Source organism: Allobosea sp. P4_H5 (assembly GCF_056400825.1).
On sequence record NZ_JBFUKM010000008.1, the window covers coordinates 106,715 to 161,781 of the forward strand.

A 55,067-nucleotide genomic window follows, 5' to 3' on the forward strand; every position below is an offset into this window, starting at 1 on the left:
CCGAGGATATCGCCGGCCTGATCGCCTATCTCGCCAGCGAGGAAGGGCGCTTCATCACCGGCGCGGGCATCGCCATCGATGGCGGAGTGAACACCTGAGGCTCAATGCCCCGGCAGGACGATGATCGTCGGCTTGGCCGGGAGCGTCGCCTTCGACAGCACGATCTCTGGCCGGTCGCGCCGTTCGACCGGCCAGAGGTCCTGCGAACGGGCGAGGAAGCGGTTGAGCGTGCCGCCGCCGAAGAAGTGCATGGGGATCATCACCCGGGCCTGCAGCGATTTCAGCACTTCCAGCATGCCCTCCTGGTCGAGCGTATAGCTGCCATCGACCGGGAAGAGCACGATGTCGACCCGCCCGAGCGCGCGCAAATGGCCGGGTTCGAGCGGGTGGTGGAGATGGCCGAGATGGGCGATGCACAGCTCGCCGATCTCGAAGACGAACATCGAGTTGCCGTTGAAATCGGTGTCGCCGCCATAGGTGCGGATATTGGTCGGGACATTGCGCACGCGCAGGTCGCCCATCGTGACGTCGTGCTGCGCGGGGCCCTTGCCGGACGGGTCCCAGCCCGGCAGCACCTGCTTGATGGCGGGATCGGGCGCGCGCGAATAATGCGTCGAATGCGCCTTGTTCATCGTGGCGATGTCGGGCGTTACCGGCGGGCGGACATAGTCGTTGTAGTCGGTCGCGACCTTCACTCCGCTCGGCGTCTCGATCAGGAAGGTGGCGTGACCGACGAAGGTCAGCTTCACCTCGTCCTTGGCGAGGTTCGCGCGCTGAATTGGCAGGCGGTAGCTCGCCATCTCCGGCCGGCAGCCGGGCTCATGCGCCTGGGCGAGGGCGGGGCTGGCGAGCCCGGTCGCGAGGATGGCGGCAAGGGCAAACCGGGCCAGCATCGTCGCAACCGTCATGATGAGCTCCTCGCTGTTCCCTGCGCGAAGAGCTTCCCGCAAAAGCCGGACCACGAAAAGCCGGCTGGCGGGTTTGTGAAGCGTCAGCTCTTGCTGACCCGCACGATCGCGTCGGCGCGCTTCTCCAGACCCGGCAGCAGTTCGAGGCCGAGGCCCGGCGCTTCCGAGACGGTGATCATGCCGTCCTTCGTCACCGGCAGATCGGTGACGAGCTCGGTGTACCAGCCGGTGTAGAAGGCTCGCACCGATTCCTGGATCAGCGCGTTGCGGGCGTGCAGCGAGAAATGGCAGGACGCCGCGTAGACCACCGGGCCGGTGCAGTCATGCGGCGCGACCGGGGTGTGCCAGGCCTCGGCCATGCCGGCGATCTTGCGCGCTTCCGAGAGGCCCCCGCACCAGGACAGGTCGAGCATGACGACGCCGGCCGCCTTGGTCTCGAGATAGTCGCGGAAGGAATGGGTATAGGCCAGCGTCTCCGAGGCGCAGACCCAGGCCTTGGAATGACGGGCGTATTCGCCGAGGTCCTGGACATTGTCGAGGCGGAAAGGGTCCTCGTGCCAGTAGGTGTCGAATTCGGCGAGGCGCTCGGCGAGCTTCTTCGCCATGGGGAGGCTCCAGAGCGAGTGGAACTCGACCATGATGTCCATCTTGTCGCCAACGGCCTTCCTGATCTTGCGGAAGGGTTCGAGCGCCGTGTTCAGCTCCTGGGGGGAGATGTCCCAGCCGGCGCTGCGCTCGGCGGCGATGTCGAAGGGCCAGATCTTCATGCCGGTGATGCCCTGCTCCAGCAGGGAATGCGCCAGCTCATCGGCCCGGTAGAGGAAGCCTTCGAGGTCCTCATAGGGGCCGCCCTGCTCGCCGACATGCCAGTTCGCGACCTTCTGAGCGCGGGCGTCGCGGATATATTTGTAGCCCGCGCAGGTGTTGTAGGTGCGGATCGTGTCGCGGGTCCGGCCGCCGAGCGCGATCGAGACCGGCTGGCCGATCGCCTTGCCGTAGATGTCCCAGAGCGCGAGGTCGACTGCGGAGTTGCCGCGCGTCTCGACGCCCGAGCCGCGCCAGCCGAGATAATTGTTCAGGCTGGCGTTGCGGGCCTCGATCTGCAGCGGGTCCTGGCCGATCAGCTTGGGCGCGACGCTCTCGTGCAGATAGGCCTCGACCGCGGCCGCGCCCATGAAGGTCTCGCCGAGGCCGACGAGCCCGTCATCGGTGTGCAGGCGCACCCAGACGAGGTTGCCGAACTCGGCGAGGCGGATGGTTTCGAGGGCGGTGATCTTCACAAGGGGTCTCGGGATCTGGCGATTGAGTTGAGTGCGGCCGGAACCGCGACTTGCCCCCTCTCCCCTTGCGGGAGAGGGCTGGGGTGAGGGGTTGCGCGACGCTGCCCGTGTCTGCCCTTGGCAACGCAAAGCGGAAACGGTGGCGCGACCCCTCATCCGGCGCTACGCGCCACCTTCTCCCGCAAGGGGAGAAGGGAGGGCGGCGCTCACTTCCCGCGCAGCTTGGCGAGGTCGGCCTGGATGCGTTCGATCGTGTCCTTGCCGATCGTCGCCTGGTGGCGCTGATAGACCGCCTGGGTGCTCTCGCGCATCTTGGCGAGTTCCCCGGCGCTGACCTCGCTGACCTGCATGCCCTTCGCCTTGAGATTGACGAGCGACTTGTCGTTGAGCTCGCGCGAGACCTTGCGCTCCTCGTCGCGGCCGACGATGGCACAGTCGCTCAGCACCTTCTGCTCATCGGCCGAGAGTTGGTCCCAGAGCTTCTTCGAATAGAGCATCAGGAACGGCGTATAGGCGTGCCGGGTCAGGGTCAGGTACTTCTGCACCTCGTAGAGCTTCGAGGTGTCGATGGTGACGAGCGGGTTCTCCTGGCCGTCAATCGCATGGGTCTCCAGCGCCGCGAAGACCTCGCCGAAGGCCATCGGCGTCGCGTTGGCGCCCATGGTCTTGAAACTGTCGAGGAAGATGTTGTTCTGCATGACGCGGACCTTGAGCCCGGTCATCTCCTCGGCCTTGGTCACGGCGCGCTTCGAATTGGTGAGATTGCGGAAGCCGTTCTCCCAATAGGCCAGGTTGACCACGCCGAAGCCCGGCAGCTTGTCGGCGATGTACTTGCCGAAGGCGCCGTCGAGCACGGCGTCGGCCTCCTTCTCGTCGGTGAACAGGAAGGGCAGGTCGAAGACGCCGAGCTCGGGCATGATGCCGACCAGCGGCGAGGAGGAGGTGATCACCATCTCCTGCGTGCCGGCGCGCAGTGCCTGCGTCGCCTGCAGGTCGCCGCCGAGCGCGCCGCCCCAGAAGGCTTGTAGCTTGAGCTTGCCGCCGGACTTCTCGGCCATGCAGGCCTTCATTTTGGCGACGCCGTTGCCGACCGGGTGATCCTCGTTGATGCCGTTGGAGACGCGGATATTGCGCTCCTTGATCTGGGCCTGGGCCTGGCCGGCGAAGGCCGCGAGCGCGACGCCGGCGACGAGCGAGAGGAGGCGGGTCGTCCTGGTCATGTTCAACTCCCTGGTACTGGACTTCTTCTGGTTTTCGGGTGGTCTCAGCGGCCGCTCAGCCAGGCGAGCGGCACCATCACGAGCTGCGGGAACAGCACGAGCAGGAACATCGCGATGGTCTGGGCGATGAAGAACGGCCAGACGCCGCGCATCACCGCGCTCATCGGCACGCGGGCGACGCCGCAGACGACGTTGAGCACGATGCCGACCGGCGGCGTGATCAGGCCGATGGCATTGTTGATGATGAAGAGGACGCCAAAATAGATCGGGTCGATACCGGCTTGCTTGACGATCGGCATCAGCACCGGCGTCAGGATCAGCACCGTCGGGGTGAAGTCGAGCGCGGTGCCGACCACCATGACCAGCAGCATGATGATGATCATCAGCACGGTCTGGTTGCCCATGAAGGGCTCGAGCAGCGAGGACAGCTCGGCCGGGATGTTTGCCTGCGTGATCAGCCAGGCCGAGACCACCGCCGCGGCGACGAGCAGCATCACGGCGCTGGTCGTCTTCGCCGCCAATAGCGTCACCCGGTAGAGGTCGCGGACCTTCAATTCGCGATAGACGAACATGCCGACGATCAGCGCATAGACGGTCGCGACGACGGCCGCTTCCGTCGGCGTGACGATGCCGAAGCGGATGCCGCCGAGGATCGCGATCGGCATCAGCAGCGCCAGCGAACCGTCCCAGGTCGCCTTCAGGCGCTCGGCACCGGTCCTGCGCGGCAGGACGGTGATGACGTCCCTGCGGCAGACGATCCACCAGGCGATCACCAGCGACAGGCCGATCAGCAGGCCAGGAAAGACACCGGCGAGGAAGAGCTTGGTGATCGAGAGGTTGGCGGCGACGCCGAAGACGATGAAGCCGATCGAGGGCGGGATGATCGGGGCGATGATGCCACCCGAGGCGATCAGCCCGGCCGAGCGGCCGACATCGTAGCCGGCGCTGCGCATCATCGGCAGCAGGATCGAGGCGAGCGCTGCGGTATCGGCCGCGGCCGAGCCCGAGAGCGAGGCCATGATGATGGCTGCGAAGATCGCGACATAGCCGAGGCCGCCATGGAGATGGCCGACCAGCGAGAGCGCGAAGTTGACGATGCGCTTCGAGAGGCCGCCGGCGTTCATCAACTCGCCGGCGAGCAGGAAGAAGGGGATGGCGAGGAGCTGGAAGGAATCCGCGCCGATGATCATGTTCTGCGCGATGATCTGGGTGTCGTAGGCGCCGAGCCAGAGCATCAGGCAGACGGCGCAGACGATCAGCGCAAAGGCGATCGGCATGCCGAGCGCCATCGCTCCGCAGAGCGAGACGAGGAAGACGGCGACGGTCATTCCAGATGCCCCTTCAGATTGTGCGAGGGGCTGGCGCTGTAGTCGCCTGCGAATTCGGCGAGCTCATGGGGATCGAGCCGGCCGGTCAGTGCCCGGAACAGGCGGCCGAGCGTGATCAGGGCGATGCCGGCGCCGGCGAAGTAGAGCACGCCGTAGACATAGGCCATGCTGATGCCGGTGACCGGGGCGACGGAGGTCTGGTTGATCGCCTGCTGGCTCCAGGTGCCGTCGAGCAGCATCAGCGAGCAGACCAGCACGATGGCGTCGCTGGTGATCATGCAGAGCCGGCGGCCCTTGTCCCCGATCGCTCCGACGAGCGTGTCGACGCCGAGATGGCCGTTCTCGCGCATCACCACGACGGCACCGATGAAGGTCAGCCAGACGAAGAAATAGCGCGACAATTCCTCCGACACGTCGATGCCGGAGTTGAACAGATAGCGCAGCACGACATTGCCGAACACCATCATCACCATGCCGGCGAGCAGGGCGACGAGGCTGAACTCAAGCGCGCGTAAGACCCACCTTTCGGCGTGACGCAGCATTGGACGTTTCCCGTTGATCTGTTGTTGGTGGCGTTCCGGCGCTCTTCGGCGCTTCGGATCTGGGCGCTTCGGTCTTGGCTCGCGCGGCGTTCTCCATGTCGGCGCGGGCGACCGCGATCAGTTCCGCCATGGTCCGGCGCGCACGTTCCGGATCGCGGGCGAGGATGGCGTCGGTGACGACCCGGTGGATCGCGAGCGAGGCCCGGGCACGCTCATGGTCGTGCATGGAGAGCCCGAACGAGGCCTTCAGCACGGCCTGCAGGATCGGCTTGAGCTGGATCAGCAGCAGGTTGCCGGAGGCCTCCAGGATCGCTTCATGGAAACGGTAGTCGCCGGTCTGGTGGGCCTGCTTGTCGTCTGCCGCCGTCATCGCGGTCATGGCCGCGGTGATCTCGGCGATCTGTGCGTCGGTGCCGCGCTCGGCGGCGAGGCCGGCGGCTGTCGGCTCGATCATGCCGCGCAGTTCGAGCAGATCGCGCTGGAAGCCGCTCGCCATGTCGGCATCGGTCATCCAGCCCATCACCTGCGGATCGAGCAGGCGCCAGGCCGAGACCGGCTGGACCCGCGAGCCGACGCGCGGGCCGGTGACGATCAGCCCCAGCGCCTGCAGCGTCTTGGTCGCCTCGCGGATGACGGTGCGGCTGACGCCGAAATGCGCGCAGAGCTCGTCCTCGCGCGGCAGTGTGCCGGAGAGCCCGATCTGGCCGGAGACGATCTCCCGGCCGAGCCGGTCGACGAGATGCGCATGGAAATTCGAAGGGCGAGCCATGGATAGATCATATCATCATATGATTAATCCGCAAGCGGCGAAGGAGCCGCTGGCTTCGGCTGTCAACAGGGGTACGATCGAGGACAGATGCTTCGGCAGGCACCGGCGGCGGTTCCACGTCGGTGGCCGCGAGCAGGGCAAGGCCGGAATAAGGCGTATGCCGAGCAGGAGAACAGGCGAGCCGCCTCACTCGGTCGGGTCGAGGAATGGCGTGTCGCGGCTGCTCACATAGAAGATCACCACCTTGGTCAGTTCGGTGGCGCTGCGGTTGTAGCCGGTCATCTCGACGCCCGGCGGTTCGACATAGGCTTCGCCAGCTTTAACCACCAAAGGCAGCTGCCCTTTCAGCTCGAGCGTAAACGCGCCTTCGAGGACATAGACCGTCACGGGAAAGCGATGGCTGTGCCTGACCGTCCTGCTGCCGGGCTGGAAGGTCGCGCTCATGACGCGGACCTCCTGCGAGGCATCACGCGGCATGGTGTCGACCAGCTGGCGCAGCAGGAGATTGGGCTTGGTCAGGGCCGCGTCATGAGCCCTGGCGCTGGGTCCGAGGGCGAGGCTCGCGACGACGAGGGCTGACGGATAGAGCGACGGGCGCATCGCATTTTCCTTCCGTTTCGGGGCTGGTATCCTGCTGGCATTCCGCGAGGGTAGGTCCTGGCCGGGCCCCGCGGGAGCCGCGATTTCCGGGAGGGGGGCCGCAGGATTGCGTCTCCAAGGCAGCGCCCGAAGCGAGGCGGGGACATGTTCGACTGGGACGACCTCAAGCCTTTCCTGGCCGTGGCCGAGCACCACAGCATGATCGCGGCGGCAAAATCGCTCGGTCTCAGCCAGTCGACCGTGCAGCGGCGATTGGCGGAGCTCGAACGGCGCATCGGCCGTGCCCTCGTGATGCGGCACCCCGCCGGCTATCGCCTGACGGAGGACGGGCTGAGCCTGCTGCCGATGGCGCAGAAGGTAGGGCATGCCGTCGCCGAGCTGCAGCAGCATCTCGACGTCACGGCCCGTGATCTCGACGGCGTCGTCCGCGTGACCTGCCCGGAGCCATTGGTGCCGCGCATCGTCGGCTCGGAGCTGCTCGATGCCTTTCAGACGCGCTATCCGAGGCTGCGCGTCGAGTTCGTGACCAGCGACCGCTATCTCGATCTCTCGCAGGGCGAGGCGGATGTCGCTTTCCGCTCGGGCGATACCGACGACGAGCTGGTGGGGCGCAAGATCGCCGAGTCGCTCTGGGCCATCTATGCCAGCCCCGACTATCTCGCGCGCCATGGCCGGCCGGCGACGCTGGGCGATCTCGGTAGGCATGCCCTGGTCGGGCTGGAGAGCGCGCTTGCGTCGCACCGCATACTGACCTGGCTCGCCGACGTCGCGCCGGGAGCGCATTTCGCGGTGCGCAACAACAGCGTGCTCGGGCTGGTCTCGGCGGTCAGGTCCGGCGTCGGAATCGGCCCGCTGCCGACGGCGCTCGGCGATGCGGATGGCGGGCTGGTGCGGATCTTCGGTCCGATCCCGGAACTGACCCGGAGCTGGCGCATCCTGGCCCATCCCGATCTCAGGCATACGCCGCGCATCGCGGCCTTCTTCGACTTCATCGTCGAGAACAAGGCGGCGCTGAAAGCGATCTTCACCGGCTAGCATACGGCCATGATGGTTGCGGGCAGGGCGGCCGGTCGCTACATACGCGGCACATTTCCCGAAAGCCTCAGCGCCCCAGTCCGAAGCGGAGCCCGCACGCCCCATGTCTCGTCAGTTCATCTACCATATGCGCGGCCTGTCGAAGACCTATCCGGGCGGCAAGCAGGTCCTGAAAGACATCCACCTCAGCTTCTACCCGGACGCCAAGATCGGCGTGCTTGGCGTCAACGGCGCGGGTAAATCGACCCTGCTGAAGATCATGGCCGGCTTCGACAAGGAGTGGACCGGCGAGGCCTGGGTCGCCGAGGGCGCGCGCGTCGGCTACCTGCCGCAGGAGCCCAAGCTCGACGAGGCGCTGACCGTCCGCGAGAACGTCATGCTCGGCGTCGGCCCGCAGAAGGCGATCCTCGACCGCTACAACGAGCTCGCCATGAACTATTCGGACGAGACCGCCGACGAGATGACCAATCTCCAGGACGAGATCGAGGCCAAGGGCCTGTGGGATCTCGATTCCAAGGTCGACCAGGCGATGGACGCGCTGCGCTGCCCGCCGGACGACTGGGAGGTCGGCAAGCTCTCGGGCGGCGAGCGCCGCCGCGTCGCGCTCTGCAAGCTCCTGCTGGAGCAGCCCGAGCTCTTGCTGCTCGACGAGCCGACCAACCATTTGGACGCCGAGACCACCGCCTGGCTCGAAGGCCATCTGCGGACCTATCCGGGCGCGATCCTGATCGTCACCCACGATCGCTACTTCCTCGACAACGTCACCAGCTGGATCCTCGAACTCGATCGCGGCCAGGGCATCCCCTATGAAGGCAACTACTCGGCCTGGTCGGTGCAGAAGCAGAAGCGCTTGGCCCAGGAAGGCCGCGAGGACGTCTCGCGTCAGAAGACGCTGGAGCGCGAGCAGGAATGGATTTCCGCCTCGCCGAAGGCGCGTCAGGCTAAGAGCAAGGCCCGCATCCAGCGCTATGACGAACTGGTGCAGAAAGCCTCGAACAAGGGGCCGGACACTGCCCAGATCATCATCCCGATCGCCGAGCGGCTCGGCAACAACGTCGTCGATTTCGAGGACCTGTCGAAGGGCTTCCAGGACAAGCTGCTGATCGACGGGCTAACCTTCAAGCTGCCGCCGGGCGGCATCGTCGGCGTGATCGGCCCCAACGGCGCCGGCAAGACCACGCTGTTCAAGATGATCACCGGGGTCGAGAAGCCCGATGCCGGCACGATCAAGATCGGCGAGAGCGTCCAGCTTGGCTATGTCGACCAGAGCCGCGACTCGCTCGACGACAAGAAGAACGTCTGGGAGGAGATCTCGGGCGGCAACGACATCATCTATCTCGGCAAGAAAGAAATTAATTCAAGGGCTTATTGCTCGGCCTTCAACTTCAAGGGCGGCGACCAGCAGAAGAAGGTCGGCTCACTCTCGGGCGGTGAGCGCAACCGCGTCCACCTCGCCAAGATGCTGAAGTCCGGCGCCAACGTCCTGCTGCTCGACGAGCCGACCAACGACCTCGACGTCGACACGCTACGGGCGCTCGAAGAGGCGCTGGAGGATTATGCCGGCTGCGCCGTGATCATCAGCCACGATCGCTGGTTCCTCGACCGCATCGCCACCCACATCCTCGCCTTCGAGGGCGACAGCCATGTCGAATGGTTCGAGGGCAATTTCCAGGACTACGAGGAAGACAAGCAGCGCCGGCTCGGGATCGATTCCACGATCCCGAAGCGCATCCAGTACAAGAAGTTCACGCGCTAAGCGTTTGGTATAGGATTCAAAAAAAGCCCGCGCTCCGGAAACGAGGTGCGGGCTTTTTATTGAGCACTCTGCGGCAGGGCACCCCACAAGCGGATGCCCTTGGTTTCATGAGGAGTGTTCTACCTACCGCTGTAGTGGCAATTCACACGCCCTCGCGTATTGTTGGCGTAGTGATGCGAGGCCCTATGCGATTTGCCGTGTGATTCTTACCGCCGTGGTACCCTGTCGAAACTGATGAAACCGAAGCGGTACTGGCGAACTGGATAAGGAAATACCTTCCTACGAACGAATCCTTGTTGGATTTGCGCTTTACGGTGATCGGCGTCTGCCGCGCTCGCGACGAGATGGTGATCCGCCTTCAAGATGGGCGCATCGCCCGCGTTATCCTGCCGGATAATCCTGCTGCGCCGCCTTCCGCTGAGGATCCGCTAGAGATTGATTACTTCGATGATGTGAACGGGCTGAGTGCTTTCATTTCTCGTGATGCGGCGGAGCACCAATAGGGCACGGATTGTGACGCTGCAGCGCTAACTATATCGCAGGCGCTGCATGGGAATTCATCCAGTTTAGTCACATTAATCGGATTCACGCCCGAGCCTCCCCGCCGAGCAGCTTCTGCAGGGCCACGAGGTCCGTCCCGACGAAGTCCGACGACCGGCTGACCTCCGCCCATTCCGCCGCCTCCCTCTGCCGCTGCGCCTCCGCCTGGGCGAGGACGAAGAGCGCGTCGCTGCCGAGGACGAGATGGGCCGGCAAGCTCTCGCGCCGGCTGAGGTCGAGGACGATCTGCGCGATACGCTGGGGATCGCCGATCTCGTTGCCGACATAGGCCTTGAGCAGGTCGAGCACGGCGCCGACGCTGGGCTGGTAGTCCGGCATCACGGCAGGGGCGTTGCCGCGGGCGATCTCGCCCCAGCCGGTGCGCATGCCGCCGGGCTCGACGCAGACGATCTTGATGCCGAACGGCGCGACCTCCTTGGCGATGACCTCGGTGAAGCCGCCGACCGCCCATTTCGCCGATTGATAGGCGCTGAGGCCGGGCGTGCCGGTGCGGCCGCCGACCGAGGAGATGTTGACGATGTGGCCGGCGCGCTGGGTTCGCAGCACCGGCAGCGCGGCGCGGGTGAGGTTCACGACGCCGTAGAAATTGGTCTCGATCTGGGCGCGGAAGCTGTCGTCGCTGGTCTGCTCGAAGGCGACGGCATGGCCGTAGCCGGCATTGTTCACGAGCACGTCGAGCCGGCCGAAAGTGTCGACCGTAACGGTCACGGCCACGTCCGCGGCCGCCATGTCGGTGACGTCGAGCGCGAAGGAGAGCAGCGTATCGGGGTATCGGGCCTCGAGATCGGCGAGGCTGCGAGGATCTCGCGCGGTCGCGACGACATTGTCGCCGGCGGCGAGGGCCGCCTCGGCGATGGCGCGGCCGAGGCCGCGGGAGGCGCCGGTGATCAGCCAGGTCTTGCTCATGAAGCTGTCCTTTCGAGGCTGTGAGTGAGTGCTTGCTCATTCTAGCGAGGCTAAAAGCAACGCTGGATGGTCGTCGGGCTTCAGGCGGAAATGCCGTCCCAGAAGACCGAAAAGCCGGTCTTCCGGTAGTGTTCGTGCCGGTTCGGCTCCTGCGCAATCAGGTCGAGCGTCATGGTGCCCATGGCGTCTAGAACTGCGCCGATGAAGTTCTGCGGCTGGTCCTTCAGCACGCCGTCGCGGTGTCCCTGTTCGAACAGGGCGCTGATCTCGGCGAAGGCGATGGCGGATTTGTCGCGGGTCTCCTGGGTGATCCGGCCGGAGACGGCGAGCTGGCGCAGCGCCTTGCGCTTGGCGGGATGCTTCGCGCCCCAGTCGATAAAGCCGTTCCAGAAGTGCTCGAAGCGGTCGCGCACGCTGCCATGGCTCGGATAGGAGGGCACGGTGAGCCTGGCGAAGTCGGTCTTCAGCTCGAGATAGAGCTGGTTGAGCAGTTCGTCCTTGTTGGCGAAATAGGTGAAGAGCGTGCCTTCGGCGAGCCTGGCTTCCTTCGCGATTTTCGCGGTCGGTGCGCCGGTGCCATGCTCGGCCACCAGCTTGCAGGCGGCGGCCAGGATCGCTTCGCGCTTCGCTTCGCTGAGGGGACGGGCCATGCTTCGCTTGATCTAGATGAGTGAGTGATTGCTCATTTATTCCGCCAGCCCAGAAAGTCAACTCCCGCTGGCCCGCCTCTCGAAGCCGTGAACCGGTTGTTGGCGAGGCAGGCGCTGATTGGGCCGGTTTGCCGGCCCAATCGGTGGCGGGCGGCGTACCTTACGCCTTGCCCTTCACCAGGATGCTGGCATCGACATCCTGGATGTCGCGCTTGCCGCAGAGGGCCATGGTGATGTCCATCTCCTTGCGGATGATCTCGAGGGCGAGCCTGACGCCCTCCTCACCCATGGCCCCTAACCCATAGAGGAAGGGGCGGCCGATCAGCACGCCGCGGGCGCCGAGCGCGACCGCCTTCAGCACGTCCTGGCCCGAGCGGACGCCGCCATCCATCCAGACCTCCATGCGCCCGCCGACCTGCTCGACGATGCCGGGCAGGGCCGCGATCGAGGAGACCGCGCCGTCGAGCTGGCGGCCGCCATGGTTGGAGACGATCAGCGCATCGGCACCGCTCTGGGCCGCAAGCTCGGCGTCCTCGGCGTCGAGGATGCCCTTCAGGATCAGCTTGCCGCCCCAGCGGTCCTTGATCCATTTGACGTCGTCCCAGCTCAGGGTCGGGTCGAACTGCTCGGCGGTCCAGGCCGAGAGCGAGGTCATGTCGCCGACGCCGCTGGCGTGGCCGACGATGTTGCCGAAGCTGCGCCGCCTGGTGCCGAGCATCCCCATGCACCAGCGCGGCTTCAAGGCGAGGTTGATCAGGTTGGCGATGGTCGGTTTCGGCGGAGCGGAGAGGCCGTTGCGGATGTCCTTGTGGCGCTGGCCGAGGATCTGCAGGTCGAGCGTCAGCATCAGCGCCGAGCAGCCGGCCGCCTTGGCCCGGTCGATCAGGCGCTCGATGAAGGCGCGGTCGCGCATCACATAGAGCTGGAACCAGAACGGCTTGTCGGTGTTCTCCGCGACGTCCTCGATCGAGCAGACGCTCATGGTCGAGAGCGTGAACGGTACGCCGGCCCGGGCGGCGGCCCTGGCCGCGAGAATCTCGCCATCGGCGTGCTGCATGCCGGCGATGCCGGTCGGCGCCAGCGCCACCGGCATCGAGACCTTCTCGCCGATCATTGTCGAGGCCAGCGTTCGATTGGTCATGTCGACGGCGACGCGCTGGCGCAGCTTGATCCCGGCGAAATCGGCTTCGTTGGCGCGATAGGTGCTCTCGGTCCAGGCACCGGAATCGGCGTAGTCGTAGAACATGCGCGGGACGCGGCGCTTCGCCAGCAGACGCAAATCCTCGATGGTCAAAAGCTGAGCCATAGTCGCCAAATCCCGCGTTTTCTCCGTGTCCCCGGTCGCATGGAAAGAAGCGGGAGGCAACCGCGGAGGCCGCGCGCCCCAGGATGCCGGCCCCGCTTCAGGCCCTGTTCATCGCGATGCGGCGATGGCAGCGGTTGAGCCGGGCGGCCCGATCCTGTAGGGGCCGTTCATCTCTTCCGCCCGTTCAGCGAGACATCCCTCATGCTTCTGCGGCTCGTCGCTGCATTCCTGTTCTGCGGCCTTGCGACCGTCGCCTCCGCTCAGCAGGAGGTCGGCTGGAAGAACGGGCGCGAGGCCGCCGAGATCGAGCGCAAGATCACGGCGCTGATCGGCAGGATGACGCTGGAGGAGAAGGTCGGCCAGCTCCACCTCTCCGGGCGCGGCGAGGGCTTCGACATCAATCAGGTCAAGGCCGGCCGGATGGGCGCGGTGATGAACTTCGTCGTGCCGCAAGAGGTCCGGCAGGTCCAGGAGGCTGTCAGGCAGTCCCGTCTCAAGATCCCGCTGATCATCGGGCTCGATGCCGTTCATGGCTTCTCGACCTATTTCCCGCTGCCGCTCGGCCAGGCGTCGAGCTGGAATCCGCAGCTGATCGAGCAAGCGGCCTATTGGACGGGGCGTGAGGCGCGCGCTGCCGGCGTCAACTGGACCTTCGCGCCGATGGTCGATATCTCGCGCGACCCGCGTTGGGGTCGGGTGCTGGAGGGCGCCGGCGAAGACGCCTATCTCGCCAGCATCATCGCGGCGGCGCGGACCCGTGGCTACCAGCGCGGCGGCGTGGCGGCGAGCGTCAAGCACTTCGTCGGCTATGGCGCGGCCGAGGGCGGGCGCGACTACAACTCGACCTGGATCCCGACGAGCCAGCTGCACGATCTCTTCCTGCCGCCGTTCAAGGCGGCCTTTGACACCGGCGCGATGACGGCGATGGCGGCGTTCAATGCCCTCAACGGTATGCCGGCCACGGCCCATCGCGGCATGCTGACCGATCTCCTGCGCGGGCAATGGGGTTTCCGCGGCTTCGTCACCTCGGATTTCGGCTCGATCACCGAATTGCGCCTGCACGGCATCGCCAAGGACGACGCGGAAGCCGCGCGCAAGGCGCTGCTCGCCGGCATCGACATGGACATGATGGGCGACGTCTACCACAAGCACCTCGCGGGTGAGGTCATGGCCGGCCGCGTGCCGGTGAAGGCGCTCGACGAGGCCGTGCGGCGCGTGCTGCGGGTCAAGTATCATCTCGGCCTGTTCGAGCGGCAGGATGTCGATGTGGCGGCGGCGCCGTCGCTGATGCAGACCGAGGAAGCCCGCAAGGTCGCTCGCCAGGCCGCGCGCGAAGGCGTGATCCTGCTCAGGAACGACAAGCAGACGCTGCCGATCGCGCCGGCCGTGAAGTCGGTCGCGGTGATCGGCGCCATGGCGATGCCGGAAGACGAGCGGGTCTGGACCGACCCTGCCGGTCTCGGGCGCCGTGTCGTGCAGCCGCTGCCGGAGGCGCTGCGCGAGCACCTGCCTTCTGACGTCACGGTCACCTATGAGCCGGCCTTCGCCAAGAATTGCGGCACCGAGTTCAAGGACAAGGATACCGCGCTGAAGGCGGCGGCCGCGGCGGATCTTGTCGTCACCATGCTCGGCGAGGACTGCGAGTTCATGGGCGAGGGCGCCTCGCGCACCAATCTCGGCCTGCCCGGCGTCCAGCAGGAGCTGCTCGAGGCGCTGGTCGCGACCGGCAAGCCGGTGGTGCTGGTGCTGGCGACGGCCCGGCCGCTGGTCCTGAGCTGGGCCGACAAGCACGTCGCGGCGATCGTGCAGACCTTCCATGGCGGCACCGAGGGGCGCGCCGCGATCGCCGAGGTGCTGGCCGGCAAGGTCAATCCGGCCGGACGGACGCCGATGAGCTTCCCGCGCTCGATCGGGCAGATCCCGGTCTATTACGACCAGCTGCCGACCGGCCGGCCGCAGAAGATCCGCCAGCGCTATGAATCCATCTACATGGACGAGGCCAACGAGGCGCTCTACCCGTTCGGCTTCGGCCTGTCCTACAGCCGCTTCGCCTATGCCAATCCACGGGTGACGAACGCCAAGGTGCCGTTCAATGGGGCGGCCGAGGTTGCCGTCGACGTGACCAATCAGGGGGATCGCGACGGCCAGGAGGTGGTACAGCTTTATATCCGCCAGCCGGTCGCGGAGCGCTCGCGGCCGCTGCGCCTGCTCAAGGGCTTCGACAAGGTCACGCTCAAGGCCGGCGAGACCAGGACGGTGCGGTTCAAGCTGGAGGGCAAGGCGCTCGGCGGCCATGACGATGCCGGCCGCTACCAGCTCGATCCGGGTGTCGTGGAGGTTTATTTCGGCGGTTCTTCGCTCGCGTCGGTAAAGGCGCAATTCGAGCTAACGAAGCGCTAGAGCCCGTTCCGAGCGACTTGCGTGCAAGTCGGTCGGTCGAAGCGGCCTCTACCTAAAAGTGCAGAGACGGATTCACCGATCAGGTCGATGCGACCTGATCGGATCCGGCCCTGGCGGACGTTACGGCAACTGCCAGCGGTTTCATCTCGACAAGCTTGCGTTTTCGGTCAATCCTCGCTGTGCGGGGCCTTTTCGACGTCTTTGCCGAGAGGGCTCCGTTACGACCACGGATGCTCCAAGGGATGCGGCGATGGCGACCGGAACCGTCAAATGGTTCAATACCGAGAAGGGCTACGGCTTCATTCAACCTGCTGACGGCGGCAAGGATGTGTTCGTGCACATCACTGCCGTCAAGGAAGCGGGCCTGATGTCCCTGACCGAGGGACAGAAGCTCTCCTTCGACCTGAAGACCGAGCGCGGCAAGACCGCGGCGGGTGACCTGAAGCTGCTCTGAACGCAGCCAAAGGCCTGATAGGCGTGACGAAGGCTACCGGCCTGCGGTTGTCATGACTGCGCCCAAAGCCGGCAGGCTCACGCTCCATTTGAGAACCGGCCCCGACCGGCCTGGCAACCACGCGCTCACGACGAGGCCTGCTTCTCATCCTTGAAGTCGAGTTCCCGGCGTTCCTGATCTAGCGCGCGTAGCGCCACGCTCCGGCGACGCAGAGGACGACTGCGGCCGAGGTAGCGATCATCTGCCAGCCGACAGTTTCGCCGAGCAGCAGGCCGGCCAGCGCCAGGCCGAAGAAGGGCTGCAGCAATTGCAGCTGCCCGACCGCGGCGATGCCGCCCTGGGCGAGCCCGCGATACCAGAAGACGAAGCCGATCAGCATGCTGAACAGCGAGACATAGGCGAGGCCGAGCCAGGCCGGGCCGCCCGCCTGTGCGAAGGAGGGCGGCAACGTCGCCAGCGTCAGGCCGGCCATGATCGGCAGCGAGATGACGAGAGCCCAGGAGATCACCTGCCAGCCGCCGAGATGGCGCGACAGGCGCGCGCCTTCTGCATAGCCGAGGCCGCAGACGATGACGGCGGCGAGCATCAAGAGGTCGCCCACGGGGGAAGCGGCGATGCCTTGCGTCCAGGCGAAGCCGACGACGCAGAGGCTGCCGAGGATGGCGAAGAGCCAGAAGGCCAGGCGCGGGCGCTCGCCGCCACGCAGTACACCGAAGATCGCGGTCGCGAGCGGCAAGAGGCCGATGAAGACGATCGAATGGGCGGAGGTGACGTGCTTCAGCGCCAGCGCGGTCAGCAGCGGGAAGCCGACGACGACGCAGAGCGCGACCACGGCCAGCGGCAGCAGGTCGGCGCGAGCCGGTCGCTTTTCCCGGAGCGCGAGCAGGAGGGCTAGTCCGAGCAGCCCGGCGATGGCGGCGCGGGCGACGGTCAGGAACACCGGGTCGAAATCGGCGACGGCGACGCGGGTCGCCGGCAGCGAGCCGCTGAAGATGACGACGCCGATGAAGCCGTTGAGCAGGCCGTTCGCAGTTCTGTCCATGATCCCTCCAGGAGCCGGCCTGCATGCGGCGGGTGCTGGCGGATTTCCAGAGACAGTCCGGTACAGTTCAGGCAAACTGTCCTGATGCAGGAAGCCGTACAGATTAAGGATTCAGTCGGTATTGCGGCAGTGCCCGACACCCTGGTCGGGCGCGTCATGGCGACGATCCGGCAGCGGATCGCCGGGCGGACATTGGCGCCGGGCGCCAAGCTGCCTTCGATCCGCGGCCTGGCCGAGAGCATGGGCGTGTCGAAGTCGACGGTGGTCGAGGCCTATGAGCGGCTTGCCGCCGAAGGCGCGATTCAGGCGCGGCGCGGCTCGGGTTTCTATGTCCGGCGCCTGCCGCCGCTCTCGCTCGCCGATGTCGCGCCGAAGCTCGACCGGGCGGTCGACCCGCTCTGGATCTCCCGGCAGTCGCTCGATGCCGGCGCGGACAGCCTTCGGCCCGGCTGCGGCTGGCTGCCGCCGGACTGGATGCCAGAGGCCTCGATCCGCAAGGCGCTGCGCAAGCTCGGCCGGGCCGATGTAGCGACGCTGGCCGAATACGGCACGCCGCTCGGCTTAGCCGGGCTGCGCCATCTGCTCGCTCATCGGCTGGCCGAGCGCGGCGTCGAGGCGCCGCCGGACCAGATCGTCCTGACCGAGTCCGGCACGCAGGCCATCGATCTGGTCTGCCGCTTCCTGCTCGAGCCCGGCGACACCGTGCTGATCGACGATCCCTGCTATTTCAATTTTCATGCGCTGTTGCGCGTCCACCGGGTGAAGATCGTCGGTGTGCCCTATACGCCGTCGGGCCCCGATCTTGCCCTGTTCGCGCAGGCGCTCACAGAGCACCGACCGCGGCTCTACGTCACCAATAGCGCTCTGCATAACCCGACCGGCGCGACGCTCTCGGCCACGACGGCGCATCGCCTGCTGAAGCTCGCCGAGCAGGCTGGGCTGACCATCGTCGAGGACGATATCTTCGGCGATCTCGAGCCGGACTTCGCGCCGCGCCTGGCCGGGCTCGACGGGCTGGAACGGGTGATCCAGATCGGCAGCTTCTCGAAGACGCTGTCGGCCTCGGTGCGCTGCGGCTACATCGCTGCAAGGCCGGACTGGGTCGAGGGGCTGACCGATCTCAAGGTCGCGCTCTCCTTCGCTGGCGGGCGGTTCGCGGCCGAGCTGGTGCTCGATATCCTGAAGGATGGCAGCTATCGCCGGCATGTCGAGGCGCTGCGCCAGCGGCTGGCGCGGGCGATGGCGCAGACGCGCGGCCGGCTCGCCGCGCTCGGCATCGAGCCCTGGCTGACACCGCGCGGCGGGTTGTTCCTGTGGTGCCGCCTGCCTGATGGGCTCGATGCGGGGGAGATTGCGCGGCATGCGCTGGGCGAGGGTGTCGTGCTCGCACCCGGCAACGCCTTCAGCCTGTCGCGGACGGCCAGGGACTTCATGCGCTTCAACGTGGCGCAGGCCGCCGATCCACGCATCTTCAGCGTGCTGCGCGAGGCGATGCGGGCAGCTGCATTGCACAAGCCTGCGTAGGAAAGGCCCTCATCCTTAGACGCTCCGGTAATCCCGGCCGCCTCTTGCCCCCTACCTCGCTTCCATTCGAGATAGGGGTGTGCGTTTGTTTGATCCGTCGATGTCGACTGAAATATCGGACAAGCGGCTTGCATCTTCCTCGTATCTGACATAAAGATATCTTTATATCTTTCACCGAGTTTCGAGGTGCTCGCTGGTGACCCGCCGCTCCCACCATTCGCTGCCGACCTTGCTGGCCTCGCTGCGTGCGGCGGGCGAGGAGACCCGTTTGCGGATCCTGGCGCTGCTGGCGGAAGGCGAGCTCTCGGTCTCCGATCTCACCGACATCCTCGGCCAGTCGCAGCCGCGTATCTCGCGCCATCTCAAGCTAATGGCGGAAGCCGGGCTGCTGCGTCGCTCGCGGGAAGGGGCCTTCGCCTTCTTCAGGCTCGACGACGCGACGCCGGGTGGTGCATTGGCGCTGACGCTCGCCCGCGATCTCGATCCTGCCGACCCGGTTCTGGCGGCTGATCGCGAGCGCCTCACCGCGGTGCGTGCATCGCGGGCCGCGGCAGCGCAATCCTATTTCGCCAATGTCGCGCGCGAATGGGACCAGCTGCGCACGCTGCATGTTCCCGATGCCGCCGTGGAAGCTGCCGTCGAGGCAGCCGTCGGCGAGACGCCGCTGCAGGCGCTGCTTGATCTCGGCACCGGTACCGGGCGCATGCTGGAGCGCCTCGCTCCGAAGGCTGCCCGCGCGGTCGGCGTCGATGCCAGCCATGCCATGCTGGCGGTGGCCCGCGCCAACCTCGAAAAGGCCGGCTTGTCGCGCGTCGAGCTCCGGCAGGGCGATATCTACGCGCTGCCCTTCGCCCGCGGCTCCTTCGACCTGGTGATCGTGCATCAGGTGCTGCACTTCCTCGACGACCCGGCCCGCGCGCTGCGCGAGGCAGCGGCACTGCTCTCCCCCGGCGGGCGTCTGATCCTGGTCGATTTCGCGCCGCACGAGATGGAATTCCTGCGCACCGAGCACGCCCATCGCCGGCTCGGTTTCGAGAAGGACGAGATCGCAGCCTGGTTCGCCGAGGCCGGCCTCGACTGCGACCTCGCCGAGGAGGTCACGGCGCCCGACGGGGCTTGCGGCCAGCTCGGCGTCATGCTCTGGCGCGGGCGCGACCGGCGCCTCCAGGGTGATTTTCCGATTCGTCAGTTCGATCGTGAGGTTGCGTGATGAACGCTTTCCGCCCCAGCCGCCACGGCTCGCGCCGTCCGCGCGTCTCCTTCGAGTTCTTCCCGCCGAAGAACGAGGAGATGGAGGTCAATCTGTGGGACAGCGTGCGCCGGCTGGAGCCGCTCGGTCCGGCGTTCGTCTCGGTGACCTATGGCGCCGGCGGCTCGACCCGCGAGCGCACCCACAACACCGTCAAGCGCATGATCGACGAGACGGCCTTGAAGCCGGCGGCGCATCTGACCTGCGTCTCCGCCTCCTGCGCCGAAGTCGATGATGTCATCCGCTCCTATTGGGAGGCGGGCGTGCGCCATATCGTGGCGCTGCGCGGCGATCCGGCCGGTGGGCTCGGCACCACCTATGAGCCGCATCCTGAGGGCTATCACCAGACCTCCGACCTGGTCGAAGGCATCCGCAAGATCGGCGAGTTCGAGGTCACCGTCTCGGCCTACCCGGAAAAGCACCCGGAGGCGGCCTCGCTCGATGTCGACATCGATGCGCTCAAGAAGAAGGTCGATGCCGGCGCGACCCGGGCGATCACCCAGTTCTTCTTCGATAACGACGTTTATTTCCGCTATCTCGACAAGGTCCGAGCCAGCGGCATCGATATCCCGATCCTGCCCGGCATCGTGCCGGTGCAGAACTTCAAGCAGACCGCCGGCTTTGCCCGCCGGACCGGGGCGAGCGTGCCGCAATGGCTGGCCGACCGCTTCGAAGGGCTGGAGGACGATGCAGCGACGCGCCGGCTTGTCGCCGCCGCCGTCTGCGCCGAGCAGGTGCTCGACCTGATCGATCGCGGTGTCTCGGACCTGCATTTCTACACGATGAATAAAGCGGACCTGGTCTATGCGATCTGCCATCTCGTCGGCCTGAAGCCGGAGAAGGCGCAGACGCAGCAGGCTGCGGCGGAGTAGACTGATGTCCGATTACAAGCCCACCCTCGCCGATGGCGCCGAGATCGTTCGCGCCCTGCGCCAGGCCGCCTCCGAGCGCATCCTCATCCTCGACGGCGCGATGGGGACGCAGATCCAGGACCTGAAGCTGACCGAGGCCGATTTCCGCGGCGAGCGCTTCAAGGGCTGGAACCACGACCTCAAGGGCAATAACGACCTGATCGCGCTGACGATGCCGGATGCATTGCGCGACATCCATCTGGCCTATTACCGGGCCGGCGCCGACATCGTCGAGACCAATACCTTCTCCGGCACCTCGATCGCCCAGGCCGATTACGGCATGGAGGCGATCGTCTATGAGCTCAACGTCGAATGCGCCCGGATCGCGCGCGAGGCGGCCGAAATCGCCCGCAAGGAAGACGGTCGCCGCCGCTTCGTCGCCGGCGCGATCGGACCGACCAACCGCACGCTTTCGATCTCGCCCGACGTCAACAATCCCGGCTTTCGCGCCGTCACCTTCGACCAGGTGCGCGATGCTTACGCCGAGCAGGTGCGCGGCCTGATCGATGGCGGCTCCGAGCTGCTGCTGATCGAGACGATCTTCGACACGCTCAACGCCAAGGCCGCGATCGTCGCGATCCAGGAGGTCTTCCGCGAGAAGGCGATGAAGCTGCCGGTGATGATCTCCGGCACGATCACCGATCTCTCCGGCCGCACGCTCTCGGGCCAGACGGTCGAGGCGTTCTGGAATGCGGTGCGCCATGCCGATCCGCTGACGATCGGCCTCAACTGCGCGCTCGGCGCCCGCGAGATGCGCGCCCATATCAAGGATATGTCGCGCGTCGCCGGCACCCTGGTCTGCGCCTATCCCAATGCCGGCCTGCCCAACGAGTTCGGCCTCTATGACGAGCGGCCGGAAGCGACCGCCAAGATGCTGGCCGAGTTCGCCGATGCCGGCTTCGTCAACATGGTCGGCGGCTGCTGCGGCACGACGCCGGGCCATATCCGTGCGATCGCCGAAGCCGTCGCCGGCAAGGCGCCGCGCGCCATCCCGGAGCCGAAGCCTTACCTCAGGCTCGCCGGCCTCGAGCCGTTCACGCTCGACGAGACGATTCCCTTCGTGAACGTCGGCGAGCGCACCAACGTCACCGGCTCGGCCAAGTTCCGCAAGCTGGTGACCAATGGCGATTACGCCGCGGCGCTCGATGTGGCGCGCGACCAGGTCGCCAACGGCGCGCAGGTCATCGACATCAACATGGACGAGGGCCTGCTCGATTCCGAGAAGGCGATGACCGAGTTCTGCAACCTGATCGCCTCGGAACCGGACATCTCCCGCGTGCCGATCATGGTCGACTCCTCGAAGTTCCATGTGATCGAGGCCGGCCTCAAGACGATCCAGGGCAAGCCGATCGTCAACTCGATCTCGATGAAGGAGGGCGAGGAAGCCTTCCTCGAGCACGCCCGCATCTGCCGCCAATATGGCGCGGCCGTCGTCGTCATGGCTTTCGACGAGACCGGCCAGGCCGACACCTATCAGCGCAAGATCGAGATCTGCACCCGCGCCTACAAGCTGCTGACCGAGGTCGCGGGCTTCCCGCCCGAGGACATCATCTTCGATCCGAACATCTTCGCGGTCGCGACCGGCATCGAAGAGCACGACAACTACGGCAACGACTTCATCAACGCTACCCTCACGATCCRCGAGACGCTGCCGCATGCGCATATCTCCGGCGGTGTCTCCAACCTGTCCTTCTCGTTCCGCGGCAATGAGAAGGTCCGCGAAGCGATGCATTCGGTCTTCCTGTACCATTGCATCAAGGTCGGGATGGACATGGGCATCGTGAATGCCGGCCAGCTCGGCTCCTATGATGACCTCGATCCCGAACTGCGCGAGCTCTGCGAGGACGTCGTCCTCAACCGTCGCAAGGATTCGACCGAACGGCTGCTCGACGCTGCCCCGCGCTTCAAGGGCGATGGCTCACAGGCAGTCTCGGGCAAGGACCTCGCCTGGCGCGAGGCCGACGTGCACGAGCGCCTCAAGCACGCGCTGGTCAACGGCATCACCGAGTTCATCGACCGCGATACGGAAGAGGCGAGGGCGCAGGCCGAGAAGCCGCTTCACGTCATCGAAGGGCCGCTGATGGCCGGGATGAACGTCGTCGGTGACCTGTTCGGCGCCGGCAAGATGTTCCTGCCGCAGGTGGTGAAGTCGGCCCGCGTGATGAAGCAGGCCGTCGCCTACCTCATGCCGTACATGGAAGAGGAGAAGCGCCTCAATGGCGGCGCCGAGCGCCAGGCGGCCGGCAAGGTGCTGATGGCGACCGTGAAGGGCGACGTCCACGACATCGGCAAGAACATCGTCGGCGTCGTGCTCCAGTGCAACAACTACGAGGTGATCGACCTCGGCGTCATGGTGCCGACGCAGAAGATTCTCGACACCGCGCGCAAGGAGAAGGTCGACATCATCGGCCTCTCCGGGCTGATCACGCCATCGCTCGACGAGATGGTCACCGTCGCCTCCGAGATGGAGCGCGAGGGCTTCGACATCCCGCTGCTGATCGGCGGGGCGACGACCAGCCGAGTCCATACCGCGGTGAAGATACACCCGGCCTATAATCAGGGTCAGGCGGTCTACGTCACCGACGCCTCGCGCGCCGTTGGCGTCGTCTCCAGCCTGCTCTCGCAGGAGCAGAAGGGGCCTTATGTCGACGGCATCCAGGCCGAATACGAGAAGGTAGCCGCCGCCCATCGCCGCTCAGAGGCCGACAAGCAGCGCCTGCCGCTGGCCAAGGCGCGCGCCAACGCCTTCAAGCCGGACTGGGCCGGCTACCAGCCGCCGAAGCCGACCTTCCTCGGCACCCGCGTCTTCCGGACCTATGACATCGCCGATCTCGTGCCGGTGATCGACTGGACGCCGTTCTTCCAGACCTGGGAACTGAAAGGTCGTTTCCCGGCAATTCTCGAAGACGAGAAGCAGGGTGAGGCGGCGCGTGCGCTCTGGGACGATGCGCAGTCGATGCTGAAGCGCATCGTCGAGGAGCGCTGGTTCAACCCGAAGGCGGTGGTCGGCTTCTGGCCGGCGAACGCCGTCGGCGACGATATCCGCCTCTATACCGGCGAGAGCCGGCAGGAGACGCTCGCGACCTTCCACGGCCTGCGCCAGCAGCTCTCCAAGCGCGACGGCAAGCCGAACATGTGCATCTCCGACTTCGTCGCGCCTGAGGGCATTGAGCGGCCCGACTATATCGGAGCCTTCGTCGTGACGGCCGGGGCGGAAGAGGAACGCATTTCGGAGAAGTTCGCCCGCGATAACGACGACTATCGCTCGATCATGGTCAAGGCGCTGGCCGACCGCTTCGCCGAGGCCTTCGCCGAGCGCATGCACCAGTTGGTGCGCACCGAGTTCTGGGCCTATGCGCCGGACGAGAACTACTCGAACGAGGACCTGATCCGCGAGGAATACCAGGGCATCCGGCCGGCGCCGGGCTATCCGGCCCAACCCGACCATACCGAGAAGGCGACGCTGTTCGAGCTGCTCCAGGCCGAGCCGCGCGTCGGCGTCAAGCTGACCGAGAGCTATGCGATGTGGCCGGGTTCCTCGGTCTCCGGCCTCTATCTCTCGCATCCTGACGCCTATTACTTCGGGGTCGCCAAGGTCGAGCGCGACCAGGTCGAGGACTATTCGGTCCGCAAGGGCATGGACATCCGCGAGGTCGAACGCTGGCTGGCGCCGATCCTGAACTACGAGCCGAGCGCCTATGCGGAGGCGGCGGAGTAATCGCCGTCTCGCTGCGAGCGCGGCGGGGCGAGGCGATGTCACGCGGCCAGGAATTCCTCGGCCGCGAAGTCGACGAAGGCCCGCAGTTTCGGCGAGGCGTAGCGGCTGGCGGGCCACATCACGCTGAGCTTCGTCTGCGCCTCGACATAGCTCTCGAGAATGCGGACGAGCGAGCCGCGCCGCAGGTGTTCGGCGACGGATAGATCGGGAACGCAGGCGATGCCGAGCCCGCTTTCGGCCAGGCCGATCTGCGCTTCGAGCGCGTTCGTCACCACGCTGGGCTGGATCTCGACCTGCGCGGGCTCGCCCTGTCTGGACAAGGGCCATTGGTGGAGCTTGCCGGTGTTGGCGTAGCGGTAGACAAGGCAGGTGTGCTGGGCGAGGTCTTCCGGTGCCTCCGGCTTGCCCACCCTGCGGAAATAGTCCGGTGAACCGACGATCGCCTGACGGAAATGGCCGAGCGTGCGAGCCATCAGCCGGGAGTCGGCTGGCTCACCGGTGCGAAGCACCACATCGAAACCTTCTCCGATGACGTCGACCACCCGGTCGGTGGAATCCAGTTCGAGCTCGATCTGCGGATGGCGTCGCTTGAAGGCTGCGAGCTTGGCCATCGGGATCATGCTCATCGACGGCAGGCTGACGCGCAGCTTGCCCTGTGGCGTCGCCCGGCTGCGCGATAATTCGAGCTCGGCGGCTTGGTATTCGCAGAGGATGCGCCGGCAGCGTTCGAGGAACATTGCGCCCTCCGGCGTCAGCGTGACGCTGCGGGTCGAGCGGTGAAACAGCCTGGCGCCAAGCCGCTCCTCCAGCCGTGCCACGGCCTTGCTGACGGCGGAGGCGGAGATGCCGAGCTTGCGGCCGGCTTCGGTAAAGCCATCGGCATCGGCCGCATGCACAAAGGCGAAGAGCGCTCCGAGACTGTCCATCCGACGGTCATCCAATCATGACGAAAATGTCCAAAGTGTCGTGAGTTGTGTCCTGTTTTTCGGTCATTGGGAACCAGCTACCTCAAGCGCCGACCCATCTTCAAAGGCGCTATAGCCATGACATCAGCGACGGATACGGTATCGGCAGGCACGAGCGAGGTGCGGCTGCCCCTAGGGGGCCTTCTGGCGCTCGCCATGGCGGCCTTCATCACACTCCTGACTGAAATCCTGCCCTCGGGCCTCCTCCCGCAAATGGCCGAGAGCCTCGGTCAATCCGAGGCGCTCATCGGCCAGCTCGTCACGGCCTATGCGGTCGGCTCGCTGGTCTCCGCCATTCCCTTGACGATCGCCACGCAGAACTGGCGGCGGCGCACGCTGCTGCTGATCGCGATCGGCGGCTTTGCCGTCGTCAACACGGTGACGGCGATCTCCGACAGCTATGCCGTCACGCTGGTCGCCCGTTTCGTCGCGGGCATGAGCGCGGGGCTGCTCTGGGCGCTGGCTGCCGGTTATGCCGCGCGCATGGTGCCCGACCATCTGCAGGGGCGCGCGATCGCCATCGCCATGGTCGGGGCGCCGCTCGCCCTCTCGCTCGGCATTCCGACGGGAACCTTCCTCGGCACGCTTCTGGGCTGGCGCTGGACCTTCGGCGTGATGAGCGGGCTGACGGTGCTCCTGGTCTTCTGGGTTCTGGCCAAGGTGCCCGATTTTCCCGGCCAGAAGCGGGGGCAGGAGTTCGGGCTGAAGGCGGTCTTCACGCTGCCGGGCGTTCGGCCGGTCCTGTTCGTGGTCTTCGCCTATGTGCTCGCCCACAACATCCTCTACACCTATATCGCGCCCTTCCTCGAACCGGCCGGCCTCAAGGACCGGACCGATGTCGTGCTGCTGGCCTTCGGCCTGGCGTCGCTGCTCGGCATCTGGATCACGGGTGCCCTGATCGATCGTTGGCTGCGCGAGCTGGTTCTTGCGAGCGTCGCGCTGTTCGGCCTCTCGGCCTTGGCGCTCGGAATCGCAGGCACCATGCCCGCGGTGATCTATGGTGCGGTCGCCGTCTGGGGGCTGGCCTTCGGCGGGGCCGGGACACTGTTCCAGACGGCATCCGCCAAGGCGGCGGGCCATGCGGCGGATGTCGCGCAGTCGATGCTGGTGACGACGTGGAATCTCGCCATAGCAGGTGGCGGCATCGTCGGCGGATTGCTGCTGAGCGGGCTCGGCGTCACGCCGTTCCCTTGGGTGCTGGCGGCACTGCTGGCCGCGACATTCATGGTCGCGTGGGGCGCGAAGAGCCATGGCTTCCGCGCCGTCGTCAGAGCCCGCTAGTCTCATTGGCGGCGTGAAGGAGCAGGCGCGGGGAACCCTCTCCCGGAGGGAGAGGGCAGGGTGAGGGGTAGGCCTTGTGACCAGTTCCGCGAGGCCTGACGGCGCGGTTAGGTTCAGGCCAACGTTTTCAGTCCGAGCACCTCACCCCTGCCCCTCTCCTTCCAGGAGAGGGGTTCCCGCGCCTTACTTGGAAATGGCTCACCCGCCGCAGCGCTGTGCCAGCACGGCAAAGCCCTTCTGCCCGGCGGCGAGCGGGAAGCTCTGCGTCTCGCCCTCGATGCGCAGGGTGAGGCTTTTCCCCTTGCGCAGAACCGACTGGAGCGCGGGCGACAGCGTCGTCGTCGCCTCGAAGTGATTGCCCATCTCGTCGCTGATCAGCTTCATGCCGACATCCGCCTGCCCGCCGCTCGACGAGAATTTGGCGGTCGTGGCGGCGTTGTCCTTCATGCCCTCCTTGAAGAACGGGACCCGCACGGTCAGGCTCTTGCTGGCGAAATCGCAGGAGAAGAACAGGCGCTGGTCGTCGGTCTGCGGCATCTCATAGGCGACGACGATGCCCTCGCCATCCTGCCGGACCCCCCAGGTCAGGCCGTCATCGGCCCAGGCGGCGGTGGCCGGGAGCGCCAGAGCCGGCGCCAGGAGGAAAATCGCCTTCGACGTCATGATAGCTGTCCTCGTATCCATCGATCGCCGCGCCTTTGGGGCGAGCAGGCGACAATTCGCGCATTGCACCGTCATTGCGGATCGCTCCCCTTCGCCCGCAATTTAGCTGGAACAGCAAACAGGCCGCACGATGGCGGCCTGTCCATAGTCCGATGAGGAGCGGATCGCTCAGGCCGGCACGGCAGCGGCGTCGAAACCGCCGGCCTCCCGGGTCTGCTTGCTCGGCTCCGTCACGGGCACGACACGCGAGACCGAGCGGCGCTCTTCATCGATGCGCTCGATCAGGAAGTAGGCGCGTTCGGCCGAGCCGAGCAGCGCCAGGATCGCGCCGCGCTCGACCCAGGGCAGCTCGGCGCCGAGGCGCAGGCAGCGCTCGCGGACGCTCGTCAGGGCGGCGATGCGCGGCTGCGCCTCAGCGGAGACCAGCGGAGCATCCGGCCCGGCCGGCAGGATCGCGCGCATCGCCTCGGCGACCTGATCGATGACGCTGTCGACGATCTCGCGGCCAGGCGCGCCGAGGGGCTGGCGCTCGATGCGGCGGGCGATCTGGTAGAGGGTCTCGCCGAGGCTGGCGGTGAAATCCTCTTCCTCGATCAGGCTCGCGACGAGGTCGGCGCGGGCATAGGGCATCTCTGGCGTGAACATGCCGGAGGTGTAGGCCCGGATATCGCGGTTCAGGATGTCGATCGCAGCGTAATGCTCATCGCTCTTCTCCGGAGCATCCGGCTTGGTGCGGGCGATGTCGAGGAAGAGCTGCGCGGCCTGGAGATAGCGGCCGGTCTCCTTCTGGATGTTGGCGACGGCATGGGCGTGATCGGTGGCCTTGGCGAGGAAGCGTGGCGCCGAATAGTCCTCGATCTCGTCCGTCGCCGTGGCGCCGACCTTCATCAGGACGCGCTCGAAGACGCCGACGAAGGGGAAGAGCAGGACGGTGTTGAAGATGTTGAAGAAGGTCGAATAGAGGCCGATCGCGACCGGGATGAGCGGGAAGGTCTCCTTGCCGTCCTTGACGACCGCCACGCCCGGATCGCCGCCGAACCACTGCATCGCCCAGGTCAGCACGTCCATGGAAACGAAGAACAGCGGTATCGTGATGGCGACGCCGATGATGTTGAAGGAGATATGGGCGTAAGCCGCGCGCTTGGCGTTCTTGGTCAGGTTGAGCGAGGCCATCCACGAGGTGATGGTGGTGCCGAGATCGGCGCCGAGCGAGAAGGCGACGGCGGTCTTCCAGTCGAGGATGCCGGCGGCGCCGAGGCCCATGACGATGCCGATCGTCGCCGAGGAGGAGTGGATCATCGCGGTGATGCCGGCGGCGATCAGCACGCAGTAGAGCAGGCCGAGATAGGTGTCGGCCTTCAGCGAGGAGATGACGCCCATCACCTCCGGCATGTTGCGCAGAGGGCGCAGGCCGCCGGTCATCAGGTTGAGGCCATAGAAGATCAGCGCGAAGCCCATGCAGGCGAGCGCAATGTTCTTCACCTTGTCGGTCTTGGCGAAGATGTGGATCAGCGCGAAGATGCCGGCGAGCAGCAGGCCCAGCGGGCCGAGGGGCAGCGCGATCAGGCCGTTGCCGAGCGTCGTGCCGATATTGGCGCCCATGATCACGCTGATCGCCGGCCGCAGGCCGATCACACCGGCGTTGACGAGGCCGACGACCATGACGGTCATCGCGGTCGAGGACTGGATGATGCCGGTGATGAAGGTGCCGGCGAGGACGCCCTTGGCCGGCGTGCCGGCGATCCTGGCGAGCAGCGCCCGCATCTTGTTGACGGCGAGATTCTGGATGCCGTTGCTCATGAATTCGAGGCCGAGCATGAAGATGCCCAGGCCGCCGATCACAGGCACGATCACCTGCGTGAAGATGTCGACTTGCATGCTCTCGACTCCGACAAATGTGCGCGGTCGCGTCTACCGCCGGGTCGAGGCGTCACGGCAAGCGGCAACAGGCGCGCCCGGCAATGGACGTGCGTGCTTCTCCGTGCCGGCCCCCACCTGGCCAGCGGAGTCCTTAGGCAGGTCGTACGACGTTTGGGTGACTGTGCGTCACAAGGCTGGCGAGCGATCGACGGGCCGCCGGCGTCGATATCCGCCGACGGCCGCGTCTCTTCGCCGTTCAGGCTGCCGCAGGGTCGAGGTCGAAATGGAAGACCTTGGCGATCAGCCGCCAGCGTCCGTCGAGCCGGATGAAGCTGAGGAGGTCGGTGAAGCGCTTTGGACCGATGGCGCATTCGACGCGGGCCAGCGCAGTGACCGGCCCGGCGAATTCGATCGAGAGGATGCGGTCGCGCCGGGGCTCGCCGCGGCTGGCTGGCGAGGGCCGCTTGGCCACCATCGGCAGATACTGATCCATGCTGAGATGGGTCAGGCTGCCTTCCGTCCCGCAGGCATAGATCGCCTGCGGGTGGAAAAGCTGGCCGAGCTTGTCGGCATCGCCGTGATGGAGGCCGTCGAAATAGTCGCCGAGCGCAGCGACGATCTCTGCGAAACGCGGCTCCATGGCTTTACTTCACCAGGCCTTCGGCCTTCATCGCGGCCTGCACCGTGGCGCGCTCCGCGACGCGGGCCATCAAGGCCTGGACCTTTGGCCAGCGGTCGAGCGGGAAGCCGACATGGCCGCCCCAGTTCGCCACGGTGAAGAGATAGCCGTCGGCGACGCTGAAACGCTCGCCCAGCAGGTAGGAGCGGCCATCGGCGAGCTTCGCCTCGACGTTGTCGAAACGGCGTGAGAGCTTTTGCTTGGCAGCGTCCCTGTTCGCCTCGCTGTCTGCGGCATTGAACAGCGGGCTGAAGCCCTTGTGCAGTTCGGACGAGATGAAGTTGAGCTCTTCCTGCAGCCGCGCGCGGGCGAGTGTGCCGGCCTTTGGCGCGATCTCCGCGTCCGGCTTCAGGTCTGCGATGTACTGCACGATCGCGGCGCCTTCGGTGAGCACCTCGCCGTTGCCGAGCTCCAGCGCCGGGACATAGCCGCGTGGATTGATGGCGGTGAAGTCAGCGCCGGTCTCGGTCGTCTTGGTCTTGGTGTCGACCTTTTCGAGCGCAAAGGCCAGGCCGGCCTCGCGCAGCGCGATATGGGGCGAGAGTGAGCAGGCGCCGGGGGCGTAATAGAGTTTCATGCTGATCCGTCTCCGTGTTGGCGGGTGGTTCAGCGGTAGGAGGCACGATAACTTTTGTATACCCGGTAACTTGTGGTTACTGAATTTTCCGGTATCCTCCCGGTAACCGGAGAATTCTCCTGATGGCTTTGAAGATACGAAAGAATCGGGCGAAGAACCCGCCGCCGACCTGCGCGGTGGGCACCTGCATGCAGGTGCTCGGCAAAGCCTGGACGCCGAACGTGATCTGGTATCTGAGTGCGGGGCCGCGCCGCTTCGGCGAGCTGCGGCACGACATGCCGCAGATCTCGGCCAAGATGCTGAGCGAGCGGCTGCGCGATCTTGAAAACAAGGGCGTGGTCGAGCGGTGCGTCGTGCCGAGCTCGCCGCCATCGGCCGAGTACGGGCTGACCGAACTCGGCCTCGAGCTGATGCCGGCGATCGAGGCGATCGTCGCGGTTGGCAAGCGCCTGAAGGAGCGCATGGGGCAGGCGGCCGAGGCCGCCTGAGGTTTTCTTTGACGCAATTCCGGACGCGAAACCGCTTCGCATTTTCGCTGGAGTGGCTTTAGCCCTTCGCGGCTGCTTCCAGCGCGGCGATATCGAGCTTGACCATCTTCAGCATCGCTTCGGCGACGCGCCTGGCCTTGGCGCGGTCGGGATCGCGGGTAAGCTCGCCCAGGCGCTTGGGTGCGATCTGCCACGACAGGCCCCAGCGATCCTTGAGCCAGCCGCACTGCTCGAACTTGCCGCCTTCGCCGAGCGCCTCCCAGAGCCGGTCGATCTCGGCCTGCGTCTCGCATTCGACCATGATCGAGAAGGTGTGGTTGAAGGCGTCGGAGCGCCAGGCCTCGAAGGCCTGGTAGCGCTGGCCGTCGATGGTGAAGAAGGCGATCTTGACGCTGCCGGCCGGCCCGCTCGGCGATTCCGCCGGCAGGGCATTGGTCCATTCGAGCGCCGAGTTCGGAATCAGCGAGGTGTAGAGGCTGATCGCCGCCTCCATATCCTTGTCGAACCAGAGATTCTGGATGACCTGCATCGCGATGCTCCTTCCTGCGTAACCAGACCAGAGGGCGGCCTGTCGCTTCAAGGACGAAGCAGGAAGGAAGGTTCCGACAGACGGCGTTCTTTTTGTGAAGGGAGCATTGGCCGGGAGAGCGGCCCCGCTTCGCAGCGAGGCCGCCATGTTTCACCAGCGATCGTAGCGGGGGCGACCATAGCCGTCGCCATATCCGCGTCGATAACCGTCGCCGCCGCCGTAACCACGTCCGTAGCCGCCGCCGTAATCGCGTCGGTAGCCACCACCGCGCCCGTAGCGCTGGCGGTCGAGATTGTCCTGGATGATCTGCATCCGCCGCAGCTTGGCAGCGCTGGCGCTGAATTCGGCCGGCAGCTTGTCGAGCTGCTGCGCGATCGTGGGCGCAAGCGCTCCGTCATGATGAGCGGAGGGCGCGGCACTGACCGCGGTGATCGAGCCCATGAACAGGGCTGCTGCGATCACGAGATGTCGCATGAGGTGTCTCCTGGTTTAGCTGAGGCGATCATCGCACTTGCAATGGCAACGCCGCCTGAACGGAAATGTTCGCTCGCGTTCAGCGAGCGCGGGCCGCTGCTTCGGGCACGGCACGAGGCTGCCAGCCGGAGCTGCCCGCCTGCGAAGGTTGGTCAAAGAAGGTTGCGGAGAGGTTGCCGGGCCTGTGGCGCGAGTCCGGCGCATGCGGTGGGCTGCAAGGTGGAGCAAGGTCAGCGAGTGCTGGCGACGCGCGCTTCCACATCCGCTTCGGCTGGTGGGACGTGCCTGTACCCACCAAAGCTGGTACAGCCGCGATATGGGCGTGACCTGTCTAAGTTGCGAAATCGTCTCTGGCAGGAGAGAGGTCACCGGCGGGCCGCTCTGCGAGACTGAGTGCTTTCATGCCCACCAGGATGTCGCCTATCCCGTTCCGGGGCTGGTCATCGTGGCCTCCAAGCGCCACTTCAAGTCGTTCGTCGAGATGGATGATGGCGAGACCCAGGAATTTCTGCCGCTCATCCAGAAGATCAGGCATGCCCAAAGCCGCGTTGGCATAGATGCCGTCTATTACTTCTACAACGAGGACACCAAACACCATTTCAATTTCTGGATGGTGCCTCGCTACCCATGGATGGCTCGCTTCGGGAAGTCAGTCGAAGCCGTGCGGCCGGCACTGATCCATGCGCGCGATCACATGGCGTCCGAGGAGGAAATCTCTTTCGTCGCTCAAACGGCTGCAAGGCTGCGGCTGATTCTGACTAACGGTTGACGGCCGGCAGCCGACGCCCAGCCGACCGCCGGCTCAGACCACGTGCATCTCGCTGGCGCTGACCATCGCCACGTCGCCCGCGACCTCGACGGGATCCCCGAACAGGCGCAGGCAGTTGCGGCCGGCGGCCTTGGCGACATAGAGCGCCGAATCCGCCTCGGCGAAGCGCCGCTCGGGATCGTGCAGCAGGCCTGGTCGCAGGATGGTGGCGCCGATCGAGGCGCTGACCTCGATGGTCGTTCCGCGCCAGGCGACCGGGCGCGACAGCGCCTGCTGCGCTTGCTCCAGCCGGTGAAGCAGATAGGGACGGCCGGCGGCCGAGCAGAGAAGCAGGCCGAATTCGTCACCGCCGATGCGGGCGATGATCGCGGCGTCGCTGAGCGCGCTTTCCAGCCGCATGGCGATCTGGCGCAGGCATTCGTCGCCCGCGGCATGGCCGAGGCGATCGTTGATCGGCTTGAGGTTGTCGAGGTCGACGATGGCGAGCAGGCCGAGCGCGCAGGCGTCGCCGGTGTGGCGGCGCAGGTCCGAGAGCTGCATCTCGAAGGCGCGGCGGTTGGCAAGGCCGGTCAGTGGGTCGCTATAGGCGAGCCGGCGCAGGCCCATCCACATGTCCTTCTCGCCGGTGATGTCCTGCTTGGCGCCGTGAATGCGGGCCGGCCGGCCGTGCTCATGCGTGACGGAAGCGGAGAGGCGCATCCAGCGCTCAGCGCCGGCGGTGGTACAGATGCGCGCGTCCATGACGAAGCCCTGGCCGCTGGTGATCAGCCGGCTGCGCAGGCGTTCCATCTCGGCTCGGGACTCGTCATGGTAGAGTTCGACGATCGAGCGGCGATTGATCGTGCAGCCGCGTTGCAGGCCGAACAGGTCGTAGATGCCGTCGGTCCAGCTCAGGCGCGTATCGGCGAGCCGACATTCCCAGGCGCCGATGCAGGCCATCAGCGCTGCTTGATCGTAAAGGCGTCTGGCTTCGGCGTCCGAGAGCGGCATACGGCGGCCCTTAGCCTTGCGTCGGTGATGTGAGCAACGTCCGCGACGCTAGGGCCGAAGAGTTAATGAAGCTTGCCGCCCATCCGGGCCGGGATACCCAACCGGCAAGGGCGTCCCGGCTCTGCGGTTTGCTTCGGCAAAGGTGCGGCAGACCAGCCGATCAGGCGGTCCGCGCTTCCTGCGTCAGCGCGAGCAGGTCGCGCAGCGTCGTGATGGTCGAGCCGTCGGCGACACCGTCGACCTTCTCCGGGCGCCAATGGCGCTGGAAGGCGGCGACCACGGCCTCGAAGCGCTCGTCATAGGTGCCATCGACAGAAACACCGTAGCCGAGCATGGCGAACATCGCCTGCAGTGCCTCGACCGGCGGGCCGGCATCGCCGCGGGCGAAGAAGCGGCCGCCCTTGATCGGCGCGGGCTCGATCCAGAGGCCGACGCCGCCTTCGGCGAAGCGGCGCCAGGGGAATTTCTCGCCCGGGTCGATCTTGCGGCCGGGGGCGATGTCGGAGTGGGCGAGCACGCGCTCGGGCGGGATCTGCCAGCGCTCGCAGATGTCGCGGCAGAGGTTCAGCGTCGCGGCGATCTGCGCCTCGGGAAAGTCGGGCAGGCCAACGAGGTGACCGGGATGGGCGATCTCGATGCCGATCGAGGCGGAGTTCAGGTCGGTCTCGCCGGCCCAATGCGAGGCGCCGGCATGCCAGGCGCGGCGCTCCTCCGGCACGAGCTGGAGGGTGTGGCCGTTCTCGAAGACGAAATAATGCGAGGAGACCTGCGAAGCCGGATTGCACAGCCACTGCAGCGCCTCGCCGGCATCGGGCATGCCGGTATAGTGCAGGATCAGCGTGTCGGGCCGCCGACCTGTCGAGCCATCGCGGAACTTGCGCTCGCCATGATTGGCCGAGGGGAAGACCTTGGCGGCGAAGCGGCTGTCGGGTTCGAGGGTGAGGCTCACGCCGGCTCGGGCTCCTTGCGGCCGATGCCGCGTTCCTTCTCGATCGCGTCCCAGGCGGCATTGATGGCGGCGAGGCGTCGTGTCGCGATGCAGACTGCCTCTTCCGGCAGGCCACGGGCGATCTCGCGATCCGGATGGTTTTCCAGGACGAGGCGGCGATGCAGCTGCTTCAACTCGCCATCGCTCATCTCGCGGGTGGCGCCGAGCACGAGATAGGGGTCGTCGCGGCGGCGCACGTGACGCGCTTCGATGCGGGCGAAGCCGGCTTCGTCGATGGCGAAGATCGTCGCGACATCACGCAGATAGGCATGCTCGCGCTCGTGGATCGCGCCGTCGGCGGCGGCGATCAGGAAGAGGCCGTCGAGCACGTCCTCCAGCAAGGCCGGCTCGTCGCGGAAGGCCTCGGCGATCTGCTGGGCATAGGCCTCGAAACCGGCGCTGGTCTGCTTGGCGAGGTCGAACAGGCGCTCGACATGCGCCCTCTGCTCCTCGGGCACCTCGACGATGCGCTCGAAGGCGGCGATCTCCTCACGTGTCACCACCCCGTCGGCGCGCGCCATCTTGGCGGCGAGCGCGACCAGGCCGGTGGTGAAGATCAATTGCTTGGGGGCGGGGCCGAAGAGCGCGCCTTCGCGGTCGACCAGGACGTGGCCCGCCAGCGCACCGACGAGCGCGCCGAGCGGCCCACCCAGGGCGAAGCCGAGACCGCCGCCGCCCAGAAGCCCCCAGAAAGACGAGGTCATCGTTCATCCAGCCACGGCCGGATCGGCCGCGGCTCCTGCGTAGAATGCGAACGGCTCAGCGGCAATAGAGCCGGCCGTAATAGTCGCGGTAGTAGCCGTACGGGCAGCCACCATAGCCGTCGTCATAATAGTAGCCGCCGCGGCGATAGGGCGAGGTGGCCGAGCCGACGATGGCGCCACCCACGCCGCCGATCGCGGCGCCGGCGAGCGCACCGCCCGCGCGGCCGGTGGCGAGCCCGCCGATCACGGCACCGGTCGCGGCACCGACCAGGGCGCCCCCGCCGACGCGTTCCTCATGCGGCGTGCAGGCGCCCAGCGCCAGCGCGACGGCTGCCATTGCGATCAACTTCCTCATCTCGTTCCCCCTTCTTGGGTCGTATCCAGCAGAACGTTTTCGGCCGGAGCCGACTTTTTGCATTGCGACCGGCAATTGCGGTGGCAATGCGGCGATGATTTGGCCCGTTGCCATGACTGCGTCAACGCCGGCGAGGGTGAATCGTTCCAACGCTCAATACATGATGATTACTGCTTTCAAATCGAGGCTAAAGTAATCACTCTTCCCTTGGGGTCGATTGAAATTTGTTCGTATCGTCCGGATTGTCGTCACATTCATCTATCATTTCGCCGCACCGTTCTTGGCTCCTGTCGATAGATGAGGCTCCTCCTGCATGATGAAAATCTCTGGTAGCGGCTGCGCCGCCTTCGCGATTTGCCTGGCCTTTCTTCAACCCGCTTTTGCCCAGGTGAACGCCGAGACCGACGCCCGCGCCTTCATCGTGCGAGAGGCTGAAATCAAGCGCCAGGCCGCCGCTGCCGAGCAGGGCCAGGATTCGCGCCAGGCGGCTCCCGAAGCAGCCGAGACCAAGGGCGAGCGCAAGGCGCGCGCCAAGACCGCCAAGGCGAGCTCCGAAGGGCGCAAGCCGCTCGCGGCGCCGGCCGGTTCGGAAGGGCTTCGCGCCCTGGTCGCCCGCCATGCCGCCGCCAATGGCGTGCCGTTCGCGCTGGCTGACGCGGTGATCCGCGTCGAGAGCCGTTACAATCCGCGTGCGGCTCATGCCGGCAATTTCGGCCTGATGCAGATCCGCCACCAGACGGCGCGCGGCGTCGGCTATGCCGGTGGCGCTTCCGGATTGCTCGACGCCGAGACCAATGCCCGTTACGGCATGAAATATCTCGGCCAGGCCTATCGCCTTGCCGGCGGCGACACCTGCCGCACCGTGATGAAGTATCAGAGCGGCCATATGGCCAACCGCATGAACGGCGCCAACCGCACCTATTGCGCCAAGGTGCGCAGCATCTCCGGCAGCGCGCACACCATCTCCGCCAGCAACTGATCCCGTAATCCGGCAGGTCGCTTTGCGATGCCGGATTCAGCCATCGTTGAAAATCAGGCGCTTGCGTGGTTTTCAACGAGCGGCATGCGCAATCCCCTGACGGGATTGCGCATGCGCTTGACGGCTCAGGCCTTTCCAGCGCAGAGGGAGCCCGCCAGTCGGCCGGACGGCCGCTCCTGCTTCGGCGGGGGAGGAAAGTCCGGGCTCCACGGAAACACGGTGCCGGATAACGTCCGGCGGGGGCGACCCCAGGGAAAGCGCCACAGAGATCGAACCGCCGCATGCTTCGGCATGCGGTAAGGGTGAAAAGGTGCGGTAAGAGCGCACCGCGGACCCGGCAACGGGGACGGCATGGCAAGCCCCACCGGGAGCAAAACCGAATAGGGACGATGCTCGCCCGCAAGGGAGGAGGGGCCGGTTTCCAGGTCCAGTCGTCCGGGTTGGTTGCTCGAGGCGCGCAGCAATGCGCGTCCCAGAGGAATGGCCGTCGCGTCGGGGGAGCGATCTCCCGGCCATCCAAAACCCGGCTTACAGGCCGGCTGGCACCCTCATCGCAGCGAAAAGGGCCGGGAGAGATCCCGGCCCTTTCGTGTTCGCAGCGGCTGCGATCAGAGTGCGTAGCTCCAATCGGCGGGAACGAAGCGGAAGGCCGAGCCGTCCTTCAGCACCTTGCCAAAGCCAGGGAAGGGCATGTGCGCCCCGCTGATCAGCAATCCGTCGGCGGCGGCCATGTCGAGCACGCGCCGGCGCGAGGCTGCCGCCTGCTTGCCGTCGGCGTCGAAGACGAAGGTCACCTCGGGCTGCGCTGTCTGGATCACGACGTTGTGGATGCTGTCGCCGACGAGCAGGAGCTGCTCATTGCCCGATGCGACGCGCAGGATGCTATGGCCGGGGGTATGGCCCGGCGCTTGCTCGAGCGTAAGGCCAGGGGCGACCTCTCCGGCCTTCACCTTTCGGGTCCGGCTCGCATAGGGCGCGAGCGCGTTCCGGGCCGAGGCGAAGAAGGGTTTCACCTCGGCCGGAGCCTGGTTGAGGATGCCGTCATCGTGCCAGAAGGCATGTTCTGTCTCGTTGATGACCAATTCGGCATTTGGGAAGCGCGCCGTCTTCTGCGCGGTGAGCAGGCCTTCGTGATGGTCGGGATGGGCGTGAGTCAGGATGATCGCGTCGATCTGCTCCGGCGTGATGCCGGCGGTGCGCAGATTGCTCTCGGCCCGGCCCATGGTGTCGCCCATCGCATTCCACGCACCAGCGCCGGTATCGAGCAGATAGGTCCTGTCCTTGGTGTTGATGACGAAGGTGTTGACCGCCGTGGGCAGGCGTTCGCCCTGGCCGGCATTGGCGAGGCTCTGGCGGATCGCGGCGGGGTCGCTGCCGCTGAAGACCTTGGTATCGAAGGGAATGTAGCCGTCGAGGATCGCGGTGATCTCGAGGTCGCCGAGCTTACGGCGATAGACGCCCGGCACCTGGTTGCCGGTCAAGGGCGCGCGGGCTGAGGCGGGGAGGGCGGGCGCGAGCGCAGTGGCCGCGGCCGCTGCGAGGAAATGGCGGCGATCGATCATGGGGGTGTTCCAGAAGCTGAAATTGCGGCTCCGGAAACGACGCTCGCACAAGGCGAGCCAAATCGTCTCACGGCCGGAGGGATGCCCGGCCGTGAGGATCAGATGGGTGGCGTAAGGTCAGGCTGCAACCGTCAGCTGGACGTCGATATTGCCCCGGGTCGCATCGGAATAGGGGCAGACGATATGGGCCTTCTGGACGAGGTCCTCGAGCTTGGCCTTGTCGATGCCGGGCGCCGAGATCGTCAGCTTGACGGCGATGCCGAAACCCTTGCCGTCGTCGCGCGGGCCGATGCCGACATCGGCGCTGACGCGGGCGTCGTCCGGAATCTTCACGCCCTCCTTGCCGGCGGCGAATTTGAGCGCACCGAGGAAGCAGGCGGAATAGCCCATGGCGAAGAGCTGCTCGGGATTGGTGCCCTCGCCACCGCCGCCGCCGAGTTCCTTCGGCGTGTTCAGCACGAGCTTGACGTTGCCGGTGTCGGTCGCGGCCTGGCCTTCGCGGCCACCGGTGGCGGAACCATGGGCGGTGTAAAGGATCTTCATCGCTGCTCTCCTTGCTGGGCGGTCCATCCGCCGTGGTTGATGTGATTTAGATTGTGCACAATTGAATTGTCTGCAATTCACATTTTCGTGAACAGAGCGGCGCGCAGCGCGATAAGAGGATATCTTGCTTCATCGCAGGGAGACGGATTGACCCGGCCGATTGTTCCGGCTCGATCCGTTCGGACCCGCATTCACAATAGGGGCGACAAGCGGCAAGGCCATGACGAAGGATCTGAAGGCGATGGCGGTGCGCGGGCTCGACGAGCAGATCTGCTTTGCGGTCTACTCGGCAGCCCATGCCTTCAACCGGGCTTACCGGCCGTTCCTGGCCGGGCTCGGGCTGACCTATCCGCAATATCTGGTCATGCTGGTGCTGTGGGAGCAGGACGGCCAGAGCGTGAAGGCGATCGGCGACAGGTTGATGCTCGATTCCGGCACGCTGACGCCGCTGCTGAAGCGCCTTGAAGGCAATGGCCTGATCCTGCGCAAGCGCGGCCGCGAGGATGAGCGCCAGGTGCTGGTCAAGCTGGCCGAGCCCGGCCGCGCCTTGCGCGAGAAGGCAGGCAGCATGCCCAATCCGGTGCCGTGCGCGGTCGAGGACAGCGGTGTCCCGCCGGCTCGTCTGCTCGGTGATGTCCAGGCTCTGCGCGAGGCACTCCTGCGCCGGGCCACGGACGAGGGCTAAGAGCCTCTAACAAAACCTGGACCTATCTGGATGGGTCTTGGAGGAGCCGAATGCCAGAAGGAGCGCGCAGCCGATATCCTTCGATATCGGCGAGTCGATCCGACGCCGCAGGCGGCCCTCCAAGACCCACCTCCGGCGCCGGGAATTCGCCCGCCCGCGGCGTCGCGTCGCTTGCCGATACCAACGGTATCGGCTGCACGTCGCTCTCGGCGGATCGGACGAATTGCCGGCGTCCAGATAGGTCCAGGTTTTGTTAGAGGCTCTAAGGCCCGGCAGGGCAGGGCGGCAGCTCCAAAAATATTTCTGCGCAGCATGTTCCTGCCAACTGGCCGAGGCACTGCCATGGGCTGGCGTTCGTACGCCAAAAATCCTCGTCTTTACGGATAGTTAACCTTAACGGGCTGTGATGTCCGCAGGCTCGGGTAGACCCGTGTCCACAGCGCTGGATCCGTTGACGCCCATATTGTCCCATGCTATCCCAAATCATCCCGTCGAGACCGACAGGCAAGCAACAGGTCAGAGCCCGTGTGCCGCGCGGATTTTGGCTGACGGCTCCGCCATGTCGGGATCGACGGGGGTATCGATCACCGGCGCCTGCCGGCTCGCTTCGCGCCATTGCGGCGCGGTTGGAAGTCCGACCCGGAGGCGGCGTTGACGGACCGCTTCGTCTCCCATTTCACCAACAAGCTCGATGCCAAGGGGCGGGTCTCGATCCCGGCTCCGTTCCGGGCCGTGCTGGCGAAGGACGGCTACGAGGGGCTTTACGTCTATCCGGCGCTCGATCAGTTCAGTCTCGATTGCGGCGGTCATGCGCTGCGCGCGACGATCGACGAGATCCTGTCGCGCTTCTCGCCCTTCTCCGAGGAATGGGAGTCGCTCTCGACGGCGCTGAACGGCACCTCGGAGGTGTTGAGGGTCGATCCGGAAGGGCGGATCATGCTGAGCGAGACGCTGAAGGCGCATGCCGGCATCGGCGATACCGTCACTTTCGTCGGCCAGGGACACAAGTTCCAGATCTGGGAGCCGGAGCGCTTCAAGGCGCATCTCGAGGAGGCCAGGGCGAAGCTGCGCGACGTCCGGCGGACATTGGGCGCGAGGCCGGCATGACCAGCGAGCCGCATATCCCCGTACTGATGGAAGAAGCGCTGGATGCGCTCGCGCTGAAACCCGGAGGCCGCTATCTTGACGGCACCTTCGGAGCCGGCGGCTATTCGCGCGCGCTGCTGAAGCGCGAGCCGAAGGCGACGCTGCTCGCGCTTGACCGCGATCCGAGCGCGATTGCCGGCGGCGCTGGTCTCGTCGCGGCGATGAGCGGGCGGCTGACCCTGGCCGAAGCGCGCTTCGGCGCGCTGGCGGAAGAGGCCGAGCGCTTCAAGATGGCGCCGCTCGACGGCGTCGTGCTCGATATCGGCGTCTCCTCGATGCAGCTGGATCAGGCCGAGCGCGGCTTTTCCTTCCGTTTCGACGGGCCGCTCGACATGCGCATGGCGGCGAGCGGCCAGAGCGCCGCCGAGCTCGTCAACGAGGCCGATGAGGGCGTGCTCGCCAACATTATCTATCACTATGGCGAAGAGCGGCGCTCGCGTGCCGTGGCACGCGCCATCGTCGAGGCCCGGCGCAAGGCGCCGATCACGACGACGAAGCAGCTCGCCGATCTCGTCGCCGGCATCGTCCGGGGCGAGCCGGGCGGAGCCCATCCAGCGACGCGGACCTTCCAAGCGCTGCGTATCGCGGTGAATGACGAGCTCGGCGAGCTGGTCCGAGCACTGCACGGTGCCGAGGCCGTGCTGAAGCCGGGCGGGCGGCTGTCCGTCGTCACCTTCCATTCGCTCGAGGACCGCATCGTCAAGCAGTTCTTCGCCGAGCGTTCGGGCAAGGCGCCGACCGGCTCGCGCCATGCCCCGGCCGTGGCACAGCCGCAGGCGACGTTCAGCCTCGTCACCAAGGGGCCGGTGGCGCCGTCCGAGGCCGAGAGCAGGGCCAATCCGCGGGCTCGCTCGGCCAAGCTGCGCGCCGCCGAGCGTACCGACATTCCACCGCGCGCGCCCGATCCCGATCTCGTCGGCCTCGCCGTCGTCCCTGCGCCGCAAACCCGCCGGAGGAGCTGAGCGTGATCAAGCTCTTGCACATCATCGCCATCGGCGCGCTGGTCTCTTCGGCGCTCTATGCCTACTCGATCAAATACGAGACGACGCTGCAGGCCGAGCAATTGCAGAAGCTGAAGGCCAAGGCCCAGCGCGAGCGCGAGGCGATCGCGGTGCTGAAGGCCGAGTGGCAGTTCCTCAACCGCCCGGAGCGGCTACAGGCCCTGGCCGACAAGCATCTCGACCTGCAGACGCTGCAGATCACCCAGATCGTGCGGCTGTCCGACATCCCCAATCGCGGGCCGAAGGTCGATTCGATCGGCCGCAAGCTCGAGGATCTCGGCCTCGGCCTGCCGACCGAGACCCCCCGGGATCGCAAGAGCAACACCGCGACGACGCCGGGAGCCCGTCCATGAGCCAGGAGCTCAACCAGCAGGGCGCAGCGCCCGAGATCGCCGCCGCCGCAGTCGCCAGGCCCGAAGTCGTGAAGCGCAAATGGCACTTCCGCACGGAGTGGCTGCGCGACATCTTCCGGATGAGCGGCGAGAAGAGCGAGCCGCGCGTCGGTCTCGTCATCCTCGGCTTCAGCGGCCTGTTCCTGGCGATCGTCGGCCGGCTCGTCATGCTCGGCGCCTTCCCGAGCGACCAGGTCGGCCTGCGCCGGGCGACCTCGAATGCGATCTCCGCGGCGCGGCCCGACATCCTCGACCGCAACGGCATCCAGCTCGCCACCGACATCCGCACCGTCTCGGTCTTCGCCGAGCCGCGCAACATCCTCGACAAGGATGAGGCGACCGAGCTCCTGACCGCGGTCCTTCCAGATCTCAACGCCAAGGAGCTGCGCGACAAGCTCGGCACCAAGAAGGGCTTCGTCTGGGTCAAGCGCGAGATCACGCCGCGCCAGCAGGCCGAGGTGCACCGGCTCGGCATCCCCGGCGTCGGCTTCGTGCCCGAGAACAAGCGCGTCTATCCGAACGGCAATGTCGCCGCCCATGTGCTGGGCTTCGCCAATGTCGACAATATCGGCATCGCCGGCATCGAGAAGTATATCGACTCGCAAGGGCTCCAGGACCTGAACGGGGCGGGCTTCGCCGTCCAGGCCTCCGACCTCAAGCCGGTGCAGCTCTCGATCGACATGCGCGTCCAGCACCTGCTGCGCGACGAGCTGGTCAAGGGCATCGAGAAGTACCGGGCGATCGCGGCGGCCGGCGCCATCATGGACGTCAACACCGGCGAGATGATCGCGCTGGTCTCGCTGCCCGATTTCGATCCCGGCAATCCGGTCGACGCGCTGGAGAAGGACCGGATCAACCGGATGAATGTCGGCGTCTACGAGATGGGCTCGACCTTCAAGGCGCTGACCATTGCGATGGCGCTCGATTCCGGCAAGGCCAACATCAATTCGAGCTATTCGACCGCCGGTGGCATGATGCGGTTCGGCCGCCAGGTCATCAAGGAATACCACGGCACCGGCCGCACCCTGACGGTGCCGGAGGTGTTCGTGCACTCCTCGAACATGGGCTCGATCAAGATGGCCCTCTCGGTCGGCGTCGAGGGCCACAAGGCCTTCCTCAGGAAGATGATGCAGCTCGACCGCATGACGACCGAGCTGCCGGAAAGCGCCGCGCCGATCGTCCCGCAGCGCTGGGGCGAGATCAACACGGCGACGATCGCCTTCGGCCACGGCCTCGCAGTCGCGCCGATCCAGGCACTGGCGGCGGTCGGGGCGCTGGTCAATGGTGGCTACCTGATCAAGCCGACCTTCCTGAAGCGCTCCGAGGAGGAGGCCAGGAAGGACGCGATCCGGGTGATCAAGCCGGAGACCTCGGAAGCGATGCGCTTCATCATGCGCCTCAACGGCGAGAGGGGCTCGGCCCGGTTTGCAGACGTCCCCGGCTACTTCGTCGGCGGCAAGACCGGCACGGCCGAGAAGGTCATCAACGGCCGCTACGCCAAGAACAAGAACTTCACCACCTTCACGGCGATCGCGCCCTCGGACAAGCCGCGCTATGTCTTCCTCGCCATCTATGACGAGCCGAAGGGCTATGCCGAGAGCGGCGGCTATTCGACCGCGGCGTGGAACGCCGGCAAGACCACCGGCAAGCTGATCGAGCGGGCGGCGCCGATCCTCGGCATGGCGCCGCGCTTCGAGCCGCCGCCGTCGCCGTTCCCGCTGATGGCCAGGCTTGGCGCCTGGGGCTCGCGATAGGGCGGAGGGGCGTCATGCTCGGGCTTGACCCGAGCATCTCTGGACGGAAGGGAGCTTGATTCTGCATGAGCTTCTCGGGTCTACGCTCCGCTTCGCCCGAGAATGACGCGCGGGGTCCCGCACCCGGCAAGGATATGCGCTTGTGACTGACACCAGCTTCAGCCTCGACCAGCTCTTCCCTGGGGCCTTCGCCGACGCAGGCGAGCGCCGCGTCAGCGGCGTCGTCTTCGACAGCCGCAAGGTCGTACCCGGCGCTGCCTTCGTCGCGCTTGCCGGCGCCAAGGCCGACGGCGCACGGTTCATCAGCGATGCTGTCCAGCGCGGCGCGGTCGCGATCGTCGCCAGCGGACCGCGCCCGACCGACCTGCCCGGCGATGTCCTCTATGCCCAGGTCGAGGATCCGCGCCTCGCCCTCTCGCTGGCTGCGGCCAAGATCCATCCGCGCCAGCCCGGCACGGTCGTCGCCGTCACCGGCACCAGCGGCAAATCCTCGGTCGCCGAGTTCACCCGCCAGATCTTCATGGCACTCGGGCGCAAGGCGGCGAGCGTCGGCACGATCGGCATCGTCACCGAGGCCGGTGCCGATTACGGCTCGCTGACCACGCCGGACCCGCTCTCGCTGCACGTCTCGCTCGACAAGCTGGCAGGCGAGGGCGTCACGCATCTGGCGATGGAAGCCTCCTCGCACGGGCTCGACCAGCACCGGCTCGACGGCGTCAGGCTTGCCGCCGGAGCCTTCCTCAACCTCGGCCGCGACCATCTCGACTATCATCCGAGCGTCGAGGACTATCTTGCAGCCAAGCTGCGGCTCTGGGAGCTGCTGCCGGCCCGCGCCCCGGTGGTGATCAATCGCGACGAGCCCTATGCCGACAAGGCCGAGGCTGCGGCGAAGGCGGGCGGGCATCCCGTGATCGGCATCGGCCGGGGCGGCGATCGCCTGAAGCTGCTCGACGTGGCGCGGGAGGGCTTCTTGCAGCGCCTGACGGTCGACGTCGATGGAACGAGGGTGTCGGTCGTGCTGCCAATGGTGGGCGACTACATGGCCGGCAACGCGCTGGTTGCCGCAGGGCTGGCGATCGCGACCGGCGAGGACCCGGTAGCCAGCGTTCAGGCCATTGCCGGTCTCAAGGGCGTTCCCGGCCGGCTCGATCGGGTGGCTGAACATAATGGCGGGCTCGTCGTGGTCGACTATGCCCACAAGCCCGATGCGCTGGCCGCTGTGCTGAAGACCTTGCGGCCCTATGCCAGCGGCCGGCTGATCTGCGTTTTCGGCTGCGGCGGCGACCGCGACCGCGGCAAGCGGCCGCTGATGGGTGGCATCGCCGCTGATGGTGCCGATATCGCGATCGTCACCGACGATAATCCGCGTAGCGAGGACCCGCAGGCGATCCGCGCCGAGGTCTTGGCAGCCGCGCCGGAGCGCCTGCGGGAAATCGGCGACCGGGCCAAGGCGATCGCTGCTGGCGTCGCATTGCTGCAGCCTGGGGATGTCCTTGTCGTAGCCGGAAAAGGCCATGAAAGCGGCCAGATCATCGGCGATCGGACGCTGCCGTTCTCGGATCATGACGTGGTCCGCGAGGCGATCGCAGCCTTGGCTGGGGGAAGACTGGGATGACCACCGAACCGCTGTGGACCGGCGCGCGCCTGATCGAGGCGATGGGCGCCCGTTCGCAAGGGCCTGTGCCGGCCGCCGTCACCGGCGCCTCGATCGATACGCGCACGCTCGAGCCGGGCGATGCCTTCTTCGCGATCACAGGCGAAGCGCGCAACGGGCATGATTTCGTTGCGGCGGCGCTCGCAAAGGGCGCAGCGCTCGCCGTGGTCGACGAGGCGCATGCCGGCTCCTTCCCGGCGGATGCGCCGCTCGCCATCGTTCCCGACGTACTGCGCGGCATGGAAAAGGCCGGCATGGCGCGCCGGGCGGAGCTCTCCGCCAAAGTCGTCGCCGTCACCGGCTCGGTCGGCAAGACCGGCACCAAGGAAGCGCTGCGGCTGGTGCTGTCGCGCCAGGGCAAGACGCATGCGCCGGTCGCCTCCTACAACAACCATTGGGGCGTGCCGCTGACGCTGACCCGGACGCCGCGCGACGTGCGCTACGGCGTCTACGAGATCGGCATGAACGCGCCCGGCGAGATCCTGCCGCTGGCGAAGATGGTCCAGCCCGATGTCGCCGTGATCACCACGATCCAGCCCGTGCACCTCGCCGCCTTCGAGTCGCTGGAAGGGATCGCCCGCGAGAAGGCGGCGATCTTCGGCGGATTGAAGCAGGGCGGCACCGCGATCATCAACGCCGACATACCGCAGACCGGCCTGCTGCGCGAACTGGCGCTCGCCGCCGGAGCAGGGCGCGTCATCTCCTTCGGTGAGAGCGAGGCGGCCGATGTGCGGCTGCTCGGCTGCGCGTTGAAGCCGGACGTCTCGACAGCCAATGCCAGCGTCATGGGGCGGGCGGTGACCTACAAGCTCGGCAGCCCGGGCAAGCATATCGTCCTGAATTCGCTCGCCGTGCTGGCGGCGGCCGAGGCGCTCGGCGCCGATCTCGCTCTGGCCGCGTTGGTGCTGGCCGACCTGACGCCGCCATCGGGCCGCGGCGCGCGGCAGGTGCTGCATGCGCCGGCCGGCCCGTTTACGTTGATCGACGAGAGCTATAACGGCAACCCGGCCTCGATGCGGGCGGCGATCGAGAATCTCGGCCGCATGCCGGTTGCGGGCCGTGGACGACGCATCGCCGTGCTCGGCGACATGCTGGAGCTCGGCGAAACCGCGCCGGAGCTGCACAAGGGGCTCGCCGACGCGGTCACCGGCAACGGTATCGACCTCGTCTTCGCCTGCGGTCCGCTGATGAGAACCCTGTACGACGCCTTGCCTTCGCACCGCCGCGGCGCTTATGCCGCACAGGCGAGCAGCCTTGAGCCCTACGTGCTCGATGCGGTCCGCGCCGGCGACGTCGTCACGGTGAAGGGTTCGCTGGGTACGCGCATGGGGCCGATCGTCAAGGCGATGACGGCTCGCTTCCCGGTCGTCCAGGCCGACGACTGAGTAAGGAACAAGTTTCGATGCTGGTCTGGCTTGCCGAGTTCGCGGGGTCGTTCCCGATCCTCAACGTCTTCCGCTACATCACCTTCCGCGCCGGCGGGGCGACCGCGACGGCACTACTCTTCGTCTTCTTCTTCGGGCCGGCGGCGATCTCCTGGCTGAGGATCAAGCAGGGCAAGGGCCAGCCGATCCGCACCGACGGGCCGGAATCGCATCTTGCCAAGCGCGGCACGCCGACCATGGGCGGCCTGATGATCCTGACCGGGCTGTTCGTGGCGACGCTGCTCTGGGGCAACTTGCGCAACCCGTACGTCTGGATCGTGCTTGGCGTCACCGCGACCTATGGCGCGATCGGCTTCTATGACGACTTCCTCAAGGTGACGAAGCAGTCGCACAAGGGCTTCTCCAGCAAGGCGCGCCTCGGCCTCGAGATCGTCATCGCGCTCGCCGCCTGCACTGCGATCATGCAGGTCAGCCCGCCTGCGATCGCGAGCGGCTTCGCGCTGCCGTTCCTGAAGGAATGGATGATCCCGCTCGGTATCCTGTTCCCGCTGGTCACCGCCTTCGTCGTGGTCGGCGCCGGCAATTCGGTGAACCTGACTGACGGACTCGACGGCCTCGCCATCGTGCCGGTGATGATCGCGGCTGGCACCTTCGGCTTCATCGCCTATCTCGCCGGTAACGCCATCTTCGCCAACTACCTGCAGATACACCATGTGCCAGGCGTCGGCGAGCTCGCCGTGATCTGCGGTGCGATGATGGGCGCGGGGCTCGGCTTCCTCTGGTTCAACGCGCCGCCGGCCCAGATCTTCATGGGTGATACCGGCTCGCTCGGCCTTGGCGGCATGCTCGGCACCATCGCGGTCGCGATCAAGCACGAGATCGTCCTCGCCATCGTCGGCGGCCTGTTCGTGGTCGAGGCGCTCTCGGTGATCATCCAGGTCGCGGTGTTCAAGCGCACCGGCAAGCGCGTCTTCCTGATGGCGCCGATCCACCACCATTTCGAGAAGCTGGGCTGGACCGAGCCGCAGGTGGTGATCCGCTTCTGGATCATCTCGGTGGTGCTGGCGCTGGTCGGCCTCGCCACGCTGAAGCTGCGTTGAGCTGATGACCCCCGTCACCGCTTTCGCGGGCAAGACGCTTGCCCTGTTCGGCCTCGGCGGCTCGGGACTGGCGACGGCCCGCTCGCTCGTGGCGGGCGGCGCCAAGGTGGCGTGCTGGGATGACAACCAGGCGAGCCGCGACAAGGCGGCGGGCGAGGGGCTCGACGTCGTCGATCTCGCCAGCGCCGACTGGTCGGGTTTCGCTGCCTTCGTGCTCTCGCCCGGCGTGCCGCTGACCCATCCGGCGCCGCACTGGACGGTCGAAAAGGCGAGGGCGGCTGATGTCCCGGTGATCGGCGATATCGAATTGTTCTTCCTGGAGCGGGCAAAGATCGCGCCGACTGCGCCGGTGGTCTGCATCACCGGGACCAACGGCAAGTCGACCACCACGGCGCTGATCGCGCATGTGCTCGAGGCGGCCGGCCGCGACGTCCAGATGGGCGGCAATATCGGCACGGCTGTGCTGGCGCTGGAGCCACCGGCTGACAATCGCATCCATGTGGTGGAGTGCTCGACCTTCCAGATCGATCTCGCCCCTTCGATCAAGCCGAGCGTTGGCATCCAGATGAACCTGACGCCGGATCATCTCGACCGGCATGGCACCTTCGAGGCCTATGGTGCGATCAAGGAGCGGCTGGTCGCCGCCTCCGATATCGCCGTGATCGGCGTCGACGACGAGCCATCGAAGCAGATGGCGCGCCGGCGCGCCGCGCTGGCTAAGCCCCTGGTCAAGATCAGTGGCGAGCAGCCGCTCGACGAGGGCGTCTTCGCCGGCGTCACCGCCAATGCCGGCCAGCTCGATACGCGGATCGTCGAGGTCAGGGACGGCAAGCCCAGGGTCGTCGCCAATCTCGCCGGCATCGGTTCTTTGCGCGGCAGCCACAACGCCCAGAACGCGGCCGCTGCCTTTGCCGCCTGCGCGGCGCTGGGTCTCACGGCCGAGGAGATCGCTGCCGGCTTCCGGAGCTATCCCGGTCTGAAGCACCGGATGGAGGAACTCGGTCGGATCGGCCGCGTCGTCTTCATCAACGACTCCAAGGCGACCAATGCGGATTCGACCGAGAAGGCGCTGACCTCCTTCCGCGAGATCTTCTGGATCCTCGGCGGCAAGGCCAAGGAAGGCGGCATCGAGTCGCTCAGGCGCTATTTCCCGAATATCGCCCGCGCCTATCTGATCGGCGCGGCGAGCGATCTGTTCGCGGCGACCTTCGACGATGACGGCCGTGTCGCTTACGAGCGCAGCGGCACGCTCGACGTCGCAGTCGACGCTGCGACGAAGGCCGCGCTGGCGCGAGAGGGGAGTGGCGAGATCGCCGTACTGCTCTCGCCGGCCTGCGCTTCTTACGACCAGTTCCCGAATTTCGAGGTGCGGGGCGATGCCTTCCGGGCGCTGGTCAAGGCGCTGCCGGGGTTCGAGGCGGTCGCAACACGCTAGCCGCGTGATAGGTTTGCGGGCCGCCGCCATCCGAAGGTGCCCGTCTATGCCCAAGATCGAGATCGCAGCCGTTCCGGAGCGCAAGGGCTCGGGCTACCCGAAGCCCTTCGATGCTCCTTGCGCGAACCGCATCCGCAAGCGGCTCGGCAATGCCGGCGGCCTCGGCGATTTCGGCGTCAACCTGATGCGGCTGCCGCCGGGCGGCTGGTCAAGCCAGCGGCACTGGCATTCGCATGAGGACGAGTTCGTCTATCTGCTCGCAGGCGAGCTGGTGCTGGTCGAGGACGAAGGCGAGACCGTGCTGCGCGCCGGCGATTGCGCCGCCTTTGCCAAGAACAGCGGCAACGGCCACCACATGATCAACCGCTCGGACAAAGTCGCGGTCTATCTCGAAGTCGGCAGCCGCTCTGCGGACGACGTGATCACCTGCTCCGACATCGACATGATGAGCCCGAGCAGCGACGGCCGCTTCCTGCGCAAGGACGGTACGCCCTATCCCGAGGCTTAGGCTGCCGCGCCCTGCTGGCGCCGCGCCGGTTCCGACTGGTGCAAATAGACGGCGAAGGTGTCCCAGGGCGGCGTGATTTTGAGCTGCCACAGGATGCGGCAGACCTCGCCGCGATGGACCGCCGAATGCAGGGCGACGTGCAACAGCATCTCCTGCCGGGTCATGCAGCCCTTGTCACCATCGGTGAAGCTGAACGCCACCGCTTCGGACAGCATCGTCGGCGAGGCTGTCCGGACATAGTCCTGATACCAGCGATCCGTTGCCGCGACCGAGGCCCGGAGTTCGCCGAGGGACGGTGTCTCGGCCGTGTTGTCGGAGGTGTAGCTGTGGTCCGTGCCGGTCAAATGCGCGGCGAAGATCCGGGCGACTACATGGTGGTGGCTGACGAGCCTCAGCGCGGTCTCGCGCTCGGTGGCCTGCGACACGGGGTCGAGCAGGGCGAGCTTATCGAGCAGGTCATGGTTCGCCCAAGCCTGGTAGCCATAGAGGGTCTGCAGCATCTCGCTCATGGTCGTTGGCCCCACTCAAAAATGTGAGTAATGTCCTCATATTCGAGGATGGGGCAGCCAGTTTGTCTACTCGCATTGCCAAGGGGCAGCTCTCGATGCGCAAGGAGCCGCGTCAGGCCCGCTCGCGAGCGACGGTCGAGGCGGTGGTCGAGGCCGGTGCTCGCATTCTGAGCGAGCAGGGCTGGGGCGGCTTCTCCACCAACAAGGTCGCCGACGCCGCCGGCGTCAGCATCGGCTCGCTCTATCAGTATTTCCCCGACAAGCTGTCGCTGGTGGACGCGATCAGGCGGCGGCATATCGACGACAGTCTCGACGCCGTCAGGCATGCGCTTGCGGGCACGCAATCGTTCGCGGAGTTCGTCGACACCTTGGTGGCCAACCTCATCGCGGCGCATAGCATCCATCCCGGGCTGCATCGGGTGCTATTGGACGAGGCGCCGGGCCTCGAGGCCTATCGTGACCAGAACAGCGAGATCGAGGCGCAATACCTGGCTCTCTTCACCCAGGCTGCGACGATCTATGGATCGCAGGACAAGGACACGCCGGCCTCGACCGTCGGGCTCGTCATCTCGGATGCCATCGATGGGGTGATCCACAATGCAGCGCGCCGTGGCAGGCTGCACGAGCCGGCGTTGCGTGGTGAACTTGTCAGGCTGATCTGCTCTTATCTGGCGGATCGCGGTGAGGCCCCAGTGGACAAGCTGCAGTGACCGCACGCGTGAAGTCGCGATCACCGGCATCGGAATCAATCGGTTAACCATTCATTGACAGAGTGATTCGCCGGAGTGGGCGCCCTCAATCTGCCTGCTCGTCGACGGAGCCTTGTACACGATGGTCTCGCGCGCAGAACCGAGCCTGAGCGGCCGCTGGTGGTGGTCGATCGACCGCATCATCCTGACGACGCTGGTGGCGCTGATGGTCTCCGGCGTCGTGCTGCTGATGGCAGGCGGCCCGCCGGTCGCCGAGCGGCTCGGCCTCTCGACCTTCCATTTCGTCAACCGCCAGGTGGTCTATCTGCTGGTGGCGCTGGCGATCTTCCTCTCGACCTCGCTGCTGGCGCCGCGCCAGGTGCGCCGCATCGCGCTGATCATCTTCCTGTTCTCGCTCGCCGGCGTGGTCGGCACGCTGTTCTTCGGCGTCGAGGTCAAGGGCGCCAAGCGCTGGCTGACGCTCGGGCCGCTCGGCTCGATCCAGCCTTCGGAATTCATCAAGCCGGCCTTCGTCGTGCTCGCGGCCTGGGCGTTCGCCGAGGGCCATCGCCGGCCCGAGCTGCCGGGCACGATCATCGCCTTCCTGCTGTTGCCGATCACCATCGTGCCTCTGGTGCTGCAGCCCGATTTCGGCCAGACCATCCTGATCACCCTGGTCTGGGCCGGGCTGTTCTTCGTCGCCGGCCTGCATTGGTTCTGGGTTCTGGGGCTCGGCGGTATCGGCGCCGTCGGCCTGTTCATCGCCTATGAGCTCGTGCCGCATGTGCGCGCCCGCATCGAGCGCTTCATGGACAAGGGCTCGGGCGACACCTTCCAGGTCGACACGGCGCTTGAGAGTTTCGCGCAGGGCGGCTGGTTCGGCAAAGGCCCGGGCGAGGGCACGGTGAAGCGCATCCTGCCGGACGCCCATACCGACTTCATCTTCGCGGTGACGGCCGAGGAATTCGGCATCGTCGTCTGCATGGCGCTGGTGCTGCTCTTCGCGGTCATCGTGCTTCGGGCGCTGTTCGTGGCGCAGCGCGCCGAGGATCCTTTCGTGCGCCTCGGCGTCACCGGCCTTGCCCTGCTGTTCGGCATCCAGGCTGCGATCAACATGATGGTGAACCTGCACATGATGCCAGCCAAGGGCATGACCTTGCCGTTCATCTCCTATGGCGGCTCCTCGCTGATCTCGCTGGCGCTCGGCACCGGCTTCCTGCTGGCGCTGACCCGCAAGCGACCGCGGGCCGAGAGCTTCGGCGAGCCGGGGCGGCGCTCGTGATCGCAGCAGGACAGGCTCCGCTCGTCGTGCTCGCTGCCGGCGGCACGGGCGGGCATCTCTTCCCGGCTGAGGCGCTGAGCCATGCCTTGCATCGCGCTGGCGCCCGGGTCGCGCTGATCACCGACACGCGCGCCGTCGAATACGCCGGCAATTTCCCGGCCGAGTCGATCCATGCCGTGCCGGCGGCGACGCCCTCAGGCAAGTCGCCGGTCGCGATGGCGAAGGCGGCCTTGGTGCTGCTGAAGGGTGGGCTGGCCGCGCGGCAGGCGATCAAGCAATTGCGGCCCTCTATCGTCGTCGGATTCGGCGGCTATCCGACGGTGCCGCCGGTGTTCGCCGCAGCGCTGATGGGCGTGCCGACACTGCTGCACGAGCAGAACGCCGTGATCGGCCGGGCCAATCGCTTCCTCGCCAGCCGGGTCAAGGCGATCGCCACCGGCTTTGCCGAGGTCGGCGGGCTGACGCCGGACCAGGCGCGGAAATGCACGCAGGTCGGCAACCCGGTCCGGCCGGCGGTGATCGAGGCGGCCTCGCCCTATGCCGAGTCGGACGTGCGGCTGAACCTCCTCGTCTTCGGCGGCAGCCAGGGCGCGCGGGTGATGGCCGACATCGTGCCGCCTGCGATCCAGCTGCTCTCGGCGGAGGAGCGCAGCCGCCTGTCGATCGTCCAGCAGGCGCGAGCGGAGGATGATGAGCGGGTGCGGAAGATCTATTCCTCGCTCGGCATCAGGTTCGAGCTGGCGCCCTTTTTCAAGGACCTGCCGGCCCGGATGGCGGCATCGCAGCTGGTGATCGGGCGCTCCGGCGCCTCGACTGTCGCCGAGCTCACGGTGATCGGCCGCCCGTCGCTGCTGGTGCCGCTGCCGGGCTCGCTCGATCAGGACCAGGCCGCCAATGCCGGAGTGCTCGCCAGGGCCGGCGGGGCGATGATGATCCTGCAGAACGATTTCTCGCCGCGGCGCCTCGCCGCCGAGCTTTCCACGCTGCTCGCCGAGCCGCAGCGCTTGACGGCGATGGCTCAGGCGGCCAAGAGCGCGGGCATACCGGATGCGGCCGACCGCCTGGCGCGGCTCGTGCTGCAGACCGCTCAAAGCTGAACCTTTCAGGACGTATCCACCATGAAGCTGCCGCCGAAGCTCGGCTCCATCCATTTCGTCGGTATCGGCGGCATCGGCATGTCCGGCATCGCCGAAGTCCTGCACAATCTCGGCTACAAGGTGCAGGGCTCGGATGCCTCCGACGGCGCCAACGTCAAGCGCCTGGCCGAAAAGGGCATCACGACCTTCGTCGGCCACAAGGCCGAGAACATCGGCGAGGCCGAGGTGGTCGTGGTCTCGACGGCGATCAAGCGCGACAATCCCGAATTGATGGCGGCGCGCGAGCAGCGCCTGCCGGTGGTGCGCCGCGCCGAGATGCTGGCCGAGCTGATGCGGCTGAAATCCTGCGTCGCCATCGCCGGCACGCATGGCAAGACGACGACGACCTCGCTGGTCGCGACCCTGCTCGAAAAGGGCGGGCTCGACCCGACCGTGATCAATGGCGGCATCATCAACGCCTACGGCACCAACGCCCGCATGGGCGAGAGCGACTGGATGGTGGTCGAGGCCGACGAATCCGATGGCACCTTCCTGAAGCTGCCGGCCGATGTCGCGATCATCACCAATATCGACCCGGAGCATCTCGACCATTTCGGCTCGTTCGACGCGATCAAGGCGGCCTTCCGCGCTTTCGTCGAGAACCTGCCCTTCTATGGCTTTTCGGTGATGTGCATCGACCATCCGACCGTGCAGGAGCTGGTCGGGCAGATCGAGGATCGCCGGGTCATCACCTATGGCGAGAACCCGCAGGCCGATTTCCGCCTGCTCGATATCGACCTTACGGGCGGCCAGTCGAAGTTCACGCTGTTGATCCGCGACCGCAAGCGCGGCCGCGAGGAGGTGGTGCGCGACCTCATCATGCCGATGCCGGGCCATCACAACGCCCTCAACGCCACCGCCGCGATCGCTGTCGCCTATGATCTGGGCGTGCCGGTGCCGACGATCCGCGAGGGGCTCGCCGGCTTCGGCGGGGTCAAACGCCGCTTCACCAAGACCGGCGAGTGGAACGGCGCGCTGATCTTCGACGATTACGGCCACCACCCGGTCGAGATCGCCGCCGTGCTCAAGGCCGCGCGCGCCTCCACCAAGGGCAAGGTCATCGCGGTGATGCAGCCGCATCGCTACAGCCGCCTGTCGAGCCTGTTCGCCGACTTCGCCGCCTGCTTCAACGATGCGGATTCGGTGATCATTGCCGATGTCTACGCAGCCGGCGAGCAGCCTATCCCGGGCATCGACCGCGATTCTCTGGTGGCGGCGATCAAGGCGCGCGGCCATCGTCACACGCTGCCGCTGGAATCCTCCGACAAGCTCGCAGGCATGGTCGCCGAGCTGGCCGGGCCGGGCGACTACGTGGTCTGCCTCGGAGCTGGGAATATCACGCAGTGGGCGTATGCGCTGCCGGGGGAATTGGCTTCTCTTCCTTCTCCCCTCGGGGGAGAAGGTGGCAGCGCGAAGCGCTGACGGATGAGGGTCGGTCGTGGGGCGCAAGAACACGACCGACACGCTCTCCTTCGCCCGCGACCAACGCCGCGAGCCGACCCGCGCCGAAGCGATCTTTTGGCAGGCGGTGCGTGGCCGTCGCTTCGCCGACCTCAAGTTCAAGCGCCAGATGGCGATCGGGCCGTTCGTCGCTGACTTCTGCTGCCACGAGCATCGGCTGATCGTCGAACTCGATGGCGAGCCTCATGAGACTGACGAAGCGCAGAAGCGGGATGCACGACGCGATGCGTTTCTCAGACGTGAGGGCTATCGGGTCTTGCGCTTTTCGAATGAGCGGGTTCTAGGAAACCTCGAATTCGTCCTGCGCGAGATCGCCGAATATGTCGGCCTCGACGGGCGGCCCTCATCCGACCCGGCTTCGCCGG

At 66.4% G+C, this 55,067-nt stretch carries 54 protein-coding genes and 1 other RNA gene (2 of these 55 running past the window's edge); 30 read left to right on the forward strand and 25 right to left on the reverse strand.

Translation table 11 applies throughout. The features are described 5' to 3' along the window. Positions 1-98, forward strand: the 3' end of a protein-coding gene (locus AC1DS0_RS17835) for an SDR family NAD(P)-dependent oxidoreductase (protein ID WP_476815628.1). The gene continues 643 nt to the left of window position 1, outside the view; the window shows 98 of its 741 coding nt (coding positions 644-741); its start codon lies off the left edge, out of view; its stop codon occupies positions 96-98. Positions 99-101: 3 nt separating this feature from the next. On the opposite strand, the gene AC1DS0_RS17840 is transcribed toward AC1DS0_RS17835, so the two are convergent. From AC1DS0_RS17840 to AC1DS0_RS17870, 7 genes are all read right to left on the reverse strand, one after another. After that, entirely contained in the window at positions 102-908 is an 807-nt protein-coding gene (locus AC1DS0_RS17840; RefSeq protein WP_476815629.1) for an MBL fold metallo-hydrolase, read from the reverse strand. Between the two features lie 83 nt (positions 909-991). Further along, entirely contained in the window at positions 992-2,188 is a 1,197-nt protein-coding gene (locus AC1DS0_RS17845; RefSeq protein ID WP_476815630.1) for a mandelate racemase/muconate lactonizing enzyme family protein, read from the reverse strand. A 206-nt stretch (positions 2,189-2,394) separates the two neighbouring features. Further along, positions 2,395-3,408, reverse strand: a complete 1,014-nt coding sequence (locus AC1DS0_RS17850) for a TRAP transporter substrate-binding protein (protein WP_476815631.1) — start codon at positions 3,406-3,408, stop codon at positions 2,395-2,397. 44 nt (positions 3,409-3,452) lie between these two features. After that, the gene (locus AC1DS0_RS17855; RefSeq protein ID WP_476815632.1) at positions 3,453-4,736 is read right to left on the reverse strand and encodes a TRAP transporter large permease; all 1,284 of its coding nucleotides are present in this window, start codon (positions 4,734-4,736) and stop codon (positions 3,453-3,455) included. Then, positions 4,733-5,278: a TRAP transporter small permease gene (locus tag AC1DS0_RS17860; RefSeq protein WP_476815633.1), complete on the reverse strand. Its 546-nt coding sequence runs from the start codon at positions 5,276-5,278 to the stop codon at positions 4,733-4,735. Before AC1DS0_RS17860 ends, AC1DS0_RS17855 begins: the two co-directional genes overlap by 4 nt. Beyond that, a complete protein-coding gene (locus AC1DS0_RS17865) occupies positions 5,238-6,047 on the reverse strand; it encodes a FadR/GntR family transcriptional regulator (protein ID WP_476815634.1) in 810 nt (269 codons plus the stop codon). The genes AC1DS0_RS17860 and AC1DS0_RS17865 overlap by 41 nt, the downstream gene beginning before the upstream one ends. A gap of 186 nt (positions 6,048-6,233) precedes the next feature. Beyond that, positions 6,234-6,647 (reverse strand): cupin domain-containing protein, encoded by a 414-nt coding sequence (locus tag AC1DS0_RS17870; protein ID WP_476815635.1) that lies wholly within the window; start codon positions 6,645-6,647, stop codon positions 6,234-6,236. Positions 6,648-6,791: 144 nt separating this feature from the next. On the opposite strand from AC1DS0_RS17870, the gene AC1DS0_RS17875 reads away from it, so the two are divergent. The 3 genes from AC1DS0_RS17875 (at position 6,792) to AC1DS0_RS17885 (ending at position 9,941) form a co-directional block, all read left to right on the forward strand. Then, positions 6,792-7,682: a LysR family transcriptional regulator gene (locus AC1DS0_RS17875; RefSeq protein ID WP_476815636.1), complete on the forward strand. Its 891-nt coding sequence runs from the start codon at positions 6,792-6,794 to the stop codon at positions 7,680-7,682. Positions 7,683-7,785: 103 nt separating this feature from the next. Continuing rightward, positions 7,786-9,438, forward strand: coding sequence for an energy-dependent translational throttle protein EttA (gene ettA, locus AC1DS0_RS17880; protein WP_476815637.1), 1,653 nt, complete (start codon positions 7,786-7,788; stop codon positions 9,436-9,438). A gap of 296 nt (positions 9,439-9,734) precedes the next feature. Beyond that, on the forward strand, positions 9,735-9,941 hold the full coding sequence (locus AC1DS0_RS17885) for a hypothetical protein (protein WP_476815638.1): 207 nt from the start codon (positions 9,735-9,737) through the stop codon (positions 9,939-9,941). An 82-nt stretch (positions 9,942-10,023) separates the two neighbouring features. Here AC1DS0_RS17885 and AC1DS0_RS17890 read toward each other — a convergent pair whose 3' ends face one another. From AC1DS0_RS17890 to AC1DS0_RS17900, 3 genes are all read right to left on the reverse strand, one after another. Continuing rightward, positions 10,024-10,905: an SDR family NAD(P)-dependent oxidoreductase gene (locus tag AC1DS0_RS17890; RefSeq protein ID WP_476815639.1), complete on the reverse strand. Its 882-nt coding sequence runs from the start codon at positions 10,903-10,905 to the stop codon at positions 10,024-10,026. Positions 10,906-10,985: 80 nt separating this feature from the next. After that, positions 10,986-11,555, reverse strand: coding sequence for a TetR/AcrR family transcriptional regulator (locus AC1DS0_RS17895; protein WP_476815640.1), 570 nt, complete (start codon positions 11,553-11,555; stop codon positions 10,986-10,988). Between the two features lie 160 nt (positions 11,556-11,715). Beyond that, a complete protein-coding gene (locus AC1DS0_RS17900) occupies positions 11,716-12,861 on the reverse strand; it encodes an alpha-hydroxy acid oxidase (RefSeq protein ID WP_476815641.1) in 1,146 nt (381 codons plus the stop codon). Between the two features lie 201 nt (positions 12,862-13,062). Here AC1DS0_RS17900 and AC1DS0_RS17905 point away from each other — a divergent pair, with 201 nt between their 5' ends. Both AC1DS0_RS17905 and AC1DS0_RS17910 read left to right on the forward strand, forming a co-directional pair. Then, the gene (locus tag AC1DS0_RS17905) at positions 13,063-15,261 is read left to right on the forward strand and encodes a glycoside hydrolase family 3 N-terminal domain-containing protein (protein ID WP_476815642.1); all 2,199 of its coding nucleotides are present in this window, start codon (positions 13,063-13,065) and stop codon (positions 15,259-15,261) included. Positions 15,262-15,511: 250 nt separating this feature from the next. After that, on the forward strand, positions 15,512-15,715 hold the full coding sequence (locus AC1DS0_RS17910) for a cold-shock protein (RefSeq protein WP_057190882.1): 204 nt from the start codon (positions 15,512-15,514) through the stop codon (positions 15,713-15,715). Positions 15,716-15,893: 178 nt separating this feature from the next. On the opposite strand, the gene AC1DS0_RS17915 is transcribed toward AC1DS0_RS17910, so the two are convergent. Further along, positions 15,894-16,757: a DMT family transporter gene (locus AC1DS0_RS17915; protein WP_476815643.1), complete on the reverse strand. Its 864-nt coding sequence runs from the start codon at positions 16,755-16,757 to the stop codon at positions 15,894-15,896. 84 nt (positions 16,758-16,841) lie between these two features. Here AC1DS0_RS17915 and AC1DS0_RS17920 point away from each other — a divergent pair, with 84 nt between their 5' ends. The 4 genes from AC1DS0_RS17920 to metH all read left to right on the forward strand — a co-directional run bounded on the left by AC1DS0_RS17920 (position 16,842) and on the right by metH (position 24,159). Beyond that, on the forward strand, positions 16,842-18,281 hold the full coding sequence (locus tag AC1DS0_RS17920; protein ID WP_476815644.1) for an aminotransferase-like domain-containing protein: 1,440 nt from the start codon (positions 16,842-16,844) through the stop codon (positions 18,279-18,281). Between the two features lie 196 nt (positions 18,282-18,477). Then, positions 18,478-19,491, forward strand: coding sequence for an ArsR/SmtB family transcription factor (locus AC1DS0_RS17925; protein ID WP_476815645.1), 1,014 nt, complete (start codon positions 18,478-18,480; stop codon positions 19,489-19,491). Further along, on the forward strand, positions 19,491-20,402 hold the full coding sequence (metF, locus tag AC1DS0_RS17930; protein WP_476815646.1) for a methylenetetrahydrofolate reductase [NAD(P)H]: 912 nt from the start codon (positions 19,491-19,493) through the stop codon (positions 20,400-20,402). The genes AC1DS0_RS17925 and metF overlap by 1 nt, the downstream gene beginning before the upstream one ends. 4 nt (positions 20,403-20,406) lie before the next feature. After that, a complete protein-coding gene (gene metH, locus AC1DS0_RS17935; RefSeq protein ID WP_476815647.1) occupies positions 20,407-24,159 on the forward strand; it encodes a methionine synthase in 3,753 nt (1,250 codons plus the stop codon). Positions 24,160-24,197: 38 nt separating this feature from the next. Here the strand turns inward: metH and AC1DS0_RS17940 are convergent, their stop codons facing one another. After that, the gene (locus AC1DS0_RS17940; RefSeq protein WP_476815648.1) at positions 24,198-25,085 is read right to left on the reverse strand and encodes a LysR family transcriptional regulator; all 888 of its coding nucleotides are present in this window, start codon (positions 25,083-25,085) and stop codon (positions 24,198-24,200) included. 117 nt (positions 25,086-25,202) lie between these two features. Here AC1DS0_RS17940 and AC1DS0_RS17945 point away from each other — a divergent pair, with 117 nt between their 5' ends. After that, positions 25,203-26,405: an MFS transporter gene (locus AC1DS0_RS17945; protein ID WP_476815649.1), complete on the forward strand. Its 1,203-nt coding sequence runs from the start codon at positions 25,203-25,205 to the stop codon at positions 26,403-26,405. Positions 26,406-26,603: 198 nt separating this feature from the next. Here the strand turns inward: AC1DS0_RS17945 and AC1DS0_RS17950 are convergent, their stop codons facing one another. From AC1DS0_RS17950 to gstA, 4 genes are all read right to left on the reverse strand, one after another. Continuing rightward, positions 26,604-27,068: a hypothetical protein gene (locus AC1DS0_RS17950; RefSeq protein WP_476815650.1), complete on the reverse strand. Its 465-nt coding sequence runs from the start codon at positions 27,066-27,068 to the stop codon at positions 26,604-26,606. A gap of 168 nt (positions 27,069-27,236) precedes the next feature. Next, positions 27,237-28,946, reverse strand: a complete 1,710-nt coding sequence (locus tag AC1DS0_RS17955; protein WP_476815651.1) for a Na/Pi cotransporter family protein — start codon at positions 28,944-28,946, stop codon at positions 27,237-27,239. Positions 28,947-29,184: 238 nt separating this feature from the next. Then, the gene (locus AC1DS0_RS17960) at positions 29,185-29,568 is read right to left on the reverse strand and encodes a nuclear transport factor 2 family protein (protein WP_476815652.1); all 384 of its coding nucleotides are present in this window, start codon (positions 29,566-29,568) and stop codon (positions 29,185-29,187) included. 4 nt (positions 29,569-29,572) lie between these two features. Continuing rightward, positions 29,573-30,184, reverse strand: a complete 612-nt coding sequence (gene gstA, locus AC1DS0_RS17965) for a glutathione transferase GstA (RefSeq protein WP_476815653.1) — start codon at positions 30,182-30,184, stop codon at positions 29,573-29,575. 122 nt (positions 30,185-30,306) lie between these two features. Here gstA and AC1DS0_RS17970 point away from each other — a divergent pair, with 122 nt between their 5' ends. Next, positions 30,307-30,672 carry a winged helix-turn-helix transcriptional regulator gene (locus tag AC1DS0_RS17970; protein WP_476815654.1) on the forward strand — a complete coding sequence of 122 codons (366 nt, stop codon included), beginning with the start codon at positions 30,307-30,309 and terminating at the stop codon, positions 30,670-30,672. Positions 30,673-30,730: 58 nt separating this feature from the next. On the opposite strand, the gene AC1DS0_RS17975 is transcribed toward AC1DS0_RS17970, so the two are convergent. Next, a complete protein-coding gene (locus AC1DS0_RS17975; RefSeq protein ID WP_476815655.1) occupies positions 30,731-31,201 on the reverse strand; it encodes a VOC family protein in 471 nt (156 codons plus the stop codon). A gap of 150 nt (positions 31,202-31,351) precedes the next feature. Further along, on the reverse strand, positions 31,352-31,675 hold the full coding sequence (locus AC1DS0_RS17980; protein ID WP_476815656.1) for a hypothetical protein: 324 nt from the start codon (positions 31,673-31,675) through the stop codon (positions 31,352-31,354). A gap of 316 nt (positions 31,676-31,991) precedes the next feature. On the opposite strand from AC1DS0_RS17980, the gene AC1DS0_RS17985 reads away from it, so the two are divergent. After that, positions 31,992-32,444, forward strand: coding sequence for an HIT family protein (locus AC1DS0_RS17985; protein ID WP_476815657.1), 453 nt, complete (start codon positions 31,992-31,994; stop codon positions 32,442-32,444). A 33-nt stretch (positions 32,445-32,477) separates the two neighbouring features. Here the strand turns inward: AC1DS0_RS17985 and AC1DS0_RS17990 are convergent, their stop codons facing one another. From AC1DS0_RS17990 to AC1DS0_RS18005, 4 genes are all read right to left on the reverse strand, one after another. Further along, entirely contained in the window at positions 32,478-33,434 is a 957-nt protein-coding gene (locus tag AC1DS0_RS17990; protein ID WP_476815658.1) for a diguanylate cyclase domain-containing protein, read from the reverse strand. Positions 33,435-33,594: 160 nt separating this feature from the next. Beyond that, complete coding sequence (locus tag AC1DS0_RS17995; RefSeq protein WP_476815659.1) at positions 33,595-34,383, reverse strand: N-acetylmuramoyl-L-alanine amidase; 789 nt, start codon at positions 34,381-34,383, stop codon at positions 33,595-33,597. Beyond that, positions 34,380-35,126 carry a TerB family tellurite resistance protein gene (locus tag AC1DS0_RS18000; protein WP_476815660.1) on the reverse strand — a complete coding sequence of 249 codons (747 nt, stop codon included), beginning with the start codon at positions 35,124-35,126 and terminating at the stop codon, positions 34,380-34,382. The genes AC1DS0_RS17995 and AC1DS0_RS18000 overlap by 4 nt, the downstream gene beginning before the upstream one ends. Positions 35,127-35,181: 55 nt before the next feature. Next, entirely contained in the window at positions 35,182-35,481 is a 300-nt protein-coding gene (locus AC1DS0_RS18005) for a glycine zipper domain-containing protein (protein ID WP_091840392.1), read from the reverse strand. A 313-nt stretch (positions 35,482-35,794) separates the two neighbouring features. Between AC1DS0_RS18005 and AC1DS0_RS18010 the strand changes: the two genes are divergently transcribed. Both AC1DS0_RS18010 and rnpB read left to right on the forward strand, forming a co-directional pair. Next, a complete protein-coding gene (locus AC1DS0_RS18010; protein WP_476815661.1) occupies positions 35,795-36,460 on the forward strand; it encodes a lytic transglycosylase domain-containing protein in 666 nt (221 codons plus the stop codon). A 154-nt stretch (positions 36,461-36,614) separates the two neighbouring features. Further along, an RNA gene (rnpB, locus tag AC1DS0_RS18015) (RNase P RNA component class A) lies at positions 36,615-37,007 on the forward strand. Between the two features lie 61 nt (positions 37,008-37,068). Here the strand turns inward: rnpB and AC1DS0_RS18020 are convergent. Together AC1DS0_RS18020 and AC1DS0_RS18025 are read right to left on the reverse strand one after the other, a co-directional pair. Next, positions 37,069-38,022 carry an MBL fold metallo-hydrolase gene (locus tag AC1DS0_RS18020; protein ID WP_476815662.1) on the reverse strand — a complete coding sequence of 318 codons (954 nt, stop codon included), beginning with the start codon at positions 38,020-38,022 and terminating at the stop codon, positions 37,069-37,071. 117 nt (positions 38,023-38,139) lie between these two features. Further along, on the reverse strand, positions 38,140-38,565 hold the full coding sequence (locus AC1DS0_RS18025) for an organic hydroperoxide resistance protein (protein ID WP_476815663.1): 426 nt from the start codon (positions 38,563-38,565) through the stop codon (positions 38,140-38,142). A 220-nt stretch (positions 38,566-38,785) separates the two neighbouring features. Between AC1DS0_RS18025 and AC1DS0_RS18030 the strand changes: the two genes are divergently transcribed. The 10 genes from AC1DS0_RS18030 to AC1DS0_RS18075 all read left to right on the forward strand — a co-directional run bounded on the left by AC1DS0_RS18030 (position 38,786) and on the right by AC1DS0_RS18075 (position 49,625). After that, on the forward strand, positions 38,786-39,250 hold the full coding sequence (locus AC1DS0_RS18030) for a MarR family winged helix-turn-helix transcriptional regulator (RefSeq protein ID WP_476815664.1): 465 nt from the start codon (positions 38,786-38,788) through the stop codon (positions 39,248-39,250). Positions 39,251-39,901: 651 nt separating this feature from the next. Further along, positions 39,902-40,357 (forward strand): division/cell wall cluster transcriptional repressor MraZ, encoded by a 456-nt coding sequence (locus AC1DS0_RS18035; protein ID WP_476815665.1) that lies wholly within the window; start codon positions 39,902-39,904, stop codon positions 40,355-40,357. Beyond that, positions 40,354-41,358: a 16S rRNA (cytosine(1402)-N(4))-methyltransferase RsmH gene (gene rsmH, locus AC1DS0_RS18040; RefSeq protein WP_476815666.1), complete on the forward strand. Its 1,005-nt coding sequence runs from the start codon at positions 40,354-40,356 to the stop codon at positions 41,356-41,358. The genes AC1DS0_RS18035 and rsmH overlap by 4 nt, the downstream gene beginning before the upstream one ends. Before the next feature lie 2 nt (positions 41,359-41,360). Next, entirely contained in the window at positions 41,361-41,750 is a 390-nt protein-coding gene (gene ftsL / locus AC1DS0_RS18045) for a cell division protein FtsL (protein ID WP_152013019.1), read from the forward strand. Further along, entirely contained in the window at positions 41,747-43,543 is a 1,797-nt protein-coding gene (locus AC1DS0_RS18050; RefSeq protein WP_476815667.1) for a peptidoglycan D,D-transpeptidase FtsI family protein, read from the forward strand. The genes ftsL and AC1DS0_RS18050 overlap by 4 nt, the downstream gene beginning before the upstream one ends. A gap of 142 nt (positions 43,544-43,685) precedes the next feature. Further along, a complete protein-coding gene (locus AC1DS0_RS18055; RefSeq protein ID WP_476815668.1) occupies positions 43,686-45,158 on the forward strand; it encodes a UDP-N-acetylmuramoyl-L-alanyl-D-glutamate--2,6-diaminopimelate ligase in 1,473 nt (490 codons plus the stop codon). Beyond that, positions 45,155-46,582 (forward strand): UDP-N-acetylmuramoylalanyl-D-glutamyl-2,6-diaminopimelate--D-alanyl-D-alanine ligase, encoded by a 1,428-nt coding sequence (locus AC1DS0_RS18060; RefSeq protein WP_476815669.1) that lies wholly within the window; start codon positions 45,155-45,157, stop codon positions 46,580-46,582. The genes AC1DS0_RS18055 and AC1DS0_RS18060 overlap by 4 nt, the downstream gene beginning before the upstream one ends. Positions 46,583-46,599: 17 nt before the next feature. Then, on the forward strand, positions 46,600-47,682 hold the full coding sequence (mraY, locus tag AC1DS0_RS18065) for a phospho-N-acetylmuramoyl-pentapeptide-transferase (RefSeq protein WP_476815670.1): 1,083 nt from the start codon (positions 46,600-46,602) through the stop codon (positions 47,680-47,682). 4 nt (positions 47,683-47,686) lie between these two features. Beyond that, a complete protein-coding gene (gene murD / locus AC1DS0_RS18070; protein ID WP_476815671.1) occupies positions 47,687-49,117 on the forward strand; it encodes a UDP-N-acetylmuramoyl-L-alanine--D-glutamate ligase in 1,431 nt (476 codons plus the stop codon). Positions 49,118-49,163: 46 nt separating this feature from the next. Further along, positions 49,164-49,625, forward strand: a complete 462-nt coding sequence (locus AC1DS0_RS18075) for a cupin domain-containing protein (RefSeq protein WP_476815672.1) — start codon at positions 49,164-49,166, stop codon at positions 49,623-49,625. Here AC1DS0_RS18075 and AC1DS0_RS18080 read toward each other — a convergent pair. Beyond that, positions 49,622-50,134, reverse strand: coding sequence for a DinB family protein (locus tag AC1DS0_RS18080; protein ID WP_476815673.1), 513 nt, complete (start codon positions 50,132-50,134; stop codon positions 49,622-49,624). The genes AC1DS0_RS18075 and AC1DS0_RS18080 overlap by 4 nt on opposite strands. Before the next feature lie 62 nt (positions 50,135-50,196). Here AC1DS0_RS18080 and AC1DS0_RS18085 point away from each other — a divergent pair, with 62 nt between their 5' ends. From AC1DS0_RS18085 to AC1DS0_RS18105, 5 genes are all read left to right on the forward strand, one after another. Next, entirely contained in the window at positions 50,197-50,844 is a 648-nt protein-coding gene (locus AC1DS0_RS18085) for a TetR/AcrR family transcriptional regulator (protein ID WP_476815674.1), read from the forward strand. Between the two features lie 121 nt (positions 50,845-50,965). Then, complete coding sequence (locus tag AC1DS0_RS18090; protein ID WP_476815675.1) at positions 50,966-52,105, forward strand: FtsW/RodA/SpoVE family cell cycle protein; 1,140 nt, start codon at positions 50,966-50,968, stop codon at positions 52,103-52,105. After that, positions 52,105-53,202: an undecaprenyldiphospho-muramoylpentapeptide beta-N-acetylglucosaminyltransferase gene (gene murG, locus AC1DS0_RS18095; RefSeq protein WP_476815808.1), complete on the forward strand. Its 1,098-nt coding sequence runs from the start codon at positions 52,105-52,107 to the stop codon at positions 53,200-53,202. Before AC1DS0_RS18090 ends, murG begins: the two co-directional genes overlap by 1 nt. 21 nt (positions 53,203-53,223) lie before the next feature. Then, positions 53,224-54,663: a UDP-N-acetylmuramate--L-alanine ligase gene (gene murC / locus AC1DS0_RS18100; protein ID WP_476815676.1), complete on the forward strand. Its 1,440-nt coding sequence runs from the start codon at positions 53,224-53,226 to the stop codon at positions 54,661-54,663. Positions 54,664-54,679: 16 nt separating this feature from the next. Continuing rightward, on the forward strand, positions 54,680-55,067 hold the 5' portion of the coding sequence (locus AC1DS0_RS18105; RefSeq protein WP_476815677.1) for an endonuclease domain-containing protein. 41 nt of this gene lie beyond the right edge of the window; 388 of the gene's 429 nt are visible here — the first part of the coding sequence; the start codon lies at positions 54,680-54,682; its stop codon lies off the right edge, out of view.

Excerpts from the sequence above, each read along its gene's own strand:
- AC1DS0_RS17905 (WP_476815642.1), top strand. The coding sequence starts at position 13,063 with ATGCTTCTGCGGCTCGTCGCTGCATTCCTGTTCTGCGGCCTTGCGACC.
- AC1DS0_RS17990 (WP_476815658.1), bottom strand. The coding sequence starts at position 33,434 with ATGCCGCTCTCGGACGCCGAAGCCAGACGCCTTTACGATCAAGCAGCG.
- AC1DS0_RS17920 (WP_476815644.1), top strand. The coding sequence starts at position 16,842 with ATGCAGGAAGCCGTACAGATTAAGGATTCAGTCGGTATTGCGGCAGTG.
- AC1DS0_RS17945 (WP_476815649.1), top strand. The coding sequence starts at position 25,203 with ATGACATCAGCGACGGATACGGTATCGGCAGGCACGAGCGAGGTGCGG.
- AC1DS0_RS17895 (WP_476815640.1), bottom strand. The coding sequence starts at position 11,555 with ATGGCCCGTCCCCTCAGCGAAGCGAAGCGCGAAGCGATCCTGGCCGCC.
- AC1DS0_RS17875 (WP_476815636.1), top strand. The coding sequence starts at position 6,792 with ATGTTCGACTGGGACGACCTCAAGCCTTTCCTGGCCGTGGCCGAGCAC.
- AC1DS0_RS17870 (WP_476815635.1), bottom strand. The coding sequence starts at position 6,647 with ATGCGCCCGTCGCTCTATCCGTCAGCCCTCGTCGTCGCGAGCCTCGCC.
- metF (WP_476815646.1), top strand. The coding sequence starts at position 19,491 with ATGAACGCTTTCCGCCCCAGCCGCCACGGCTCGCGCCGTCCGCGCGTC.
- AC1DS0_RS18005 (WP_091840392.1), bottom strand. The coding sequence starts at position 35,481 with ATGAGGAAGTTGATCGCAATGGCAGCCGTCGCGCTGGCGCTGGGCGCC.
- mraY (WP_476815670.1), top strand. The coding sequence starts at position 46,600 with ATGCTGGTCTGGCTTGCCGAGTTCGCGGGGTCGTTCCCGATCCTCAAC.
- AC1DS0_RS17850 (WP_476815631.1), bottom strand. The coding sequence starts at position 3,408 with ATGACCAGGACGACCCGCCTCCTCTCGCTCGTCGCCGGCGTCGCGCTC.
- AC1DS0_RS18080 (WP_476815673.1), bottom strand. The coding sequence starts at position 50,134 with ATGAGCGAGATGCTGCAGACCCTCTATGGCTACCAGGCTTGGGCGAAC.
- AC1DS0_RS17840 (WP_476815629.1), bottom strand. The coding sequence starts at position 908 with ATGACGGTTGCGACGATGCTGGCCCGGTTTGCCCTTGCCGCCATCCTC.
- AC1DS0_RS18050 (WP_476815667.1), top strand. The coding sequence starts at position 41,747 with ATGAGCCAGGAGCTCAACCAGCAGGGCGCAGCGCCCGAGATCGCCGCC.
- AC1DS0_RS18020 (WP_476815662.1), bottom strand. The coding sequence starts at position 38,022 with ATGATCGATCGCCGCCATTTCCTCGCAGCGGCCGCGGCCACTGCGCTC.
- AC1DS0_RS18000 (WP_476815660.1), bottom strand. The coding sequence starts at position 35,126 with ATGACCTCGTCTTTCTGGGGGCTTCTGGGCGGCGGCGGTCTCGGCTTC.
- rsmH (WP_476815666.1), top strand. The coding sequence starts at position 40,354 with ATGACCAGCGAGCCGCATATCCCCGTACTGATGGAAGAAGCGCTGGAT.
- AC1DS0_RS17985 (WP_476815657.1), top strand. The coding sequence starts at position 31,992 with ATGGGCGTGACCTGTCTAAGTTGCGAAATCGTCTCTGGCAGGAGAGAG.
- AC1DS0_RS17940 (WP_476815648.1), bottom strand. The coding sequence starts at position 25,085 with ATGGACAGTCTCGGAGCGCTCTTCGCCTTTGTGCATGCGGCCGATGCC.
- AC1DS0_RS17950 (WP_476815650.1), bottom strand. The coding sequence starts at position 27,068 with ATGACGTCGAAGGCGATTTTCCTCCTGGCGCCGGCTCTGGCGCTCCCG.
- AC1DS0_RS17980 (WP_476815656.1), bottom strand. The coding sequence starts at position 31,675 with ATGCGACATCTCGTGATCGCAGCAGCCCTGTTCATGGGCTCGATCACC.
- AC1DS0_RS17890 (WP_476815639.1), bottom strand. The coding sequence starts at position 10,905 with ATGAGCAAGACCTGGCTGATCACCGGCGCCTCCCGCGGCCTCGGCCGC.
- AC1DS0_RS17975 (WP_476815655.1), bottom strand. The coding sequence starts at position 31,201 with ATGCAGGTCATCCAGAATCTCTGGTTCGACAAGGATATGGAGGCGGCG.
- AC1DS0_RS17860 (WP_476815633.1), bottom strand. The coding sequence starts at position 5,278 with ATGCTGCGTCACGCCGAAAGGTGGGTCTTACGCGCGCTTGAGTTCAGC.
- AC1DS0_RS18075 (WP_476815672.1), top strand. The coding sequence starts at position 49,164 with ATGCCCAAGATCGAGATCGCAGCCGTTCCGGAGCGCAAGGGCTCGGGC.
- ettA (WP_476815637.1), top strand. The coding sequence starts at position 7,786 with ATGTCTCGTCAGTTCATCTACCATATGCGCGGCCTGTCGAAGACCTAT.
- AC1DS0_RS17865 (WP_476815634.1), bottom strand. The coding sequence starts at position 6,047 with ATGGCTCGCCCTTCGAATTTCCATGCGCATCTCGTCGACCGGCTCGGC.
- AC1DS0_RS17955 (WP_476815651.1), bottom strand. The coding sequence starts at position 28,946 with ATGCAAGTCGACATCTTCACGCAGGTGATCGTGCCTGTGATCGGCGGC.
- AC1DS0_RS17910 (WP_057190882.1), top strand. The coding sequence starts at position 15,512 with ATGGCGACCGGAACCGTCAAATGGTTCAATACCGAGAAGGGCTACGGC.
- AC1DS0_RS18060 (WP_476815669.1), top strand. The coding sequence starts at position 45,155 with ATGACCACCGAACCGCTGTGGACCGGCGCGCGCCTGATCGAGGCGATG.
- AC1DS0_RS17915 (WP_476815643.1), bottom strand. The coding sequence starts at position 16,757 with ATGGACAGAACTGCGAACGGCCTGCTCAACGGCTTCATCGGCGTCGTC.
- AC1DS0_RS18010 (WP_476815661.1), top strand. The coding sequence starts at position 35,795 with ATGATGAAAATCTCTGGTAGCGGCTGCGCCGCCTTCGCGATTTGCCTG.
- AC1DS0_RS17855 (WP_476815632.1), bottom strand. The coding sequence starts at position 4,736 with ATGACCGTCGCCGTCTTCCTCGTCTCGCTCTGCGGAGCGATGGCGCTC.
- AC1DS0_RS17960 (WP_476815652.1), bottom strand. The coding sequence starts at position 29,568 with ATGGAGCCGCGTTTCGCAGAGATCGTCGCTGCGCTCGGCGACTATTTC.
- AC1DS0_RS17900 (WP_476815641.1), bottom strand. The coding sequence starts at position 12,861 with ATGGCTCAGCTTTTGACCATCGAGGATTTGCGTCTGCTGGCGAAGCGC.
- murD (WP_476815671.1), top strand. The coding sequence starts at position 47,687 with ATGACCCCCGTCACCGCTTTCGCGGGCAAGACGCTTGCCCTGTTCGGC.
- AC1DS0_RS18090 (WP_476815675.1), top strand. The coding sequence starts at position 50,966 with ATGGTCTCGCGCGCAGAACCGAGCCTGAGCGGCCGCTGGTGGTGGTCG.
- AC1DS0_RS18025 (WP_476815663.1), bottom strand. The coding sequence starts at position 38,565 with ATGAAGATCCTTTACACCGCCCATGGTTCCGCCACCGGTGGCCGCGAA.
- gstA (WP_476815653.1), bottom strand. The coding sequence starts at position 30,184 with ATGAAACTCTATTACGCCCCCGGCGCCTGCTCACTCTCGCCCCATATC.
- murC (WP_476815676.1), top strand. The coding sequence starts at position 53,224 with ATGAAGCTGCCGCCGAAGCTCGGCTCCATCCATTTCGTCGGTATCGGC.
- AC1DS0_RS18030 (WP_476815664.1), top strand. The coding sequence starts at position 38,786 with ATGACGAAGGATCTGAAGGCGATGGCGGTGCGCGGGCTCGACGAGCAG.
- AC1DS0_RS17970 (WP_476815654.1), top strand. The coding sequence starts at position 30,307 with ATGGCTTTGAAGATACGAAAGAATCGGGCGAAGAACCCGCCGCCGACC.